This window comes from Thalassobacillus cyri (genome assembly GCF_900107755.1).
Classification (GTDB): Bacteria; Bacillota; Bacilli; order Bacillales; family Halobacillaceae; genus Thalassobacillus; species Thalassobacillus cyri.
This window is the reverse complement of record NZ_FNQR01000004.1, coordinates 173014-230684: the sequence shown is the minus strand read 5'-3', so window position 1 is coordinate 230684 and position 57671 is coordinate 173014. Positions and strand designations below refer to the sequence as shown.

Sequence of the window (57671 nt, the reverse complement as noted above, 5' to 3'; positions counted from 1 at the left end):
GCCTGAAGTCTTCATTCAAATAATTGAGGACAACGGATATCTTGCTTACCAGCCCCTCAGCCCGCTGGACAGTGGAATCTAAGTTTTTCAACCTTCGATCTAAATCGTCACGGCGTTCTCTCAGCTGCTTTTCCTTTTCTCTTTTAACAGAAAGGTCCATTTGCAGTTTATGGGTTTTTTCATATACTTCACGTATTTCTTCTTCAGAATATTGATTGAAATATTTACTTACTTCAGAAAGGCGCATACGGGAGAAACGCACTTGTTGTTCCAGCTTGTCGCCTTCATCTATGAGAGAAATGACCTGTCTTTTTGTCTCTTGCAGCTCATTATGAAGTTTTTCAAACTCATTACGGGACTCTTCTCCTATATGGAAAATCTCGTCCTTGCTGTTCGTGACATTTTCAATCATTTCTTCGATGACTTGATCAAGTGCTTTTTCCTCAAATCTCGTCTCTTTCATCATAGGTCTCCTCCATCAATATTCACATACTCATTCGAATTTCCTAAGTACTTTTGTGGGGGTGTTGCAATAAAAAATAATTCGTTTTATATCCCCGATAATTATTTGCCGGTATATAAAAACCGCTATATAATTAAGTTCTTAGGAGGTTTTTTATAATATGTTGGAAAGCTATTATACCGTAAAAATAGAAGGTTCAGAAGAAATAACCATCCAAAAGTCACGATTTATCGGATACATACGTCGCTGTGAAACAGAAGAAGCAGCTCAGGCCTTCATTCAGGAAATCAAGAAAAAACACCACGATGCCAACCATAACTGTTCAGCCTATATGATTGGTGAAAATGACCTGATTCAAAAAGCGAACGATGACGGCGAACCAAGCGGTACTGCCGGAGTCCCAATGTTGGAAGTGTTGAAGAAAAAAGGTCTGAAGGACACCGCAGTCGTCGTCACCCGGTACTTCGGAGGCACAAAGCTTGGAGCAGGCGGGCTGATCCGGGCTTATTCCACTACAACTTCCGCCGCTATCAGGGCAACTGGTGTCGTCAAACGTCAATTGATGCAGGAAATGAGAGTTACTGTCGACTATAAATTGCTTGGCAAACTCGAAAACACCCTTCGTAATTCAAATTACTTATTAAAAGAGATTAAATATCTGGAAAATGTGGAATTTATTATATATGTAAAAAGTGGCCAAGAAGAGTCCTTCTCTCAATGGATCATAGATTTGACCAGTGACCAGGCAAAAATCGAACAGGGGGATAGAAGTTATATGGAAAAAGATGTACCTGATGAATAATCGCTCTTCCCCCTTCCTTGGCTCACTCCCTAAATGAAAGGCTCTGTTAAATCTCAGTGTTGATTTTACACTTAATCTCTCTATACATGAAGACTCAGTTTCGAGATAGTTGGGTTATCGCGAAATCAAGTCTTCGACTTTTCGAAGTTTTAGTGGAATAAGCCTCTTCTGAAAAGTCAACAACTACGTTTATCAGAGCCAAATGAAAAGGAGAATCCCTATTATGAATAGAAAACTGAAAATCAGTCTGCTAGTCGTGTTATTTATCACAGTAGCAGGAATAGGGACAGCCGGAGGATATGCTTTGTATTTGTCTCACAAAGCCCAACAGGCAGTTTCTGACTCACAGCAGGGGCTCGGTCGAGGAGAAAAATCCACGATGCGGGAGTCAGCAGTAAACCCCTTTGACGATAATATCTCCGTTTTGTTTGTTGGTGTAGACGATAGTGAAAAACGGGAAAAGGAAGGGAATGCACTATCTGATGCACTTATCCTTGCCACATTCAACGATGAAAATAAATCAGTAAAAATGGTTAGCATTCCTCGTGACTCCTACGTCAACATCCCAGAGGTCGGATATAAAGACAAAATCACCCATGCTCATGCTTTTGGCGGAATTGACGCTACAATTGAAGCAGTTGAGGGTATGTTCCACATCCCAGTCGACTATTATGTCCGCTTAAATTTCAATTCTTTTGTTGAGGTCGTCAATGCCTTGAATGGAATTCAGTACGATGTACCCTTTGAGATCAAAGAACAGAACAGTGAAGACCAGCCAGAAGCTATCCATTTGAAGCCTGGGATTCAAAAACTTACCGGAGAAGAAGCCTTAGCTTTAGCAAGGACAAGGAAGTATGATAGTGACTTAGCAAGAGGGCAAAGACAAATGGAGCTTATTCAAGCCATTGTCCAGAAAGCTAAAAAACCAGAGGCGATAAATGACTACGGCAATCTCATCGATTCAATCAAAAGTAATTTTACGACAAATATGGCCTTTAATGAGTTATTATCCTTTAAGGATTACTTTCTCAATGAAAATGGATTGCAATACGATGAGATGCAACTAGAAGGAAAAGGTATTTGGATCAATAATGGTTGGTACTATGAGGTTAAAGAAACTAGTTTAGTTACCGTCAGGGAGAAGTTGAAGAATCACTTGGGTATTGAATTGATACAGTACTATGATAGGGAGTTCACAGCAGAAGAAACTACACCTTATTACTAAAACATTTTCACAATTAACCTCATCTTATTATTAGACAAAATATTTCCCTGGAAATGAGCAATAAATAAGACATACTGTCAAAATAGAGAGAAACAGCACTCGATAATAATGAGTGCTGTTTTAGTTTTCTCAGATAGGCCAAATCAAGCCCTATAACCCTGCATGGTATTTGCGTGCATAGCATAAAACACTTAAAATGGGGAAATGCTATTTTTTTAGGAGGAGTTATTGACATATGAATAAGATGAGAGAAAGAAGGACTCTTGAACGCTCCTTAAAACCCCATTGGGTTTGGGCTATCGCCTTTGGTTCAGCTATTGGCTGGGGTGCATTTGTCCTGCCGACGGATTGGATATCCCAGGCTGGACCTATGGGCGTTGTCATAGGAATCCTGCTTGGTGCAATTTTAATGATGGTAATAGGGGTGAGTTACGGTTTTCTAATTGAAAAATTTCCTGTTACCGGCGGGGAATTCGCCTATGCCTATATCGGCTTCGGTCGAACGAGTGCATTCATCGCAGGGTGGTTCCTTACATTAGGTTATATGTGCGTTGTCGCTTTGAACGCGTCTGCGTTAGCATTATTAAGTAAATTTTTGTTTCCTGGAATTGTAAATAAAGGTTATCTATATACGGTTGCCGGCTACGAAGTATATATTGTACAAATTTTAGTAGCCAGTGCCGCTCTGGTAGCGTTCGCTTTCTTGAACATTAAGGGAGCCAGTTTTTCTGGTCGCTCCCAGTTCATTTTCAGTATGGTCTTAATAGGCGGTATTGTTTTACTTGGCGTCGGTGCAATGGTAAGTAGCGGTCCCAGCCTTACCAATACGCTCCCAGCCTTCGAACCAAGCCAGTCAGCTATTGCTTCGATTCTAACAATTCTTGCACTGGCACCATTCGCTTATGTCGGTTTCGATAATATCCCTCAAGCAGCGGAAGAATTTAAATTCGAATCTAAAAAAGCTTTCGGATTAATTATCTGGTCGTTATTGGCTGCGGGACTTGCCTATGCCGCAATGATTTTAATTACCGCCAGTACAATGCCGTGGCAAGAACTTCTCCTGCAAACAGAGAATTCTGTATGGGGTACCGGAGATGCTTTTGAAAGTTATATGGGCAGAATAGGCGTCTTTATTATCGCCATCGCTGTTTCAATGGGGATTTTCACTGGATTGAATGGCTTCTATATCTCTTCCAGTCGTTTGACATTCGCTATGGGAAGAGCCCGTATTCTTCCTAATATGTTTCGGACACTTCATACGGAGCATAATACTCCATATGTCGGCATCCTGTTTACCATGGTTGTGTGCCTGATCGCTCCATGGTTCGGGCGTGAAGCCTTGCTGTGGGTAGTTGATATGTCATCTACCGGTGTAGCCATCGCTTACTTTTTCACCACCGCAACAGCTTATAAGTATTTCTGTTGGTCAAACAAACAGGCTGCTAACGAAAAGAATGCAGCAACGGCTTCACCTGTAAAAAAACTGCTTTCCCTAATAGGAATGGTCAGTTCACTGTCTTTTTTAGGCCTATTATTACTACCGTTCTCTCCTGCTGCTCTAGGAAAAGAATCTTATATCGCTCTTGGGGTATGGGTTTTGATCGGTGTCATCTTCTACCTGACGAATATAGGGCGGCAAAAGAAGATCGGAGAACAAGAATTGAATTACCTTATCCTAGGAAAAGAAAAAATATAAGCATATACTAAAATCGAGCAGAGATACTTACCTGCTCGATTTTTCATTTTTTAATACTCCCTCCCAACTTCCTGTTTGCTTGTCCAAGCTTCCAAGCTGTTAAGTCTTCTAGCGGCACTCCAAGTGTTTCGGCTAATTTTTTCATGATAATTAAAGAAGGATTCTTCTGGATCCCTCTTTCAATATTGCTGATATAAGATTTTGAAACACCCGAGCGGCTTGCTAATACACTCAGTGACATTCCCCGTTCTTCGCGTAACTCTCTAATTCGCTCTCCAATCATTAATGATCCCTCGCCTCTCCTTCTTTTGTTCTTTAAAAAGAACTATCATCCAAAAAAATTTAAAAATCTCACGTTCATTATAACGAATGATATTATAAGTATAATCAAAAATTAATGAAATGGAAAATTCCATATTAATTTTAATTGTCTACATACTCTTTAAATTCTCTTTTATACGTCTATTTACTGCTTTTTTCTAACTAATTCAAAGCAAGCGTTCCGCAAGATGCAGAACGCTTGCTTTTACACAAAGTTCTTTTTTCCTAATAAATCATAAAACGTTTCCCGGTCTCGATTATCTAATGCCCGATCAATCATTCTGTTAAAGTTAAGCTGTTCTAATTGTTCAAATAAACCTTCTAATGCTTCATCATTTTTATTTTGTTTATCAACCTTAAATTTAGACTTCTCTTTTAAATAAGGATCAACGATGGAGTTTAAATGGGTAAGGAAGTCAGGTAATTGCAGCAGGTCGGTAACAGCGACATAGATCATCTTCTTACCACGCTGAAATACAAAAATATCAAAAACATTGTGCACCTTTTGCTTCTTGCGATCAATTATTATCTCTTTTGCCTCTAGGGGAACAAAGTGGTAAAGTTCTCCATCAACATATAAAGAAAAATACTGGTAGGCCAGAACAACACGGACAAAGCGTTCATCCTCTTTGACATAATAGGGCTTCAACATTTTAATCGATAACATATCTGACCACCCTCTCATTTAATCTGAATATTCAGTATTTTATATATATTATGACGCATTCTGAGGGATATGAAAAGGAAAGATAACTGGAAAGCAAAAAAACAAGCTATGTTAGCCTCTTACATACATAGCTTGTCCTGTTATTTTTTATTTTGCTGTTTTAATTTCCATTCATTGAATTCCAAAAATTCACGGAATTGTTCCTTTGTTATACCTGAGTCCATTGCAGTCTGAACGAGTTCAAGCCAATCATCATCCAAGGCTGAAGTCTCCTTGGATTCGTTTTCTTCTATCAATTGATTGACGGAAACACCTAAAACTCTGCCGACTTTTTCTAAAAATTGGATAGATGGATTCGTTTGACGGCTCCGTTCAATTGAACTTAAATATGACTTTGCTACCCCTGCTTTTTCTGCTAGTTCTGACATCGACAGACCTTTTGATTTACGTAATTCTTTTATACGTTCCCCAATCAATCTTTCCACCCACTTTCACTGCGATTATACCACAGCGGAAATAAGCGATTCTACTTTATTTCAGAAAAATCATACTTATTGGCTTATCCTGAGACTTTTTACACGTAACTTTCAAAAAGAGTTCAACTTCTGCTTTCGTTAGTCCTAAAGCCCGGGCTTGTTCCATCAGCAACATCCATTCTACATCCAACCGATCGTTTAGCTGATTCTTTTTCATGAATGATCCCTCCATCACTCATCACCCAAGGCAGCCCGGCGGTCATAGCCACTAAATATATAATTGTTTGTAAGTGATGGCCTTAGACCCGTAGCTTTGCGTCCTTACCTTTAGATAAGTTTGCCTTTTCAGAAGCGATTTATTAAAATATTCTGATACTTAAAATTGTACTATAGTTCCTTAGGTTTTTCTAGTAAAATATCATCAGATGCGCGGGTAATAGTAACTATTTTTGTCAACTTTCATCAGGAAACATATTAAACAAATAAACATTTTCCGTTTCTTCCGAAGAAAGTTCATAGGATTCAATATCTACATTTTCAAAATGAGTTCCATTCTCTTGAACAAAACTGATAGTTGTAATGGGAGTATCTTCGTCATTTGAAGGAGAAGGGTCAGGATTAACAATTTCAATTACCCATTCATAGTCAAACCGTTCAATACATGCTTGTTGGAAAGCAATAGGCCGTTGATCAAAATAAATTTCTTTTAATTTACAGATGTCCCTTTTATGTTGTTGCATTTTTGCCCCTTCTTTCCAATAGTAGGAGATAGTATTATATTCCCCTTCCTAGTTATAAAAAACTTAATTAATAAAAAGGGACAAAGCCCTCCTGAATACGGAAAGCCTGCCCTTTTTTATTGTGGTAAATATTCTTCTACAGCATTTTTCAATCTTACGAGTCTTTGCTGACTTTCTTCTTTACTAGATGATTTTACTCCATAATAAAACTTGATCTTAGGTTCTGTACCTGATGGACGTAAACAGAACCAGCAATCGTCCTCCAATACAAATTTCAGCACATTGGCGGCCGGGAGTGTAATCTCTTCTTCTTCTCCAGTATCGATCTTTTGGCGGCGTGATTTTTCATAATCTTCTACGGCAAGAACCTTTAGGCCACCAGCTTCCGTCAGTTTTTCTTCACGGAAAGTATCCATGATTGCCTGTATTTTCTCGGCTCCCTGCTTGCCATCAAGTTTGATTGATTGCAAATCTTCCATGTAATAACCATGTCGTTGATAGAGAGTATCCAAAGCCTGAAGCAGGGTTTTCCCTTTTGTCTTCCAAAACAGTGCCAATTCTGTGGCAAGGACAGCTGCCTGGACAGCATCCTTATCACGGGCAAAATCTTTGGCAAGGAAGCCATAGCTTTCTTCGTAACCGAATAAAAACTCGTGTTCACCTGTACGTTCGTATTCACGGACTTTTTCACCAATGAATTTGAAACCTGTCAGAGTATCCAACGTTTCAATGTTATAGTAAGATGCAATAGTTCTACCGAATTCAGAAGTGACAATTGTCTTAATCATAATGCCATTGTCAGGAAGGTCAAGATGTTGGGATAACAAGTAGTCCAGCATCAGAGCTCCAAGCTGATTGCCCGTCAAAACCTGATATTCACCGTTAGCATCCGGTACAGCCACTCCAAGCCGATCAGCATCCGGATCTGTTCCGATTAATATGTCGGCTCCAACCTCTTTCCCTTGAGCAATAGCCATTTCGAATGCCTGGTGTTCTTCCGGATTCGGAGAAGCGACCGTAGAAAATTCCGGATCGGCTTCGGCCTGCTCAGCTACGACATGGATGTTTTCAAAGCCGGCTTGTTCCAGCCCTTTTCTGACCAATACATTAGCCGTGCCATGCAGTGGTGTGAAAACTACCTGGAAATCGTCGCCTGCATCGTGGGTGATATGTGGATTCAGGTTGACACTCCGAAGCTCCTTCAAATAAGCCTCATCTACTTTTTCATCAATCCATTCCAGCAAGCCCTCGGCTTCCAGCTCCGCCTGGTCAGCCGCTTCTACTTCCAATTCATTCTCTATTTGGTTGACCATCTCAATTACGGCCCCTGCTTCAGCAGGCGGCAACTGGCCCCCATCCTCATTATAAACCTTGAAACCATTATATTCAGGAGGGTTATGGCTGGCTGTAATGACAATGCCACCGGCTGTATACAGATAACGGACAGCATAGGACAAAACAGGGGTCGGACGGAGAGAAGTAAACACATACGTTTTGATACCATGATTCCCCAGGACCTTAGCAGTTTCTACAGCAAATTCCTGTGACATATGGCGGTTGTCATAAGCAATTACAATACCATTCTGCTTCCACGCTTCGCCACGCTTTTCTATGTATCTCGCAAGACCTTCCGCAGCACGGCGGATGGTATAGATGTTCATACGGTTGGTTCCAGGTCCCAGTTTCCCTCGCATGCCACCTGTACCGAATTCTAAGTTCTTGTAAAAAGCATCTTCTAAGGATTGTTCATCTGATTGGATTTCTGTAAGTTTATCGCGTAATTCTTTTTCTAACAGGTCAAAATCATTCCATCGTTGATATGAAGTCTGCCAGGTCATAGGATCATCCTTTTTGTTAGAATAATATACTCTTGCTCATTATATCAGAGACAAATCAATATTTTATGACATTTCATGTCGAATTATATTAAAAATTATGGCTTATTCTGACGAAATGACAAGAAATCCCCAAGGCCGGTGTCCGTCCCCAGGGAAATTTTATTTATTCGACCATGAAACGACCATTTTCGCTTTTCCTTCGATTTCAAATGGATCCATAGTTGTGGGCAGGATGAAATGACTGCCTTTTTTAATCGCGTGTCGCCGATCACCGACTTTAAGCATTCCTTTTCCTTCGATTACGCTGACAAGGATATATTGGTCAAATCGAAATTCCGGAGAACGGCCATCCAGTTCCCACAGCACAACACCAAAGTAATCTGCTTCGACTAAGCTTTCTTCTTTAAGCCCTTTATCTTTGCGCGACTTACGTTCTAGTTCTGGATCTTGATGAGGAACGGTGGTCACTTCCAATGATTCTTTGAGATGAAGATCTCGTCTTTTTCCATCATCCCCTGCACGGTCATAATCATAGACACGGTAAGTGATATCCGAGCTCTGCTGGGTTTCAAGAATTTGTACGCCTGCTCCGATGGCATGAATGGTACCACTAGGCACATAGAAGAAATCCCCAGGATGCACTTTGACTCTGCGCAACAGCTGGTCCCATTCCCCTTGTTCTACCATTGACTCTAACTCTTTCTGGGATGTCGCATGATGGCCGAAGACGATTTCAGCGCCTTCCTCGCAATCGATGACATACCAGCATTCCGTTTTTCCGTATGCTTCATTTTCTTTATCTTGCGCATAAGCATCGTCAGGATGGACTTGTACAGATAAATCTCTTTTAGCATCGAGGATTTTGACTAATAGAGGAAATTCATCCCCTTCCTGGTTACCGAACAATTCCCTGTGCTCATTCCAGGCTTCTGTCAATGTCTTTCCTTCCAAGGGTCCGTTCATAATTTCATTCGGCCCATTGGAATGAGCCGAAATTCCCCAACATTCACCTGTCTGCTCTGATGGAATTTCATAGTCGAAGATTTCACGCATCTGCGTGCCCCCCCATATCCTTTCTTTGAATACAGGCTTTAGAAATATCGGTTCGTTATACATCCTATTCTACTCCTTTTTTCGATACGTCATAGATCTCCTAATGAAATTCTACTATAACAGATGAATGATACAAGGAATACGTATATTTCACTTGAAATTTATACAAAAAATTATTAAAGAAACACTTTTAAAAGCTTATATTTTCTATTACTTTTTCAGGTACTTGATTAAAGAAAATCCCCTCGTTAGGGTTTTCGGCCCAACAATTCCCCAAAAGGCTGCCCTAGTATTTTTAGTGACTACCGGAACAGTTCACTGTTTTCCTTAAATTTCTTTAAGTCGACTTTCAAATGGCTGCAGTTCGATATTTTCATACGTCTTCTTCTTGTCACTGTGGTTCATGATAAAATGATATGCTTTCTCACCTATAAAGCGCTCATAGACCTCTACTTCTTCCGGCGAATCGATAGAAGAGATGGACTGTTGTTCAATGATTTCACGTGCTATTTGGGCCATGGCATCTCGAGATATACCACTACCGATATAATAAGCGGATCCCTTACCGAATTTATTCCTAGTCACAGCCGCATAGTCCTGATAAAAGTAGTCGGTATAACGGAATAAAACCTTAGCTGTTTCCGGAACAAGAAGATCCCGCCAGATATCAGCTTCTGATGTTTGACCATTAAATTCCGCTTCCCCTTCCACCATGACCGTACGTTCTTTGGTCAATGACTCGATCTCTTCTACTCTTATACCTGTCAACACCCTGACAGGGCCAGGAAGGGTTTCTCTGAAATAAATATTATTATCTTTGTCTTTCAAACCAGCACGAAAAGAGAAAACCACAGTACCTCCTTGCTCCGTAAATTTCGCCAGTCGGTCAGCAAGCTTTCTGTCCATCATTTGCATGACAGGAACTAACACGACTTTATATTTTGAAAAATCACGTTCAGCCGGTATGACGTCTATATTAGTGTTCTTTTGGTAGAAAGGACGATATAACCGCAGCAGTTCATCTTTGAAGACAAAATCCTTACTTTGTATTTGGGCACGCCACGACCAGATATTATCATAGTCATAGATGACCGCTATGTCGGATTGTATGGGTGCTTGCAGAAGCTGGTCATAATCTGAAAATTCTTCAAACACTGATTGGACTTCTTTATACTTTCTACCATACTCACTATCATGGTCGACGACTCCGTAACAGAATTGCTCCGCTCCCCTTGTCATCCCGCGCCATCTGAAATAAAGCATATTAGAGCACCCATGAGCGAATGCCTGGTAAGACCACATTTTTGCCTGATTCGGCCTTGGAAGATAACCAATCACATCATGCCCTTGAGCTCCCATTAACTCTTCCACAATCCAATAATTTTTATCTAATAATCCCCTGTTAAAGTCATGGGTCATCGCAATTTCCTCAGGGGAAATCGGCTCTTCCAACCCACCCCAGACTGGATAGTTATCATAAGATACGAAGTCCATCGACTTAAGGTTTTCAGGATGATCGAACCATTTTTCAAAGAACCCTCCGGAGACATTGGTTGTCACCTGCTGATGTTCTCCCCTATGCTGTTTTACAATTTCAGTCATTTTGTGGGCGTAGCTATTAAGAGAACCCGAACGGAACCTTGCCCACTCCAGCTTCAAACTTGGGTTATGTGTAGTCACGGTAGGTAAGGGGGCAGGAATTTCGCTGAATGTATTATAGGTCTGCCCCCAGAAAATGGTTCCCCAACGTTCATTCAATTCGCTGATATCCTGATATTTTTCTGCCAGGTACTTTCGGAAACCAGTTTGACATTTTTCGCAAAAACACTGATCGCTGCCTTCATGTCCAAATTCATTATCAATTTGCCAGACGATGATAGCCTCTTCATGACGATAATGTTTTACCAGCTCCTCCGTAATTCTGGCACTGTAGTTCTGATATTCATTTGAATTAAAGCAATACTGCCGTCGTCCACCAAAAACCCGGACCTGCCCATATTCATTCTCTGACAAAATAGATGGGTGCTTTTCAGCCAGCCAGGCGGGAAACGTGGCAGTTGGTGTGCCGAACATCACCTTCATCCCGTGCTGCTTTATTCTTTCTATCACTTTATCAAAATAAGAGAAGTCAAATTGTCCGTCCTGTTTCTCCATCAAATGCCAGGCGAATTCTCCTATACGGACGATATTAGCCCCCATTTCTTTGATGCCATTGATATCTTCTTCCATCATTTCTTCTGGCCAATGTTCCGGATAATAATCCACTCCAAGATATGGCATATCATATACCTCCTAGTTCCATAGTAAGTTCCCAACAATAAGAACGTTGAGCAGGGATTCTTGATACTTTGTCAATTTTATCTGCTACATAAACATCGTCATACATACCGGTACAAGGCTCCAGCGCAAAATTGTAATCGCCCCGGTAACCGCTGTGAGTCTTCCAAACGCCGAGATATGGTACTTTATCAGCGGGGAATTTATATGTCAGGGTGCGTCCCACATCCGGCTGCACGGTCTGACACCAGCCGTTGCTCAGAGGTTCCTTAAAGTAGAATTTTTCTATATTATCTGCTTCTGGTGATTCCATGGCAGATAAATCAATCGGTTGTTTCGTTTTCTTTGACCGAGTAATAGGGAAAGAATGGCAATCACCCCATTTCCCAAGGTGTTCCGTCTCTTTCTCAACATTGATCACTTCATTCATACCTTCAGGAACACGGATATAAGTGGAAGAATTCATATTCAATAATGCGTGAGCCGCCCAAATGAAAGAGAAGTTTTTATCCGACTGATTGATAGCCTCATACGAAAGCTCGACACTGTTTTCTTCTAAATGAATATGTTTAACCAGCCGGTAAGGGAATACTGGGCTGGAGACTTCTAACTTCAATCCGTAATTTTCCTCTGAACATTTCCAAGGCATCGCCCAAACTTCACCGTGATCAGGAATGAAATCGTAATCATTTGGATGCGGGCCTTTATCGATTCCTGGGAACATTTCATCAAAACCGCTCGAATCAAATGCAGAAAAATCAGCTCCATAAGTAGGAATCTGCATTTCATCTTCCGATAATTGGTACAGCCATTCATATCCTGCTTGTTTATCAAATAGACTCGCCATTTTCCCGCCATATTCGGGTAGAATCGTACAACGGATATGGTTATTTTCTATAATAACCGCATCTATCCCTTTGAAAGTTGAATATATAATCATCATGTCCTCTCCTAGTCTGATCATTGCTTCACCTTATCCATAAAACGCCAGAATGCTCGTTTCCCCTCAGGAGTTCGCTTGTAAACCCCAGCATGCTCTAACACGGTTGAAAACATCCTGCCGATCTCTTCTTGCAATATTTTTTCTATATTATGTTCATTCAAGTTTTGATTGTTTGCTCTAATATTCTTCCCCCAGGCTACGTCCAACCTCTTGAAAAACAGCTGCCACTCCTTTTGGATAATTCGCCCAATCATGTTCTTTTTGATAAACAAGATTGTTTATTTTGGTATCAATACTAACTAAATCTTCAAAATTTATATAATTCCTATTGGAGAAAGGAGTGTATAAATAACTATCATCGCAATGGTAGCCGCAATTCCGACAGGCCATACAAGTTTCCATGGAGTCATTTCGACTTTGGATTTTTCTTCTAAAGTAAAGCTTTCATTACGAGGTCTAATTTTACCGATTAAAAGCATCAAACCTGAGCAAAGAACAAATAATATCGCCAGAATATGCAGGAAATGGATGCCTGTATCCCAAAATAACTGAGTTGTTGCATAAACCGATATAAAAACAAACAGGGAAACTTTCGCTGCAATTGAAGGCACACGCTTCGTCAGGTAACCAATAATCAATATTGTAAAAATTGGAACATTATAAAACCCATTGACAATTTGAAGGTATTGGAAGAACCCCTGTGGCACCATATCAATTAAAGGTGCGATACACATCGCAAATATAGCTATAATGATTCCAACATATTTCCCTTTTCGAACGATCTCTTTATCAGGTGCATCAGGTTTGAAGTATGGCTTATAAATATTCAACGCAATCAAAGTTACCGAAGAATTCAACGCTGAGTTGAAAGATGAAAGGATAGCACCGAATAACACCGCTGCAAAGAATCCCACTAATGGAACTGGAAGCACCTCATTAACCAGGCGCGGATAAGCATCTGTCGGTTCAAGTCCAGGGCCGAACATGTTGAATGCAATAATTCCCGGCAAAATAAGAAACACAGGTCCCAAAAGTTTCAAGAACGCAGCTATTAACACACCTTTTTGCCCTTCTTTTAGACTTTTAGCGGCTATGGCACGCTGCATGATGTGTTGAGCTGTACCCCAATAAAAAAGGTTGACAAGAAGCATCCCTGTGAACATCGTTCCAAAAGGTACCGGACTATCTGAATCCCCAATCGAATTCAACTTTTCAGGGGAATTTTCTACGATGGTCGTAATCCCATTGGTAAATGACCCATCGCCTAGTACGAATAGACCAATAACAGGAATCATCAATCCACCAATCAACAGTCCGATTCCATTGATAGAATCAGATACAGCTACGGCTTTCAGACCACCAAAGATTGCGTAAATTGATCCAACAATCCCAATTGCAAACACTGTGATGAATAGTGCAGGCATCCTGCCAACTCCAAGAGCTTCAGGGATATTAAACAGACCATTTATGGCCACCGCCCCTGAATACAAAATAGGAGGCAAAAGGTTGAATATATAGCCAAACAGGAAAAGGATAGTGACTATCTGTTTGGTGCCAAAATCATATCGATCTTCAAGAAAATCAGGAATGGTCGTTATACCACCTTTTAAGTACCTCGGCAGAAGGAATAGCGCAACGATCACTAAGGCTATTGCAGAACCGACCTCCCAGCCCATGACCGCAATGGTGTCGGAGTAACCTTGAGCGTTAAGTCCGATCAATTGCTCTGTCGATAAATTTGTGAGCATCAATGAACCCGCAATTGTCCAGGCACCCAGGTTTCTTCCTCCAAGAAAATAACCATCCTGTGTATCCAGGTTTTCTTTACGAGTCGTATAGTAAGAAATCAAAGCTACTAATCCTGTGAAAAATAAAAAGGAAATGATTACGAATAGATTCATAGTTGGCTCTCCTTTAATTAACATTTTTTCTAAGTATAGGGACATAGTGAACAACTACGATTCATCAATCTCTTTTATATGCACTACCAAAGATTGATAATCTCCACGGCGTTCTGCCATGTGTTCATTCACTCCATTAAATTCAATAGGAAGCGGCAATCCACGGTACATCAATTCATCACCAAAATAACTACGGTTATATTCAGAAACGTAGTAGCGCCCCTCAGATTTAAGCCCTGCTAAACGCAAAACTTGATTATTTTTCGGGTTTGGAGTGCTTAATGTTTTGTACCACCCAATCAAAGCCTCAGACCGATCTTTTGCGCAAACCATCCAGGCGACTTCATTATGTTTAAAGGGACTTAATAGTCTTAGGAAGTCTCCATCGCGAATTAGTGTGCGATATTCTTTATAAAAATTAATTTGTTCTCTGACTTCTTTTTTTTCTTGTTCTGTTAAAGACTCAGGATCGAGTTCATAACCGAAGGTACCGAAGTAAGCAACATTTCCACGATGTACTAATGAAGTCTCCCTCCATGTTTGATGATTGGGTACAGCTGATACATGGGAACCAATGCTATAAAGCGGGAAAGCAAGTGATGTTCCATATTGAATTTTTAAACGATCTACTGAGTCAGTATCATCACTTGTCCAAGCCTGCGGCGCATAATACATCATTCCTGCATCAAAACGACCACCGCCTCCTGCACATGACTCGAAGAGTACTTCAGGATATTCTTGTAGAAGCCGTTCGTATAATCGATAGACTCCTAAAATGTACCGGTGGAAAAATTCCCCCTGATTTTCCAGATTTGAAGAAGCAGCTTCTGTAATATTACGATTCATATCCCATTTGATATAATCAAGTTTCGTTTCTTCAATTATTTTTTTCATTTGTTTGTATATATGATCCACCACTTCTGGATTGGAAAAGTCTAATACCCATTGATTTCGACCAAAAGTTAAATGCTGTTCTGGATATCCAATTACCCATTCTGGGTGATTACGATATAAATCACTGTCCGAATTGACCATTTCCGGCTCAAACCATAATCCAAATGCCAAGCCCTTCTTTTTAACAGAATCCGCTAAATCCCCAATACCTTTTGGAAGCTTGGTTTGGTTAACAAACCAATCACCAAGCGATGACGTATCATCATTCCGCTTACCGAACCAGCCATCATCCAAAACAAATAACTCCACTCCAAGCGCTTTAGCCTGATCCACAATTTTAAGCAGTTTTTCTTCATTAAAGTCGAAGTAAGTAGCTTCCCAGTTGTTGATTAAAATCGGCCGTTCTATTCCTTTCCACTTCTCAGCAATCAAATGTTTACGATGAAGGTCATGAAGGGATGTGCTCAGCCCATTCAAACCTTTTTTTGAAAGTGTTACGATAGCTTCTGGAGCTTGAAAGCTCTCACCCGGTTTTAGTCCCCAAGTGAACTGGGAAGGGTGGATTCCCATTTGAATACGGGTATTTTCATAGTGATCAACTTCTACTTGCCCTAGAAAATTCCCACTATAAACAAACTGGATTCCAACAGCTGTCCCTTGGTGTTCTGTAGTTTCTTTTCTTTTTAACACCAGAAACGGATTATGCTGATGGGAACTGGACCCGCGCATGCTGCCAATCGATTGAATTCCTTGAACCAATGGACGTTCTTTTATGTGTCTTTCCCTAGCCCATGCTCCTGAAAGATGTAACATATCATAATCTGCATCAGGCAAATCAATTGAACAAGAAAACAAACGTTTCAGGCTGACTTCCTGATTACCTTTGTTGATTACCTGAACACTACGAGTGATTACCGGCAACCTCTCAAAAATAGAATACATCAACAATATTTTCACATCTGTTTCAGAGTCATAAAGATGAATCACTAACGTTTGAGCCTGTCCACTGTCGGCATAGGTGGCTGGCAACCCCTCTAGCTGTGGCTTTCCTTCTTGGATTTCAGCGTAGTCAAAGATAAAACCTGAAATGGATTTACCATTTTGATCTTCTACTATAATAGCAGGCTCGCGATAATCCCCTTTTCCATAAAGAGGGTATTCTTGCAAGATTGTTTCCAAGGAAAAAGCAAGGTTATCTGAAAATGTGTGAGTGCTATAGCCAACAGGGTTATTTATGTCTTGAAAGTGTTCAAAATTCTTTTGATGACGTAGGGAAGGACCAAAGTATAAGTGGCCCAAGTGACCATTCTCAAGGACACGGAATATGTAGCTTATATAATCGTTTTTTAAATGAAATTGTTGGCGGTTTTCATCTTTATAAATCATGTCACTCATCCTTTATATCAATTTAGAGGATAAGAAAAAGGTAAAAGAGAATTCCCTCCCTTACCTTTTCCTTTTATTCTTTTACAGAGCCACCAAGGATTCCGGAAATAAATTGACGTTGCAATAGCAAAAAGAAAATCATAATCGGGAGGGTGGACAAAGTAGTGCCCATCATAACTTGGCCATAGTCGATTCTCGACATCCCTACCAGACTGGAAAGCGCTACTGGCAAGGTATACATGTCCTGTGATTGCAGCACGACCAGCGGCCAAATGAAGTTATTCCATTGGAACATGAATAGAAATATAGCTACCGCAGCCAGTGCCGGCCTCATGACAGGAAGTACCATTCGGAAGAAAATGTGAAACTCTCCAGCCCCATCAACTCTGGCTGCTTCTAATAAAGAATCTGGTATCGCTTGCATATTCTGACGCATCAAAAATATGGCAAATGGATAAGCAATTTGAGGCAGTATGACCGCCTGGAATGTATTCAGCCAATCAACCTTCGCAAAAATTTCAAATAACGGAATCAACGTCACATGATATGGAATCATGATTGCAACTAACAGCAAGAAGAAGATCGGATTACGTCCTTTGAAACTGAATTTTGCAAATGCGTAACCGGCTGCCGTACATACGATTGTAGACAACGCGGTGAACGTCAATGTAATGAACAACGAGTTGCCCATCACGCGTATTATCCCTATGTTTTCGTTAAGGTTTTTAAAGTTTTCCCATCCATAATCCCCGGGCAGGAAGTTGGGTGGTACACTGAAAATTTCTCCAGAGGGATTAGTCGCTCCCACAAACATCCAATAAAAAGGGAACACGGAGAGGATGACCCCGATAACCAAGAACACATATAAAGAGATTTTTTTAAGCGTGTTATTTTTCTTCATCAATCATTCTCACCTGCCAATTTCATTTGTCCCCAAGAAAGCACCCCGATAATCAACACAAGAATATAAGCGATTGCTGAAGCATAACCAAAATCAAAATACTTGAAGCCATGCTGGTACAAATAAAGCGTAATCGTCAATGTAGAGTTGTTAGGTCCGCCTTCTGTCAAAATATAAGGTTCATCGAAAAGCTGCAAAGTACCGATAGTAGATAAAACGAATGTGAATAAAAAGATTGGCTTCAGCTGGGGAACAGTTATATAGAAGAACTGTCGGAGTTTACCTGCCCCATCCATCTCAGCTGCTTCATACAGTGATCCAGGGATATTCTGCAGTCCAGCCAAGAAAATCACCATGTTATACCCTGTCCAGCGCCAGGTGATTGCAACCATCAAAGCCACCTTTGCCCAAAAAGGATCAGACAGCCAAGCTATCGGTTCGATACCAAAAAACGACAATAGATAGTTGACGAGACCATAATTTTCATCGAGCATGATCATGAAAATTATCGAGGAAGCTACAAGTGCAGTAATAGCGGGCATGAAGAAAGATACCCGGAAAAACCCCTTTAACTTAACCATTTGAGAATTCAATGCAACCGCAATGACTACAGCTAAAAATAATTGAATGGGAACTTGGATAAGTAAAATTAAAAATGTATTCCCTAAAGCTTTGAAAAACAACTCATCCTGGAAAAGCCGAGCATAATTTGAAAGACCTGCAAATACGTATTCTCCCCCTTCTCTCTTCTGAAAGCTTAATAGAAGAGAAGAAATCACAGGATAAACAGTGAAAATCATAAAGAAAGTCAACGCTGGAAGAATAAATAAATAAGGTACATTCTTTGGTGTAATCCAACGCTTTCTTTGCCGTTTACCATTAATCTGTGTTTCTGCTTTCAGTTGACTCAAGCTGGTCACCCTCCTCACAAATCATTAAAGAATTCGCTTACATATCATTGTTTTAAAAACGCAACTTCTAACCAAAGCCGGATATGTAGCATTCCACTTTGTAAATTAATTTAATTAACTTAATGTTAACATAACAGATGAGAGATGTCTTGATAATTTTCAAAAAACATAAAAAAGTCGGCTGAAATCCTACTATAAGGATCTCAGCCGACTTTCACACCAGGCATTCCATTAAATCAATTCACATTACGGCCTGTATCACTTTCTAATTTATCCGCCGCTTTTTTCAACGCCTTATCAAGTTCTGTTCCATTCAATAGAATGTCAGCCTGGGTGTCAGACATGATCTTGAACGCTCTTGCATAGTCGGACGTATAATTGGCTGCAGGAATTTCAGGAACTTGTTCTGCAAACATTTTGAAAATCTTCTGATTAGAGAAGAACTCGGACTCTTGGTTGAAGTAATCCTCTTCGTAAGCCGCATTCAAAGATGGGAAAATACCTTTTTCTTTCAGAGCTGTCATTTGCGGTTCTACTTTTGTAGTAAAGTATTCAACAAAGGCATATGCAGCCTCTTTATTGTCTGTAGCAGATGGGATTACCAGATCAGACCCTCCAAGGTTAGCTGCCCTGTTTCCACCTTCTTCAAAAGCGGGAAGCTTGAATACACCCCACTGGCCTTTTTGGTCAGGTGCCTGATCCATTATCGTCCCTGTATACCAGACACCGAAAGGTACAGTAGCAACTTCACCATTTACTGTGGCGGAAACAACACCATTCCAGCCATCATTATTCAATACTAAACCTTCTTCATTCAACTGATTGATGACATTAAATGCATTTTTAGAGGCATCTGATGTCACATCGATGTTCCCTTCTCCATCAAAGTAGTAGGTTCCTTGCTGGTTCAGCATCATACGGTATAGTGCATCATCTTTAGCAATGTCGATAGGTACCATTTTCTTCCCTGTTTTTTCTTTGATCTGCTTTCCTGCCTCAATATAATCTTCCCATGTTTGAATATCTTCTGGATTTACTCCAGCTTCCTCAAAAATATCAGTACGGTAGAAGACACCAGTAGGTCCGATATCCCAAGGGGCAGCGAAGAAGTCGCCATTCTTATCCTGAGTCACTGATTTTTTGTACTCGCCAAATTTACTTTCGTGTTTGTCATACCCCATCTCAGAAAGATTGAGAAGACCATCAGGAAACTCGTTTTGGTAGTTTGCAAGACGATCGGATTCTACTAATACGACATCCGGAAGTCCATTCCCTCCTGAAGCCAGTCCTACTGTCAGTTTTTCATATACATCAAGACGGCCTATGTCTTCTACTTTCACTTCAACATCTGGATACTCTTCTTGAAATCCTTCAACGGCCAATTCCATGGATTGGGCTGCTACGTTCCAACCCCATATCGTTATTTCCCCATTTGGCTCGCCACCATCTCCTCCTTCATTGCCACTGCTTTCATTGTTAGAACAAGCAGCCAGGAGACCAGTAATCAAAGCTAATACCAGAAAACCTTTCAACCATTTCTTCATTGGATTATTTTCCTCCCCTTTTTTTTGAATACGGTTCCAAAACTTCATAAAATAAATTAATTAACTTACCTATAAGTTATCATAATTCTTTTTAGAATGAAAAGTTTTTTTGAAAAATTCCTAAATTGAATAAAGATGTAAATCTATATCTAACATATTTTTAGTAAAAAACCTTTAAGTTTAATGGGGTTTGTACAATATTATAAGAAAGAAAGACTTTTTAAATTAATTTTCTTAAGAATGGATAGATATGGTATGATACAAGTATCAATCCAGTTGGAGGAAATGATATGTCCAAGTATAGACGTGGCAGTTTTCAATTAATGAAATCTATAAACCGTTCAATAATTTTGAATATGATCCGTGAACAAGGGCCTATTTCCCGGGCAGAAATCGCTAAACAATCAAGCTTGACTCCTCCTACAGTCGGAAATATCGTCAAAGAATTGATCGCCAGCAATTTTGTAATTGAAACAACGCAAGGTGCTTCGCAAGGAGGGAGGAAGCCCACATTATTAGAGATAAATGCAGATAATTTTTATATTATCGGAATAGATGTAGGAAGATTCAAAATGAACTTCGTAGTAACGAATCTGTTTGGAGAATTGAAGGACCAAACATCCTTTGAAATCAAAGAGCATCCAGATGAAGCGGAGATTCTTTCAACGATGAAAGAAGGAATCTATCATTTGTTAAGTCCAGCAAAGAACGATCCAGAGAAATTCATCGGCATTGGGGTCGGGATGCATGGTATCGTAGATGTCACTCATGGTATTTCTCTGTTCGCTCCCTCTTTTCAACTATACAATATTCCGATCAAGGAAGTACTCGAAGAAGAATTTAAAATGATTGTAAAAGTCGAGAATGATGCAAGAACAATGACCCTTGGTGAATCCTGGTTCGGTAATGGAAATGATGCAGATAATATGGTCGGGGTCAATGTAGGTCACGGAATTGGGGCTGGAGTGATGATTAACGGCCGACTTTTTCACGGGGAGGACAGTATCGCAGGAGAAATCGGTCATGTGACGATTGATTTATCAGGACCTAAATGTTCTTGTGGCAATTATGGCTGTCTTCAAACGCTCGCAAATGGCCCAGCAATCGGAGAACGGGCGAAAAAAGAACTTAAGACTGGAAAAAAATCAAAGATACTAGAATTAGTCGATCATGACCTGGAAAAAATCGATGGTGAAATCGTTTACCTGGCCGCTCTTGAAGGTGATGACTTCAGCATAGAATTATTAAGCCAAACAGGGCGTTATTTGGGAATCGGATTAGTCAATCTTATCCATACATTGAATCCGAAAAGGATTATAATCGGCGGTGGTGTTTCTAAAGCTGGAGATTTTTTAATGACGGGGCTTGAAGAAACGATTCAAGCAAGAGGATTAACTCAAAAAGCGAAAGAAACCTCTATCGTGCTGGCAAAACTAGGCGAAAATGGATCAGCGATAGGGGCATGTGTCCTGATACTTGAAGAATTTTTTGTAAGACAATAAAAAAGCATGCTGTGCCGGTTATTAATCCGGCAAGCATGCTTTTTTATTAGGAAGATAACGCTTCGGTAAGTGGTGGTACAATTTGTTTCTTGCGGGAAACGACGCCTTTTAAGACTGCTTTATTCTCAGACAATGTAACGTCAAAAGCTTTTTCAACAGCAGCTGACTTATTCCCCAGCACTACTGCCGTCGAATCGTTCGTCAAAATATCAGTGACCACGAACACAAATAAATCCAGACCTTTTTCATCGATCGCATTTTGCATTTCTGCTTCAATCTCAGCCTGGTTAGCAAGTACTTCACTTGTATCAACCGTGTTGACCTGCGCTACTTCGACGTTTGAACCGCTCATGTCGAAGTTCTTGGCATCGAGGCTGATCAGCTCTGCCATCGTTTTACCGCTTATATCAGCTCCTGCTTTCAACATTTCCAAACCGTACTTTTCTGCATCAATACCGGCGATTTTCTCTAGTTCTTTCGCTGCTGCAACATCTTCATCTGTGCATGTCGGTGATTTGAATAATAAGGAGTCAGAGATAATCGCTGATACCATCAGTCCAGCCATTTGCTTGCTGATCTCAACATTGTGTTCCTTATATAATTTGTTCAGGATCGTTGCTGTACAACCGACCGGCTCGGCACGGTAGTAGAGAGGACCCTGCGTTTCAAAGTTAGCAATACGATGATGGTCGATGACTTCCATTACCTGAACTTCATCAATATCATCAACGCTTTGCTGCCGTTCGTTATGGTCGACAAGGATGACCTGCTCTACTTCGTCAGACGCCTTTTCGATCAAACGTGGTGCTTCTACACCGAACTGCTCCAGCGCGAATTGTGTCTCGCCATTCACCTCCCCCAAGCGGACCGGCTCGACGTCCTCCCCAATTTTAGACTTTAAATCAGCATAAACAAGTGCTGACGTAATTGTGTCAGTATCCGGATTTTTATGTCCGAAAATTAACTTTTTAGCCATGATAAAACCCCTTTTTTGTTGATGTATGTCGCTATTATAACATTCCTGGTTACTGAATGGGAAAGCAAAGACTGAGCTGAATATAAAAATCTTTTCCTTTCACCCTTCCTCCCCTTTTTCCTATAGACCTCACAAAGTTTTCATATATTTTTTTCCTTCCCTATTCAATTCACTATTATTTTTGCCGAGAAATAGGAGGTGAGGAAATATACCAGCTTAGAATTCTAGGAGGAAATAAGTATGAAAAAATGGATGTTAGTGATAAGTACCATAGTTCTGTCATTTATAATAAGCGGCTGTTCAAATGGTAGTGGAGAAGCTGCTGCTGACGAGTATACCTATATCGGTGTCATGCTTTCCGATAGTGGTCTGGGAGATTCTTCTTTTTCCGATTCCGCATTTAATGGCTTAGAAAGAGCGCGTGAAGAGCTCGGGGTCATTTTTGATTACCGGGAAATTGCCGATACTGGCACTTATGAGCAAGGACTGCAAGAGTTAGTAGAACAAGGAAATGAACTTGTCATTGCTGTCGGATTCACAATGAAAGATGCAGTAGAAAAAGTTGCTGCAGAACACCCGGATCAGGAATTTTTACTGGTCGATGAAGTCTCTGAGATGGAGAATATTACAAGCCTCACATTCGAAGAACATGAAGGCTCCTTTTTAATCGGGGCCCTTGCCGGTATGAAAACCAGGACGGATAAAGTAGGATTCATCGGTGGCCTCGATACACCATTAATCAATAAATTCCGTGCTGGTTACGAACAAGGCGTCAAGGAAACCAACCCAGATGCCGAAATACTGGTAGAATACGCTGGTGATTTTGGTAATGACAAGCTCGGTTACACGATAGCTAAGGGAATGATTGATAATGATTCTGATTATATCTTTCCCTCAGCAGGCTTTACAGGAGTTGGAGCTATTCAGGCAGCTCAGGAACAAGGCACCTATGTATTCGGAGTTGATAGTGATCAATACTTTTTAGGGGAAAAGGCAGTAGTCACTTCGATGCTGAAGAAAGTCGATGTGGGCTTGTTTGAGGTAGCACAGCAACTCACAGAGCAAGGCGAGCTCACGGAAAGTCATATTATCCTGGGAATTGAAGAAAATGGCGTTGGATTAGCACCGGTAAGGGTGATCTCCCTCACAGAAAAAGAAGAAGCAATACTAAATGAACTAAAAGCAGAAATAGCTGAGGGCAGCCGGTCAATCAACAGCAAATAATGCAGGGGGAAACGAGCATGAAAATCAAGTATAAATTGTTGATATTAATACTGCTGCCATTATTGGTTACCGGTTTGATCATTGGGGCTATCATTTTCCAAATGGCGCAAATCAATGCTGATAATAGTGGCGATGTAGAAAATTTGATTCGAGTCGAGAAGTTGAATGGTTCCATTTCATCCTTGCAAAACGTTTTGAACAATTATAGTGTAACGCCATCGGCAGCCTATCAAGAACAGATTGAAAGAAGTCTTATTATAACCGAGCAGCATATTGCCGAATTAGAAAAGTCCTTGCCAACCGGGCAGCAGCAAGAACAATTGGATAAAGCTAAACAAAAGTTTCAGACACTTGCTGCTTCGACGGAAGAAGTGCTTGCTGAGCAGGATACCAATGCAGCAAAAATGTTATCCATTCGTACCAAGGGAATCGTCAACGACCTCTATTTATTGACGATATACGCTGAGGAGCGCTATGAGGAAGGCCAACAAAATCTGACTGATAAAATAAACTCCATTCAATGGTTTTCAGCAATAGCACTGTTCACTTTATTATCCATTTCTGGAACCGCTGCTGTATTATTCACGCGGAAAATGGTCGGAACCATCCGCTCCCTTTCCAACAAAGCTACATTAGTAGCCAGTGGGGATTTAAATGTAGAGTCAACAGTAATCGACACGAAAGATGAACTGGGAACCTTGAATCATTCATTCAATGTAATGATAGAAAATTTACAGCAGTTAATATCCACAATAGGATCAACTTCTGAACAAGTTGCCGCTTCTGCTGAGGAGCTGTCGGCAAGCGCGGATGAAACCAGTCGTGGCACGGAACAGATTACTGGAGCAATGCAGGAAGTATCAGCCGGTACCGAACAGCAAAATCAAATGGTGGAAGACAGTTCCACGACAGTAGGAGAAATGGCGAAAGGTGTGAAACATATTATCGCAAGCGCTGATGTAGTCAGTAATTTAGCTCACACCTCGCAACGCATGGCCATGGATGGCCAAAAATCTGTGCAGGAAACAGTCAACCAAATGGAAGCTATCACCTCTTCTGTAGAAGAAACAGATCAATCTGTCCGGTCCCTGGAAAAGAGTTCTAAAGAAATTAACAATATAACCAGAATAATTACCGAAGTGGCTGATCAAACCAACTTGCTGGCTCTGAATGCGGCAATTGAAGCAGCACGAGCGGGGGAAAGCGGTAAAGGGTTTGCTGTTGTGGCAGATGAGGTTCGGAAATTAGCGGAGCAAACGGCCAACGCTGCCGGACAAATTCAAAATTTGATCAATGACATACAGACAGACACGGAGCATTCCGTGGGATCGATGGATGCAGTAAAGGAACGTGTACAGAACGGAAGGAAGGTAACGCTTCAAACGGCAGACCATTTTGAGGCTATCTTAACTGGCATGAATGATGTGGCAGAAGAAATTAAAGCAATTACTTCGATATCCGACAAGATCAACGAGAGCACAGATAAAGTAACCAAAGCAGTCCATGAAACAGCTGAGGTTGCCCGACAGAACAGCGACAGCGCTCATAGCGTAGCTTCAGCTTCTGAGCAGCAGCTTGCTTCCATGGAAGAGATCAACGCTTCCGCCGCTTCACTCACCAATTTGGCTGAAGAACTGCAAGAGCTCGTCCAGAATTTCAGAACAGCATAAAAATAATAGCCCCACCCCAGTTCCACCGAGTAATGGAGGTCATGGGGCGGGGCTTTCTTGTCAGTTTGTTTTATACACTCTTGCTTCATAAGGTTTTAACGTGAAATCCTGCAGTTGATCATTTGCCTCGTAATTGCTGATGAGGAGCTTGCTTTCAGTTGTCTCCTTAAATGCATCCGGAATAATAAAATCAATGGCTTCAGCAGTGAAGTTATTGATTACCAGCAGTTTCTCTTCACCCAGCTCACGAATGTAGGAAAAGATCTTTTCATCCTTTTCCAAAAGTGGGCGATAGTTCCCGTATACGATGATATCATGGTGTTTGCGAAGAGCAATCAACTTCTTATAATAGTGAAAGATGGATTCACCGTTCTTCAAATTAGCTTCAGCATTAATCGTTTTATAATTCGGATTGACCGCAAGCCACGGCTCTCCATCTGTAAAACCTGCGTGTTTACTAGTGTCCCACTGAACAGGAGTGCGGGCATTATCTCTTGACTTTACATGGATGGCCTTCAACAGTTCATCAGGATTTTCACCGGCTGCTACTCTCTCATGATACATATTCAAAGTTTCAATATCCTGATAGTCTTCGATACTGTCAAAAGGCACATTCGTCATCCCGAGCTCTTCCCCCTGGTAGATATACGGCGTACCTCTCATCATATGCAAAGCCGTCGCCAGCATTTTAGCAGAAATCTCGCGATAAGCTTCTGAGTCATTACCAAAACGCGATACGACTCTTGGCTGATCATGGTTGTTCCAGTAAAGACTATTCCAGGCTTCATCCGACAACCGTGTCTGCCATTTTGTAAAAATCTTTTTTAACTCTACTAAAGACCAGGGCCGCAGGTCCCATTTCCCGCCAGAGCCTGCATCCAGATCCATATGTTCAAAATGGAACACCATATTCAATTCTTCCCGGTTCTCCCGTGTATAGAGCTCTGCCTGTTCCGGAGTTACCCCTGGCATCTCCCCTACAGTCATAATATCGTATTCAGACAGGACTGCCTGATTCATTTCATTTAAGTAGTCGTGGATTTTCGGTCCGTTCATGAAGTACTTGGCACCGGATGCATAAGGCTTCCCCTCCACTATTTCCCCATCCGCATAGCTCGGATCTTTGGAAATGAAATTGATGACATCCATGCGGAAACCGTCGATTCCTTTATCGAGCCACCATTTAATCATGCTAAAAACCTCAGAACGAAGCTTTGGGTTCTCCCAGTTCAGGTCAGGCTGTTTCTTGGAAAACAGGTGCAGATAGTAGTCGGCTGTAGCTTCATTGTATTCCCAGGCAGAACCACTGAAGGCGGATTCCCAATTATTCGGTTCCTTGCCGTTTTCACCAGGACGCCAAATATAGTAATCCCGATACGGATTATCTTTTGATTTCCTGGCTTCCATAAACCAGTAGTGCTCGTCTGAAGTATGGTTGACGACCAGATCCATGATCAGCTTCATCCCACGATTATGTATCTCGGCAAGCATCCGCTCCCAATCTTCCATCGTGCCGAATTCGTCCATAATTTTTTGATAGTCGCTAATATCATAGCCATTATCATCATTGGGTGACTCATAGACTGGAGACAGCCAGATCACGTCGATTCCCAGTTCCTTTAAATAGTCCAACTTTTCGATAATACCGGGAATATCACCAATTCCGTCACTGTTACTGTCCTTAAAGCTGCGGGGATAGATTTGATAAATGACACTCTCTTTCCACCAGGTACGTTTCATAGCAGATTCCTCCCTAAACAATAGCGCAAACGTTTTCCTTAATTTTATCATAAACTTCTCCCAAAGAAATCAATTAATTCCGTGAAGGACTCCTGCACCAACCAAATACCATTATTTGTTAATATTTAGTGATTACTGGAGAGTTAATAATTAACCAGTTTTGCAAGCACCCAACGAGGTATCTTAGTTACTGTATGCACCATACTAACATTTAAAGTATCGAATTCTTAAAGGAGGAATGGAAGGTGAAGAAAGCTTCATTACTTATGGCAGCTGGGCTTCTCGTGTTTTCCGGCATGACTGTACAGGCAGACTCTCATGAAGAAGAACAGAGCTATGGACCTGAGAAATGGCAGCAGTACAGGTTAGATACCTCGAACAATGCCGTGTTTGATAACGGGGATGAGCGGACAATCAGGCAGACGTATCAAACTGGGGATGAAGTACGTACAAACCCTGTCATTGCAGGCGACAACCTGTATGTTGGTAACCATGGCAGTGGTGAACTGTATTCCTTTGATCTTTTTACAGGAGAAGAAAACTGGAGTACAGAACTGCCGAACTGGATTCATGAAGACAGCATCTATGTAGATGGCAAGGTGTACGTCGGCTATGGAAACCGTAACTTCCCGGATCCATTCAAGAAGAAAATCCGCGGCACTGGTAAGAGCGGGGCTGCTGCATTTGATGGAGAAACCGGCGAGAAGATCTGGAACTTTGAAACCGAAGGTGAAGTGATGCCTGCTCCGGTTTATCATGAAGGAACGATTTATATTGCTACAGGAGATCAAACCTTATATGCACTGGATGCCGAGTCTGGTGAATTACAATGGAATTTGAAGCTTCCAGGCTATGTCAGCATGTCCGCCCCGCATATTAGTGATGGCATGCTTTATGTCGGCGCAACAGACAACCTGGTAGCCGTAGATTTAGATAATCAGCGTATCGCCTGGAAAGAAGGTAAGCTTGGATCAGTTACCGATGTACCGCCTGCCGTATCAGAGGATGTAGTGATGGTTACAGGAGCAAAGTTCCATACGGAATGGAATAAAAAAGAATTATACGAAAAGTATGGGGACACCATGCCGGATATGCACTTCAAAATAAAAGAGGGCGAGCGAAAAAAGATAGGAATCGATGCTGAAAACTACCACTTTATCTATGCATTTGACAAAAAGTCTGGAGAATTGCTCTGGCAGGATCTGATGGGAACCGGACCGGACCAGGAAGTACCGATTCCCCATATCAATACTTCTGGTGCAGTAACCATTGAGGGCGACTATGCTTATGTAGGCAGCCCATACACGAAGTCGGTGCATGCCTATCATATTCCAACGGGTGAAAAAGTTTGGGAATATGATAATAATACACCGGTAAAAGGGGCTCCTGTTGTGAAAGATGGTTTGGTGTATTTTGGAGATGCAGAAGGTGACCTGTATGTGCTGGAAGCAGAAACAGGGGCCCTCGTAAACAAAAACCAAGTAGGAGGAGCCCTGCTTCCTGGTGGTCCAGTAATTATCAATGAAACGTTATTTGTCGGAAGCCAGGATAGCAACGTTTATGCGTTCCCGCTATCTGAATTAAATTGACCCAGTAAGACTCAGCCCGGTGTTGGGTCCTGTTACATTTCAAGTGCATGGTCACCCCGCTTCAACCATCATAAAATCAAACCAAGAATAGTTGAAGTAAAGAGCGTTTTGGGAATGACTGGAGAACATGTTTTGCGGATGACCTTTACAAGAAGAGCCATCCGCCTCTTTTTTCCTTATTCCAAACTCCTTTTAAAATCCTCCACATTTCCTGTTTATTTAGCTGCTAAAATTAAAGCTCCTTTTATGCCAGCTTCATTGGTTAATCCAGGCGGCACAATGTAGTTATCTACACGATCCGGAGTCAATAATGGGGAGCTGACATAACCATTCAGCATGTCCACTACATTTTTTCTGATTAAATCAAACAAGTGGGCCTGCTGCATGACGCCGCCACCCATGATTACCCGTTCCGGTGACAAAATGTAAATGTAATTGACGATTGCCTGCGCTAAATAATAGGCCTCAATCTCCCATACCAGTTCATTGTCTGCTAAATCGTTACCAGGTTTTCCCCACCGCTGTTCAATAGCAGGGCCTGCAGCCATTCCTTCCAGACAGTCGCTGTGATAAGGGCAGGTTCCTGCAAAAGTATCTTCTGCGTGACGCCGGACAGCTATATGTCCCATTTCCGGGTGCGATAAACCCTTCAGTGTTGCCCCGTTTACGATTGCTCCGGCACCTATACCGGTACCGACCGTAATATAAAGGCAGGAATTTACACCCGTAGCATTTCCCCATAGAGATTCTGACAAAGCTGCCACGTTGACGTCGGTGTCGGCAACTACAGGAACCCCTGTATATCTACTGACTTCGTCTGCAAGCGGAAAATTGATCCACGCTGTTTTTGGTGTCTTTTGAATCGTTCCATAACTGCCTGTGCCTTCATTTAAATCTATTGGTCCAAAGCTGCCGATGCCCATACGTTCTATTCCTGTATCTTTGAAAAACTCATAGACCTTAGGCATGGTAACCTCAGGATTTTCAGTAGGAATCACGATTTTCTCGAATACGTCGCCATCTTCATTCCCAACTGCGCATACAAACTTCGTACCACCCGCTTCAATTGCACCAAACTTCATAAACCTTCTTCCTTCCCTTATATCATTTTCCTTTACAAATTCTGATGGATAGCATCATTTCTAAGCTTCCACGCTGTCAGCTTCAAACGCTCTTTTCCTTTATGCACAACCTTTACCATGCACTCGTCCGGGTCAGCAAACATGCGTGAAGTGAATACTTCTTTTCCATCATTAACAAAGATTTCAACAGAGGAATGGTCGATGAATACCTGCATTTGCTGTAATCCTTCTATTAAACGGCAACTACGGCTTTCTGTATTGCCATTCGCCAGGCTTGAACGCTCCATGGTAAAGTACCCTGTTTCTTTACTATAAGACAATTTAAGATAATCGAATAGCTGCAATTCAAATTGGTTAAGCGAGCCATCTACATCCATTACCAGTTCAGAAGTGCGGGGAAGCTTATGCGATAAATCAGCTCCCACTACTTCTTCAAATAGTTTTTCTTCCCTCAGCTGTTCCATTTCTTTTACAGGCAGTTGATACAACTCCCCTTCTACAAGCTTCAGTTCTCTCGGAAGCGTCAGATTATGGATCCAATGATGCTGGATTGTCGGATGGTGTTCTTCGTTTTGATCCGGTACCCCCATCCATCCAACAAGTAGGCGTCTGCCTTTTTCATCAAGCATGGATTGAGGGGCATAAAATTCAAATCCCCGGTCTAATTCGTTGAAAACCCCATGTTCCAGCTTTCCCTTTTCATAGTCCAGCTTTCCGACGACATAACCGGTTTGATACTGATTGTTGAAATCGATACCTTGTGCTTCCACTCCCTGAGGAGAAAAAATCAATACATCTTTCCCGTTTAAAGAAAAGGCATCCGGGCATTCCCACATGTAACCGAGTCCTTCAACAGGACCAGCCAGCTCGCCTTTATGCGTCCAGCTTTCCAGATCATCGGACTCAAGAAATGCTACAGCCCCCTGATTTTCCAGGGTTTGGGCACCAACTACCATGTACCATTTCCCTTCATGCTCCCAGACCTTTGGATCACGGAAATGAGCGGAATACCCTTCTGGGAGCTCGAGTTTTACACCTTGTTTCTTAAACTCAATCCCATTCTCCGATTCTGCCAGGCATTGATAAGATTCTCGTTCACCATGTCCATTACGCACATTTCCTGTATAAAAAACTTTCAACTTATCATCATGGTCGATAGCGCTGCCAGAATAGCAGCCATTTTTATCAAACCAGTCACTTGGCGTCAATGCAATCGGTTCCAGCTTCCAATCGACCAGGTTTTCAGAGCTGTAATGCCCCCAGAACTTGGCCCCGTGTCCGGTGTGGAACGGCATCCATTGAAAAAACATATGGTACGTCCCTCGCCATTGTATCCATCCATTCGGGTCGTTCAGCAAACCGACCGGCGGCATCATGTGATAGCCCTGTCGGTATGGATCCTTTTGTACAGTATCTCTATACTTTTCTACAGCTTCATAAGCTTGTTTACGCAACTTTTCTTCAGTAGTAATCATAGCTGCACTCTCCTAACCTTCCAATATCAAAACGGAAGAAGACCCAGTACAGGATGTCCAGGTCTTCTTATATTCCTTATTTGTTATCTACCATTTTATCGTTGAAACCAAACAGGTAAGTCAATACAAAAGCAGTTCCGATGGCAACAAGGTTGACTAGAATATAACCGAAAATCTGCCCATTCAAGTACAACAGTGTACCAGGGATAACTGTAATTGCCATTCCTGTTGCTTTCAAGCCCATAATTGCTGCGAGGAAGCCGGAAACACCACCGCCGATCAGTGCCATCACGAATGGCTTCATATAGCGAAGATTGACACCGAAGATGGCCGGTTCCGTAATACCAAGGAATGCAGACAGAGCAGATGGATAACAAAGTGCCTTCAATTTCTTTGACTTCGTTTTGACACCAACAGCAAGTGCTGCACCACCCTGGGCAGCGATAGCACCCGTGATGATCGGGTTAAACGGGTTGAAACCTAAACGTTCCAGCAATTGAATTTCCATAAAGTTAAAAATATGATGGACACCTGTTATGACAATGATCTGGTTGAAGAAACCAATCAACAGACCACTAAGTCCGAACGGTAATTCCAATAAGAACATGGTACCTGCAAAAATCCAATTTTCCACGGAGTGGAATACCGGTCCTATCGCAAGCAATGCTGCTGCGATCATAACGAGTAATACTAAAAATGGCGTAAGAATTAAATCAAGCGCTTCTGGAATTCGTTTTCTGAGCACCTTTTCAAGTTTTGCACCTAAAATACCGGCAATGAAAGCGGGTAATACAGAACCCTGATATCCTACGACAGGAATAAAACCTAAAAACGTAATTGGCGATGCATCACCGGATGCTACTTCCCAGGCATTCGGTAATGCTGGTGACACCAGCATCAGACCGAGCACAAGGCCGATGACTGGTGTTCCACCGAAGACACGGAAGGTCGACCATGCGACAAGTGCTGGTAAGAAAACAAACGCTGTATCCGTTAATACTTGTGTAAAGAGAATGAAGTTTTCCGGAACGCTCTCAGGCGTTAAACCGAACAAAGAAAGAATCGCTTCCTGCATAACCAGTCCGCGAAGTCCCATGAATAGACCGGTTGCCACCAGCACCGGGATGATTGGTACGAACACATCACCAAAAGTTCGAATCGCACGCTGGAAAGCATTCCCTTGCTTAGCTGTTTCTTCTTTCATTTCTGATTTCGATGTGCCATCTACATTGTATTTCGTTATTTCTTCATAAATACGATTGACCGTACCAGTCCCAAAGATAATTTGATATTGACCAGAGTTATAGAAAGCACCTTTTACCTTTTCAATTTGTTCAACAGCATGAACATCCACTTTTTCCTTATCATGGACCATTACCCGCAGCCGGGTAGCACAATGAGCAATAGACTGGATATTCTCTTCCCCACCGACTGCCTCAAGCACCTCTTTGGCAATTTGAGCGTTACTAGCCATTTTTAAATCCTCCTTTACTTGATGGTGTGTAATCGATTACACATAAGTACAAATAAAATAACAGGACACAATGATTGCACACAAGGAATCGATTCCACATTCGCTAAAAAAATATATTTGAAAGCGGTTAAATTTTTCTTTAAAAAAAAGAGAGATGTGTGTAATCGATTCCATATCCTTTGTTGATATGTACTATACACTATCTCTCTCAATTAGTCTATAATTTTGCAGAAACTTTTTCTTGGTATTTTTATCCTGCAATTGCTCCAACAATAATTCAGCTGCCATGGTTCCAGCCTCTTTATTAAAATAGTCAATGGTCGTCAATGAAGGACTTACGTATTTTGACATTACCGAGGCACCTATTCCGGTAATAGCGATATCTTGTGGAATCCGCAACCCTTGTTCCTTTAGATATTCCATTGCGCCTACCGCCATTCGATCCGTGACGACAAAAACTGCTGTAGGCAAATTACCTGGACTGGCTTCGACGATTTGCTTCATACTTTCATAACCCGATTCGATGCTGAAATCACCGTATCTTATCCAGCTTTCTTCTACTTCAAGACCAGCTTCTTGTATTGTTTCTATAAAACCTTGTTTACGCAGGACCCCTACTGCCGGATCGTCTTCTCCTACACCAATATAGGCAATTTTTTTATGCCCTTTTTTTATGATCATGTGAGTCATATCTCTTGAGGCATGATAATCGTCGTATACAATCGATGTCACACCAGGGAGCTCCTGGCCGAGCGATATGAATGGCAGGTTGGCATCCTCGATTGTATTCAGCAGCCGATCATTGACATTGGTGGCAAGCAAAATGATGCCATCTACATGACGACTATGCAACAATCGGATATATTCTATCTCTTTTTCGTGGTTTAATTCGGTATCGGTCAAGAGAATTTGAAACCCTTCTTTTGCCACCACTTCATTGATACCGCCTACCACTCTGCTGGCTGTCTCTGTACTGATTTTTGGTAAAATGACCCCGATTACACCAGAGCGTTTAGTACGTAATGATTTGGCTGAAACACTCGGGATATAACCTGTTGCTTCCACTACTTTCATGACACGCTCCCGGGCAGACTCACTGACGTAGCCATTATTATTGAGTACCCGGGAAACGGTTGTACGGGAAACATTCGCCATTTTTGCAATATCGTTGATTGTCGTCATAAGCCTGTCCTCCATGAATCTGAATCTATGTCCATACTATTGCAAATGACTGGAAATGTCCATTATGAAAAAAGAACGTCCTTGGCGTCTGAAGACCAGCGAAAAACAGGGCCACCTCAAGTCCTCACAATTTAGAGAAACCAGGGTGGCATGTAATTACTAAAATGGAATTTTTTCGCCATCAAGCTCGATCACTCGTTGGACCGGCTCTTGAAGAGGCGCTCGCCCATTCATATATGCATCTTCTTCATATAAATTCTTTATTTGGACTTTTCCAGTGAATGGGGACCCTTCCCAGGGAACCATTATAATTTCAAAAACCTCACCACTGGCAAAGGATTGCTTCATTTCCTCGCTTACAGAAACTCCATTCACCATCACAAACCAATTACGCTTATCTTCTTCATGCGCAATTAATATACCTTGTTCAAATACTAACGGTTTCCCGTCAGGCATCATGACTACTCTTAACGAAAACGACAATGGCATTGACAGTATCACTCCTTCACCTATGCAATTCGACAGTTTTAGATGAAATCCTCTCATCCAATTTTCGTATTTATATCTTTTATAAGGGAGCACTCTGTGAAACTTTCTTCCTACATACAGGCAGCTTAGAATAATATACTTAACCTCTATAATATAAAACAAAAAAATCTACAATATTTAATTTTATTCTGTTTTGTAATGTCGAAAAATTTAATATGACAAATAGGATGAATTCGTTTATGATAAAATAATACTACTCATTTTTTCAAAATTAATATAAAGGAGCATTCTTATGGCAAAAGGTAACAAAAAATACGATTATGACCTTGACCAAGTCAAACAACTCCTCGAAGAATCAGACAAAAACTACCGTCAGATTGCTGCAGAAACAGGCTGTCCCTACTCTAACGTAGTATACCACGGTCGCAAAATCCGCGGAAAGCGATACAAAAACAACGTACAGGAAGTCGTTTCTTTTGTAACGACAGAGGACAAAGCCCCAGTCCAATCACTCCAGTCAGAGAATGATACGGTTTCCAGTGAAGCTTTTAAGTCACCATCAGGTGATAGTAGTATCCCGGCATTTGAAATTACTACTGCTAATCTTTCATTAGAACAGGCAGAAGAAAAAGCAAAAAATATGATAGAAGCCGCAAGAGTATTAGGAGTCAATAAAGTGACTCTACAAATCAGCAGTCATGAAGAAGAAAACAAATAAAAAATAAACCGCTGTTATAGCAGCGGTTTATTTTTTATATGTATTACCTTAAGTTTGGAGCATATAATTCAATTTATTTAATAATTGATCCAAAGATTGGGAAACAGAAACTAATTGCGGATCAGTAGGGTCATTTTTATATAATTGATACATTTCCTCTCGCAAAGCTTCTATTTCTACCTCCAACTCGACTGTTGCAGTCATAGCATGTCCTCCTCAAGTAAGCTTCAAAAGGTGTCTATACTTAATTTTCCGAGCCACCATCATTTTCATCAGGATCCTCTTCTGGAGGCGGTTTCTCCTCTCCATCCTGAGAAGGTGGTGTTTCACCCTCCTGAGGTGCAGTATTGTCTTTATCTTCACTAACTTCTTCATTATTTTCATCATTCTCTTTTTCTGTATTCTGGTCATGACCTGTCCCCTCATTTTTATCTGTTTCTCTCTCAGATTCTTCTACCTGAGCAGGGGGATCCTGGTTTTCGTTCGTTTCTTCATCAATCACTTGTGTATTTTCATTTTCAGTTGCAGAGTTACTTTTACTCTCATTACCTTCTGTATTACTTGTTGAGGATGAAGGAGGTGCAGTTGAATTGGAAGAAGTAGGAGTTGAATTTCCTTCAGCTGAATTTTCATCCGGCTCCCAAGTCGATTGCAGAGTAGTTTCCTGGTCATCTATTATTTCCACTTCCAATTCCGCTTCCGTTACCAAACTATCTTCCTCAAATTCAGCCTTTGCCTCTTGCGGTTTTTCTTCCATCTCACTAAAAAAGTCTTCGGATGGCTTACCTATTCCTAATTTATAAAAATGTTCTTTCTCTTGATGCAGCTCGGCATGACGAGGTAACTGGTAATCCGCCTGGGCAGTTAGGACAGTCCTTCCATCTTTTATGCTCTTCACAACAAAAAAGCCGCTTACGGCTAGTCCTGCCGCCAGCATTACTGTTGCAATAATAGCGATGGTTTCTTTATTTACTTCCATAATTTTCTCTCCTCCCTCCCAACTAATTTACCATAAAATCATCCTCTTTATTTTATTTCGGCAGGATTAGCGGGTAATTTTAGGGAATTGTCGAAATAAAAAGACCAGACGACAAAGTTCGTCTGGCCATGGTGTTAACTAGCTTTATTCTGTCGGGAAGTCATAGAAGAACTTCGCTGTGACTGAACCATCTTCATTTTGTTTAATATCAGTTACATGGATACCAGAGTCCGCCGGGACAGGATTACCCTCTCTCCAGAAGTAATAGGATCCCGTATGGACATTTGCAGAATTCGGAGTGATTTCATCTCCAGTTGTGAAGAAGTCAGCTTCATCCCCACGGTTGTTGTTCCGCTCCAAGTCATACTTGCCATCTGCCTGCAAGACGGACAAACCGTAATGAGTAATCAGGGACCCGTCTGATGCAGTTGCAGATTGATTATATTGGAAACGTTTGTTCATCCAGTTTTCTACGTTATTTGGACGAAGGCCAGCAGTGTAGTATTTATTGATGATATTTTCATCGACATGCCAGGCAACCAGCCCTTCTGCATTTTCCCCAACGCGGGCAAGCCCTTTATTGAAGCCTTCCTGCTGTACGTTTTCAAATAGGAAATACTCGGTGCCATTAGAACCAGGCACATTCATTTTCACGACATCTTCGGATTCGTTGACCGGGTTCAATGTCAATTCCTGAACACCGTCTTCAGGTGTAACTTCCTTCGGTTCCAACCAGCCTAAGAACATTTTCGAATAAGGATCAAAACCGGTTGGTGAATTGCCAGAATAAGCGGAAGCATTCGGATAGCGCATCCATGATCCACCCGCCATCATTGAGAAGTTTCCAACTCCTTCTGATGAATAAGCAGTATCATAGAAATCAGGTAATCCAAGTGCATGTCCGAATTCATGGGCGAATACCCCTGGCTGCGCCGGATAAGGTCCTGCTTCCAGTTCTTCTTTATAAGTGTCGTTAGCGAAATCATAACCAGCTACGTTTCCACCAATTGCCGGCTCGACGGTATAGTTGTTTACTACAACGCCATCATAAGTTAAGTCTTCTTTTGTTGTTTTCTTGATCCATTCATCCACGGTCAAACCCTCTTTTTGAGCAGCAGTTACGCCATCATCATAGTATGGTCCATAATACAATGCGCTTAGTACGCCCCATTTATGAGACCAGATTTGTGCAGGGTCACGGCTAAACTCCGCTCCAGTTCCTTCATGGACAACAAAGATATTTGGAACCTCTCCGTTTTCCGCATATTTAGCGAAGTCCACATGAGGATCAGCAGCTTTTAATAGATCCCGGACTAACTCTCCCATATGGGCATCCCCGTTAGCATTCCCTAATTCATAGATACCACCATTGGCATATTCACCTGTCTGATCCAGATAATAAGATGCTCCTCTTGGCAGCTCGACCCAGCCGATATCAGTCATATCGTCATATGTAGTCAGCTCGACTTTTCCATAACTGGATTCCTTATAAATATTCTGCATCGTGCTGTTTGTCGGAACCTTTTCGCCTTCAAACTCTGCATATTGTTTGAATTCCTTTAATTCATACGGGTTATATTCGTCTCCGAAAATCAAGTCATTCAAATATTTCGCTGGTACCGGTTCATCCAATGCACCTTTAGGCTGATCACCATCCGGGTACTTTGCCAACAGGACAAGCATAGGTACTTCGCCTTCTGTTTTTTGATAAGTAACTTGGTCTCCTGCTGCCTGTTCAAATTTAGAACCTTTATTGGCAAATTTCTCAGCTGGATCGTTTTTTGAGATATCGATGCCAGCTTCTTTCGCTTTTTCAACCAATTCTGGTGTAGCAGGAACATAATGGCCAGGTGATAGATTGTAATTCTCAGCTGCTTCTGCATCTGAAGCTGTTCCGCCTGCAAGTCCTGTTGTCAGTCCAGAGACTAACAATAAAGAAGCTGCTGCGGAAGATAAAAATTTCTTATTCAACATTGTGTTTCCTCCCCCTATTTCTAGTTGCTTCCAGTTAATTGTAGAATATTCAGAATATATTTGGAACATAAACTTACAAATTAAGTAATTAAGTCTAGTAATTCTTAATAAAGCGACAAAATACGACAAATGCATCGTGAATCTATTGTCCCATTACTAACCTCTATTCCCCGCTAAAGACCTACCCTTTATCGCATACCGCTTTTCTACCATAAACCCAGATAAAAAGCCTCATGGGAACTCCTTCCCATGAGACAATTTCAGGACATTATTAAGTGGAATTTCTTAATCTAAGATTGATACTCTTCAATCATTCCATTCACTTTTTCGACTTCTTCTTCAGGAACATTTAAATAGTAAACGCCATCGATTCTAGTTCCATTCCCTTGAATTTGGTAGGTTTCTGTGTTCTTCCGCGCGCTGCGATAATCAGTGCCCAGCTTGCGCATATCTGAAAAATCCATATTGGTATTGACGTTAGTGCCAAGGATATCCATAATTTCACCGATTTTATTTACGCCTCCAAGACTTGCTCCTTTGTCAATAACTCCTTCAATCACCTGGCGCTGTCTTTCATTTCGTCCGGCGTCTCCTTGAGGATCCTGCTTTCGCATCCGAACAAAAGCCAAAGCTTCTTTCCCATTCAGATTAAGTTCGCCTTTCGGAAACTCGTAACTGCCATTCGTGAATGCCAGATTATTATTCACTGTAATACCACCTACAGCATCGACCAACTGTTCCAGCCCTTCCATATTCATACGGACATAGTAATCAATCTCGATGTCCAGGAAGTTCTCTACGGTATTTACAGACATATCACTGCCGCCAAAAGCATAGGCATGATTGATTTTATCTTGTATACCTTTACCTACAATTTCGGTGCGTGTATCACGAGGAATACTGATCATCTGCATCCGGTCGTTGTCAGGGTCTAACGTCATAACAATCATCGTATCGGAACGGCCTTTATCATAATTCCTTTCATCAACACCCAACAAAAGTATATTTAATGGTTCTTTACTTTTGACTTTCTTCTTGGTCAAATCGGTGTCGATGGAGGAAACCGGAGCGTGTAAATCATTATCTACCGTATTCTTAACATTACTATATATCGAATATACGTAGGCGCCTGCCGCTAACATAATCAATAACATTACTAACAACGTAAACTTCCACCATTTCCCTTTCTTACGCTGTTTTTTCTTTTGGTCTTTACGACTTCTCATGTTTCCACCTCATTAAATAAATATCAAACCATTAATCTATTATACTGAAATTGACGAATGATGTAAAAGTAGATTCTTTCCTCTGGGTAGTCCCCGTGTTTATTTTCTCAAAAATTTCCCCATACTTGTGATAACTATAAAAATCCATGTTGGATGGGGGTTGAGTATGAATAAACTAAGAGGAATGTTGGCACTGTTGGCACTTATGACCGTTCTTGCTTCAACGAGCGCGTTACTAGTCATTATGATAAAGGGTCCGGAAGAAACAACTGAAGATAATTGGAAGACATCCGTGCAATCTGATTTTGAACTGGAAGCAGATAAACAAATATCCTGGGAGGAACCAATCACTGAAAAGCCTATTAGTACCCTTCCTTACCGAGATGAAGTCCAGAAACAAGAAGTCACAGCGGAAAATATAAAAAATGATTTTCAACCAAAGCTTAATGAACTCGAAAAACAAGTGAACGTACGTATTGACGAATTAATTGAAAATGCAGTAACGGAATACCAGGAGCAAGTGGAGAGCGGGGAAGCAGTATCATTTGTCCAGTTGTATCAGAAATACACTAAAGCCGCAGAAGAGTTAGAAAAGAAAACCGATGAAGCTTTTCAGGAAATATACAGCGACTATCAAAATGAATTGAAAACCAATGGTCTCAGCCCCGCAGAAGCAGAAGATCTGAAAAAACAATACGAAGAAACAAAAGAAAACATCCGAACAAATCTCCTCCGTGAAGTAGCCAGCCGCAACTGAAAAAAGACACCTCATTCCCTTCATTTAGAAGGCTGTGAGGTGTCTTTTTTATTGGCCTTGTAAAACATGGTTCTTGATTTTTCATAAAAATGCTTATTCAACTATTTGACCGAAAAGTCGAAGACTTTATTCATGATAATTTGGGTCCGTTGCCGAATCAGGAGAAGGGAGGCTGGGAAACGGTTCGCTTTCCTGTGGGGGAACTGGCAAGCCTCCTCAGACTTAATCTTCCGGGGTCTCGCCTCGCTCCTTCTCCCACGGGAGTCTCACCGTTTCCCCGCCACCTTATCCTATTTTTAATGAACGAACCCTACGTTGTAAGATGATATCTTCCACATTCAATGCATGATAAGGCCCAATGATTCAGGAAACTCTTTGTTGATGTTACTATGTTTTAATGCTTATGCCTACCGGTGTTTCCGTTAGCCATATAAAAATAAGGATGCCCGGGAAATTGTGAGACTCCTCGAAAATGCTACGCATTTTCTTCGTGCGATGTTTATTCAAGATGCTTATTCAAAGTCCTATGGGTTAAAGTGCATGGGGAGATCCCGGAGGGCTTTAGCCCGAGGAAGCTCACCGTACACCCATGGAAAGCGAGTGATTTCTCGGGTATCCAAGCACTGTCGAACATAACGGAAACATTCTGGATATCTCGAAACTGAGTCTTCAGTAAAAGGGAGCTTTAATGAAATTTATACTGAGTTTTAGTAAAGCCATTATAGTAAATTATCGATCATCGAATTGCGATTAAAGTAAGAGATAGGCAATCGGTGTAACGATAAGAATCGTTAAAATCGTACGTTCAATCCAAATCACAATCAACTTTGGAATACTGACCGGAATATCGGTTGATAAAATACAAGGAATAAGCGCAGAGAAGAAGAGAATCGCTGATACAGACAACGCCCCTATTACAAACTTCGTAATAATCGGTGCGTCAACGACCAACAGCGCAGGCAAAAACATTTCTGCAATCTCAATAGCCGAAGCCTTTGCTGCCAGTAACGGTTCTGGAACTTGCATCAACAAGGTGAACGGGTAAAAGATATAGCCCAAAATGTCGAATACAGGTGTGAATTCAGCAAGCACCAGTCCAAGCAACCCCACAGACAGTATCGATGGTAAAATCGCCATCGTCATGATGAAGCCATCCTTCAAGTTCATCCCTATGTTTTTCCCAATCGAAGGAGAATGTTCTGCTGCCTCCATGGCCTGCTTCCAGGCTGCCTTCACTCGATTGCGCTTGACCACTTCTTCCGGTGGCCCTTCCCATCCACATAGTCATCACTAATTTTATTAAGCGGCCAGATACGTACTGTTATGGCTGTCACCAAAAATGTAACGAATAGCGTAACCCAGAAATAAGTGTTCCAAATTTCCATCAGTCCAAGTGTTTTAGCAACAACAATCATGAAGGTTGCCGATACGGTAGAGAATCCAGTGGCAATGATGGTCGCTTCTTTGATCGTATACTTCCCTTCTTTGAACACACGATTAGTAATCAATAACCCGATGGAGTAGCTGCCGACAAACGAAGCGACGGCATCAATAGCAGAGCGTCCAGGTGTTTTCCATATGGGACGCATGATCGGCTGCAGGAGGACACCAATGAATTCAAGCAGACCATAGCCAACAAGTAAGGCCAGAAAAACAGCACCGATTGGAACAAGCAGCCCGACTGGGATTACCAATTTTTCAAATAAGAACGGCCCCATACTAGGTTCAAAAAGCCAGGCTGGACCGAAATTAAACATTAACATTGCCGCAACCAGCACACCAAGCACTTTAAAAAAGGAGAGCGTCATATTGACTGCATCCCTATTCCATGTCTTATTGTAGAACGGGTAGGTTGCCCCTAAGATGATGACAAGGAGCGCATAATAAGGAACAACAGCGCCCATTGACGTCTGGATAAAGGTGACGATATGATCCAGCGGAATCGAGGACGTGCCTTTAATAGTCACTGGTATAAAGAAAGTGAAAATACCAATCAAACTGTACAAGAAAAACTTTAATAGATTTTTTCCACTTGACGACTGAGGTGCTTCTGGTAGCTGGACATCCTTTTGAACATTCTCCATTTTTCTACCTCCTATTATGTGAATAATCAGATAATTCAAAAGATAAAGGAAGGACGAGTTTTCCTCGCCCTACCGCTTACAATAACCAGTCAAAAAAGACAGCATGACATGAACCGCGCTTTTCACTGCCACCTCACCGACATCTTTTCGTGGATCTAAACAAACGATATCTAACGCCTTCACTTTTGAATGTTCACCGGCAAGCTGGACCGCTTCAAATAACTCTCCTGTGTACATCCCGCCTGGGGTTGCTGCCGGAGCAGCCGGATTATGAGTAATATCCAGCACATCCATATCCACCGTGACATAAATCGTGTCCACTTGCCCTGATAATTGTGCCAGGGCTTTGGTAACAACTTCCGTGATACCTTTTTTTCGTGCCTGCTTCATCGTTGTATAATGAACTCCTGCCGCATCCGCATACTCTTTCAGCTCTTTTGCATTGAAAAAACCATGGAGACCAATGTTATGCACATGTCTGCCTTCCACTGTACCGCTTTCAATCAGGTTACGGATCGGTGTTCCATTTGCAGGACCTAATTCACTAAGATCACGCAAATCAAAATGAGTATCAAACTGTAAAATACCTACTGTTTCATCCGAATGTGCCTGCTTCCAGCCTTTGACGAGCATCGCCGTAATCGAATGATCGCCACCCATCGCCACTGGTAACGTGTGGGGATGATACGTGCGCATCGCAGCCATCGCTTCGGAAATCTTCTGATGGGTAAACGCGATGTCTGTTACATGCTGTTTGACATCGCCAAGATCGATCACATTCAATTCAGCAAGGTCCATATTCTCATCCAGATTATACGTGCCGAATGACTTCCATGCTTTTCGCATAGCATCCGGGTTTTCACTGGCAGCCGAAGTGCTGATTGACGACTTTGAAAGCGGCACCCCAAAAATCGTCACATCATACCTTTTCCAGTCAGGAGTATTTTCGCCAATCGTTTCAATCCATTCATGGACCTTTAAATCTGAACGCTTCTCTGAGTTACGGGACCAGACCATGCTCGGTTTATCAAGCATTGGATAGGGATAGCCACTCATTGCAGCTGCCCTCCCAGTACCAGCGCCTTTCCTGCTTTGATGACCGTATCAACATGATTCATGCCATACTGATAAGACAGTACGAGATAGTTAGGTACATTAAAAATCGTTACATCTCCTTTTTTTCCTGGTTCGAGGCTTCCGATCTCTCCGGCTGCGCCAATCGCATGGGCCGCATTGATTGTAGTCGCTGTCAATACTTCTTCCGGCGTCATTCCCATTTTCAAACAACCGAGGTTCATAATGAACGGCAGGGAAATGGTCGGTGAAGATCCAGGGTTTGCATCTGTCGATAATGCTACGGCAACGCCGCCATCGATCATCCGGCGTGCATCAGCGAATTCAGCCATTAAGAAAAACGCTGTACCAGGCAATAGAACCCCGACCACATCAGCCTCTGCCATATCCTTGATGCCCTGTTCGGACGCTTTTAAAAGGTGATCTGCTGAAATAGCACCGACTTGAGCAGCTAATTCTGCTCCGCCGTATGGTTCAATTTCATCGGCATGGACTTTCGGTATCAGACCATGTTGTTTACCAGCTTCCAGAATCCGCTTCGATTGTTCTGGTGTGAACACCCCACGTTCACAAAATACATCATTGAAAGTCGCCAGTTTCTTGTTAGCCACTTCAGGAATCATTTCATCGATTACCCGATTGACGAACGGTTCCGGATTATCTTTTTCATCTATTGGAACCGCATGAGCCCCCATGAATGTTGACACGATATCGACAGGGTGTTCGCTATCAAGCTGCTTAGCCACTTCCAGCTGTTTCAGTTCATGCTCAAGTGTCAGGCCATAACCGCTTTTTGCTTCGACTGTCGTGACCCCATGGAGTAAAAATTGATCCAGACGCTTCCGGGACTCCTCATATAACTGTTCATGGCTTGCCGCTTGAGTCGCCCGTGTCGTCGCATGGATACCACCCCCTGCCTGCATAATTTCCATATACGTTTTACCTTTCAAGCGCATGGCGTACTCATTTTCCCTGGTACCGGCATGCACCAGGTGAGTATGAGGATCGATCAGTCCTGGAGTGACAACCTTTCCTGTTGCATCTATATGGGACTCCGTACCAATCAAGTCCTGATAGTCAGCTCTGACCTCTTCGTCTGTGCCAACAGCAACGACTTTTCCTTCTTCAATATAAACGGAGCCATTTTCGATAATTTCCAGATCCGACATCGCTTCCTGTTTGGCTGGGTGATCGTTATGACCGGCCATCGTAATCAATTGTGCTGCATTTGTGATCAATAGTTTCTGTGTCATATGTCTCTCCCTCCTGGTTATATTTTCATCATCGGTATTTGGACGCCTTTTTCTTTCGCTTTCTTTTCCGCCAGCTCATAGCCGGCATCAACATGGCGCGCGATACCCATCCCCGGGTCTGTCGTCAGTACACGTTCCAGCCGTTTTTCTGCATCCTTTGTGCCATCAGCGACAATCACCATACCGGCATGAAGCGAGTACCCCATCCCAACACCTCCGCCATGATGGACACTGACCCAGCTGGCTCCCCCTACACTATTGATCAAAGCGTTCAAAATAGGCCAGTCGGCTACTGCATCGCTGCCGTCTTTCATCGCTTCTGTTTCCCGGTTCGGTGAAGCAACTGAACCTGAGTCGAGGTGATCGCGGCCAATTACAATCGGTGCCTTCAATTCACCGCTTGCTACCATGTCGTTAATGATTTTTCCGAACTTCGCCCGTTCTCCATAGCCGAGCCAGCAAATGCGTGAAGGCAGTCCCTGGAAACTGATTTTTTCCTGAGCCATGCGAATCCAGTTGCACAAATGTTCGTTTTCGCTGAACTCCTTTAAAATCACTTCATCTGTCTTATAAATATCTTCTGGGTCCCCGGATAAAGCTACCCAGCGGAACGGCCCTTTCCCTTCACAAAATTGCGGCCGAATATAAGCGGGAACGAAGCCAGGGAAATCAAAGGCATTGGTGACTCCTTCATCTTTTGCCACCTGGCGGATATTGTTGCCATAATCGAACGTTACCGCACCTTTTTGCTGCATCTCCAGCATCGCTTTGACATGAGCAGCAATACTTTGTTTGGAGAGCTTCACATATTCTTCTGGTTCTTCCGTACGTAAGCGGACTGCCTCTTGCAAGTCCATCTTGACGGGGACATACCCGTTCAATGGATCATGCGCGGAAGTCTGATCTGTCAACACATCAGGAGTGAAACCTTTTGCAATCATCTCCGGTAAAATCTCTGCTGCATTTCCAAGCAAGCCAATCGATAAAGCTTTGCCCTGATCACGTGCTTCCTCAGCCATCCGAATCGCTTCCTCAAGGTCATCGGTCGAGGTATCCAGATACTTGGTGTCCAAGCGGCGCTGGATACGGTGCAGGTCAATTTCAATCGCAATACATACACCGCCATTTAAAGTGACCGCAAGCGGCTGTGCTCCACCCATTCCGCCAAGGCCAGCGGTCAGTGTAATCGTTCCAGCCATTTTCCCGTCAAAATGCTGTCGGGCACATTCGGCAAACGTTTCATAAGTCCCCTGAACGATTCCCTGGCTGCCAATATAAATCCAGCTTCCCGCCGTCATCTGGCCAAACATCATCAACCCTTTGCGGTCAAGTTCATGGAAATGTTCCCAGTTGGCCCAGGCCGGCACCAAGTTAGAGTTAGCAATCAACACCTTAGGGGCGTCCTTATGGGATTTAAACACTGCTACGGGTTTTCCGGATTGGATCATCAGAGTTTCATCAGCTTCCAATGTTTTTAAAGAATCGACGATGGCATCATAGCTTTCCCAATTACGGGCGGCTTTCCCGATTCCACCGTAAACGACCAATTCATCCGGGTTTTCTGCTACATCAGGATGGAGGTTGTTGCTAAGCATCCGTAAAGCTGCCTCCTGAATCCATCCTTTCGTATGCAAATCCGTCCCGCGGTATTGTTTCACTTTATCTGACTTCGTATTTGTCATCGTACCCATCCCCTCTCTTTGGATTCCTTATAGGTATAGCTTAGCAATCCACCTGGCCGGATAATAGATGACTAACTTTCGAATTATGATATTTTAATGTTAAAAAGATAAACACATGCTTTAAAACGCTTTCAATTATCAGCATTAATTTTATATAATGATAAAAATATAAAAAAACACCCAGCAAGCGGGTGTTTCTCGTTGAGAAAGGTTTTCTCATTTACGTGTTGAGTCTACCATTCTCCTGTTAAAGGACTATTTAAACAGATCGAGGAGGTCTCAGCCTCGCAAATTCCGGTACTCACGAGGTGTTTTTCCAGTCGCTGATTTAAAAACACGGCTGAAATAGTTCGGCTGGTTGAAACCGACTTCCGCCGCAATCTCCTGAATGGTATTATCCGTGGTTTCGATCAGTTCTTTTGCTTTTTGAATTCTAATTTGCATCAGAATCTCACGAAAGGATTGTTGATATTTCTTTGATAGCAAGTAGCTGAAATAAGCGGGGCTTCTTCCTATGTGAGCAGCCACATCTTTAAGCGATAGACTGGGATTCTTATAATGCTCTTCCATATAGGCAAGCGCAGCTTCTCCGATATTTCCTATCCTTGCCCCTTTTTGAGTCGTTAAGGATTTAATAAGCTCATGGATGAAAAGGACAACTTCTTGCACAATTCGATACAAGACAGGACTATATAAGATTTTGTCGAAGATTTTTTTATATTTAACGTCATTCTCCTCAGTCTCTAACCCTTTTCGAATCATAAACCTCCGGATTTGAGCCAGTATACTTGTCAATCGGGTTCGAAGTAATCCAGGATCAGGGTAGGGCGGTTGAAGGTTGAAAAATTCATGATACAACCACCGTTTGATTTCTTCTGCTTGGCCCTCATCAAGACTACGCACCCAAAACCGCTGTTCATCCATTGTCAGAAAAGGATCCATATCCCTCCATATATATGCTTCATTGTACGCCAGCACCTGTTTGTAACCTGTAAAAAAAGTAGCCTCCATCACCTTTCGGAGACGCTGGTAAATACTATGTAAGGATAGAAGGTTATCCTTATCATGGACAGCGATAGCAAGCGGTCCCCCGCCAGCCTGTTCCCATTCGCGTAAAAAGCGCCTTGCTTGTTGAAAAGGTTCAGGAATAGTCTGATGAAATGCAAGGACTATCTGGTCACTAGTTGAAAATACGAACGGAAGATTATAAAAGTCGAACTGTGCAATAAAAGAGCGCAGCCGGTATAAATCCTGGGGATACTCCGGTCTTACCAGATAAACCGGATACGTGTAGGGTAGATGATCATCAATAAATAGAGATTCATAGTTGATGATAGAAGGTGTACTTACTCCCTTATCTCCACCCTGTTCGTGAGTAAGCATCCGGCAGCCTTGCTGGATAGTATGTTTGAGACGGGATGGCGATAACGGTTTGACTAACAGGTCAATTGCGTTGATTTCGATCGCTTGCATAGCACGTTCATAAGTCGGCTCGACCGTAACTGCTATCACTTGACTACTAAACCTTTGGATGTAACTTTTCACAAGCTCCCATTTGGTTTCAGGAATCATATCAAGCTCAATAAAGAGAAGGTCTGGACGATCATTTTCCAATGAATCCAGTATTCCAGCAAGTTGCCCTGCTCGCTTGATTGTTGAAACGGGAAAAGAATATTTTGATAACAACCACTCAATTCCGGCAAGTTCCTGGCTGTCACGATCTGCTAGCAGCAACTGATACATGCACTCCCCCCTCCTTTATTGCTATTCTACCTTAAACGCCCCAGATCCTCTAGATAGTACAGGATCTGGGGCGTAACCATTTGTGTCGATTTCCCGGGAAATAAATTTAATTTTGTTAATAAGCGTCGATAAAGTTACTAACAGCGTTGGTACATTACACAGGGTTACATGTACATTGTAGCACCTTTGATAACTACCCTATGGCAATATAACTCCTCTGTAATTATTTATCTTCTACTACGATATAGGTGACTTTGATTGGTCCGTGTACTCCTACAATCAAGTTCATTTCAATATCTGCACTGTTGCTTGGCCCAGTGATGAAGCTGACACAGGAGGAGACTTCGTGCCCCTGCTGGTTAGCTTCATGAATATGCTTAGTAGCCTGCGTGATCCTCGGTACAATTGTACTTTTTGGTATGACAGCAATATAAGTCTTCGGGAGGAGGCTGATCGAACGGCCATTCCCTTTGCTGTTGAAAAGGGTCACAGTTCCGGATTCTGCAAGCGTCGCATCGCTGAACGTGATGCCGACATCCGCCCGCTCAGCGAATACTTGATTTTCTTTACCTTTCCCCGCATCCCAGATATGGACTTCAACTCCGTCAGCTTCCATTCGTTGATAAAAACTGTCCAGGCTGTATTCCTGGTTGCGCGAATCATCGGCTGCAATAATTGATTTTCCTTGATAACGGTCAACCGTCTCTTTCAGAACATCCTGTAATCCAGCTGCATCCGTTTTTCGAAAATCCGTATGAATGACTTTACATTGCTTTTCGAGGACATCGACCAGCTGATCCTCAGAATAACCCTGGTAAACCTCCCACTGAGGGCTTACACTCCACTCCGGACGCTCAACGCCTTCTTTACGTCGACTACGCCCAAGATTTTCCGCCAGATTATTTAAAAATGATTCACGATTTTGAATCGCCATCAGGATTCATCCCCTTTCCTCCGGGATTTGTACCAGGAACGGAACGACTGCTTGCTTGGAGCCGGGAAGTCCCGGGCATCTGTCCAGGCTTTCATCGGACCTGGTCCGTTTTCAATTTTTTCGTCTTTTGTCCACGGTTTTAACGCAGTACGCGCCATTTTGGTACTCATCTTATAGGCGGCAGGACTTGATCCCCACTTGGCGAAACCTTTCATCGCAAGCTTCTCAGCTTTTGGAGCTTTATTTTCCTTTTCAACTATGATCTGCCGGTGTCGGATTAAATGCTCGTGAAGGGGAATCTTCACCGGGCAAGCTTCGGTACAGGCAGCACATAGTGTCGATGCATAAGGCAATTCCTTATGGTCGTCATATCCATCTAGCAATGGCGTCAAAACTGCCCCAATCGGCCCTGGATAGATAGAACCGTAGGAGTGCCCGCCGACATGCCGATATACAGGACAGGCATTGATACAGGCAGCACAGCGAATACAATGGAGTGCTGATTGGAACTCAGTCCCTAAAATCTTCGAGCGTCCATTATCAACGATTACCAGGTGGAATTCTTCCGGTCCGTCCACTTCTCCTTCCAGACGGGTACCTGTCAAAGAAGTGACATAGCTGGTCAGCTTTTGACCGACAGCTGATCTGGTCAAGAGACTGACTAATACTTCAAGATCTTCCCACGTCGGAACCAGGCGTTCCATCCCCATTACAGTAATTTGCGTATCGGGTAGCGATGTGACCAGTCTTGCGTTCCCTTCGTTGGTTACAAGGGTTACTGCCCCTGACTCCGCTACAGCAAAGTTGCACCCGGTGATTCCGATATCTGCTGACAAAAAGTCTTTCCTGAGCTGCTCCCTGGCAAATAAAGCGAGCTCCTCCGGTTTATCGGTCTTATCATAGCCTTTTTTGGCGGCAAATGTTTCCCGAATCTGTTCTTTATTTTTATGAAGCGCCGGTGTAACAATATGGGAAGGAGGGTCTTCATCCAGTTGCAAAATCCATTCACCGAGGTCCGTTTCGACTACCTCGGAACCGGCTTCCTCCAGTGCCTTATTCAACCCGATTTCCTCGGTCACCATCGATTTTGATTTGACGACTTTCTTGCCGTTCTTTTTCTTGATGACATTCTGAATATAGTCATTCGCTTCCTCTGCTGTTTCTGCAAAAAAGACACTACCGCCACGTTTGGATACTTGATCGCTCAATTGCTGAAGATAAAAATCTAGATTTTCCATCGTATGATTGCGGATTTCTTCCCCGAGGGTACGCCAATCTTCCCAGTTTCCAAGTTCTTCTGCCGCTTTCAGACGACCGCTCCGGAACCGGCCTTGAGCAGACGACACCGCCCCACGCATGAAGTCATTTTTTATCCCTTCCTGGACTCGGTGCTCAAAAGAATTCGTGCCAATTCGGATACTCATAGAATCCCCTCCGTTCCATTATTGATAGTTAAGTATATTGGCAATATGCAGGACTTTGACCGGTTTGCCGTTACGCGTCAGGCGCCCGCCGATATTCATCAGGCAGCCCATATCTCCACCGACCAGGTACTCCGCTCCCGTTTCTGTGACATGTTCTGTTTTCTCCTCGACCATCTGCTCAGAAATAACTGGATTCTTCACTGAAAATGTACCACCAAACCCGCAGCAGTCCTCTTTCACGGGAAGTGCTACAAATTCCAGTCCCTTCACATTTTCCAGCAAGGTCATCGGTGCATCTCTAACACCAAGCAGCCTGGTCATATGGCAGGAAGGATGATAAGTCACTCTTCCTTGGAATTTGGAGCCGACATCAGTGATGCCCATGACATCCACTAAAAACTGCGTCAATTCATAAGATTTACCCGCCAGGTCATTAGCCGCTTCTTCCCACTCGGGATCCCCTTTGAAAATATGCGGGTATTCATGGAGCATAGCTACACAAGAACCCGATGGCCCGACAACATATTCGGAGTCTTTGAACGCCCGCATCATCTGTTTCATCGATTCTTTCGATTCTTTTAAATACCCGCTGTTGTAAGCCGGTTGCCCGCAGCATGTCTGCAACTCAGGAAAGTCCACCTCACAGCCCACTTTTTCTAAAACTTCCACCGTATCTTTTCCGACGTCGGACGACATGATATCACACAAACATGTAATGAATAAGGACGCCTTCATGCCATTCACTCCTTTTTTTAAATGAAAGCAGGTCATCTGATGACCTGCACGAAGAAAAGACTGGATCCAGTCTGATCAATCGATATACTCTGCTAACGCCTGCTCCACTCCAACTAAATGATTCAGCATATGTTTTTGCGCGAGCGCCGAATTTCTTTTTTTAATCGCTTCAAAAATCAACCAGTGTTCCTTCAGCAGCTCAGCAGTCCTATTTTCTGAATGAAGCCAGAGCCTGCGGGTTTCGCGCATGGTTTCCATCATAATTTCCGATACACTATTCATAAGGTTGATAAGCATCTGGTTATGTGTCGCATGGGCAACTGCTAAATGGAAAGCAAGATCCGCCTGTTCACCCAGCTCGCCATTACCCTTTGCTTCTTCCATTGATTGAAGCGCCTCTATCATCGGAGCTAAATCTGCTTCTTTATGCTTCTCTGCAGCAGAGCCAGTTGCTCCAACCTCTAAGATTTTTCTGACCTCCAGCAGTTCTTTGACATCTTCTCGTTTCATTAATAACGCTGCCGCAACCGGCAAAGAAAAACGCGAGGCATCAAACTGCTTGATATAAGTCCCTTCGCCCTGGCGCATTTCTACAAGCCCCATTGCGCGCATTGCGCTGAGCGCTTCACGGATCGCCGAGCGGCCGACATCAAAATTCCTGGCCAGCTGTTCGACGGAATCTAATTTATCCCCAGGCTTCAAATCACCGTTCTTCAACATGGCTACTAACGAATCCGCTACTTCTTCATAAATCTTGCGTGCTCGTATTTGTTTATATTCCACTACTTCTTCCTCCAAGTACTTATTACCTTCATTTTACTGGAAGCAAGAGGAATTGGAAAGATAGATACCCTGTTTACATGAATTGAATCAGTATAAATCCACCTACTCCAGCAAGTACACCATATAGAAGGGCGGGACCTAATGTCTTTCGTATAATGTCGCCTTCTTTCCCCGACAATCCAACAACTGCCGATGCAGCAACAACGTTATGGACACAAATCATATTACCTGCAGCAGCACCGATGACTTGGGCCGCCAGTACGGTATTGGTATTCAAGCCTGTTTGATTCGCTATACTATACTGGATTGGCGAGAAAGTCAGCGTTGATACGGTGGCGCTCCCTGTAATGAAAGCCCCTAATTCTCCGAGGAAAGGAGCGACGAATATCCACATCGGTCCGAATCCTTCCGCCAATGCTTGCGCGATATACTGTGGCATACTTATCAAGTCATTCATATTCATCCCTGAGTTAGTGAAGACCTGTACCAGAGCCAAGGTGAAAATTAATGAAAATCCTGCATTTTTTATCGAACCAAGTGACTCTTTAGATGCTTTGGTAAAATTAGAAAAAGACTTTCGCTGTACCAGCACTGCTAAAATAGTCGCGAGCACCAAAACAGTCCCAGGAGAATACAGAACCTCCCAGGCTGAATCAATCCCTTCGATTCCCAGGATATTGTTCCAGCTGAAGTCAATGGCGGTGCGTGTAAATTCTTTTACAGACGGTATGATCCTTGTCAGCAACAACAGAGCGACAACAACAAGATAAGGTGACCATGCTGTAACTAAGCCCATCTTTGACTTTTTCTTCTCCGGCTGGAAACCCTCCTGCAAAGCGTCTGCCCATTCTTCCTTCGGCAGCAGGAAGCCTTTTTTGGCTGTTAATGTGGCTACGACAAGTCCTGTCAGTGATGCGAGGATCGATACGAACTCATGGCCGAACAAAACAGCATACAAAAGTGCAGATGAAGTATATGTAATTCCAATCAACAATGTCCATGGCAGCATGGAAAAAGCGTCTCCCATGCCTTTTCTTTTTCCGAAGAAAACAGTCAAAATGACAATCAGAATAAATGGTATGAATGTTCCTGCAACCATATCGATCGCAGCAACTTTGGCTCCGACAGTCTGGTAGAATGCAAGATCCGCACCAGGAATATTGCTTAGGCCTACCTGAATCGGTGTACCAACCGCCCCGTAAGAAACAGCTGAACTATCCGCAATAAGCGCCAGTGCCGCTGCAGCCATCGGATTAAACCCTAACGCTACCATCAACGGTCCTGTTACGGCAGCCGGTGTACCAAATCCGGCAGCCCCCTCGATTAAGGATCCAAACAGAAAAGCGACGATGATGACCTGGACACGCATATCTCCAGAAATACTGCGGAAGCCTTGATTGATCCGGTCTACAGCACCAGTAAGACGAAGCGTATTCAAAAGAACGATCGCTCCAAATAAGATTAATAGAATCGTAAAAGCTTTATGGGTCCCTTGTAAAATAGAAGCGAAAACAACATTCCCTTCCATCCCCCAAGTAGTAAGCGCTAACAAAATTACGATAATGGCACTGAATAACATTCCTTTGAGTGCAGACATCCTTAATAAAACAAGGAAGACGAATGGTGCAATGATGGCACTCAAAGCCACAAGCAACAACATAGCTGAAAACTCCCTTCTGGTTGATTACAAGATTTTGATAAAACGTTTTCAAAGGCAAACTTAATAATAAGGTCATCTGATGACCTGCTAACTAGTCTACATTTTAATCTCAATTATGACAAAACACAAGGCTTTTTTGAAACCACTTTCATAAGGATGAACCATTAATTTTCACACCTCCTACTGACCAACAATGATGATTAGTTTTAACAAACGATAATGAAACGTTTCACTTATAGAGGAAAAGCGAAAACCACCCATCCACCACTACTTTTCACTTAGTCATCCCTTCCAAACAGACTACTACAAAGGGTTTGTTTTTTAATTTTCTGAAATAATTCCTTTTTGAGGATTTACGTTAACGTTGGATTTTTGTATACTTTAATCGAAACGTTTCAGTAGCTAATGAAAGGAAGTGACATATTGAAAAAATTCTTGTCCAGTTTTTTGATTCTCATTGTTTTAGTAAGTATGGTTTTACCGGCAGGAGCTTCAGCCCAACCGGAAAACGAAGGTAATAAGGTGGCTTTGTCTAAACAATTGAAAGCGATATCAAAGCAAACCTACCGTTATTTTGAAGATTTCACAAATGAAGAAACAGGCCTCACTGATGATGCTGTCAGATTAAACGATGGTACGATTAAGCCTCAAACGCATACATCTCCGACGAATATCGGCATGTACATGATGAGTACGATCTCAGCTCAGGAAATGGGTCATATCTCAAAAGAAGAGGCAGTTGATAGAATTCAAACTACTTTGAATACATTAGAAGGTCTCGAAAAGTGGAACGGATTATATTACAACTGGTATAACACGGAGGATGGCTCTCTGATGACCGATTGGGGGCAGTTCATCTCCACGGTAGATAACGGATGGCTGTCAGCAGGGTTGATCGTTACAGGACAAGCATATCCAGAATTGAATGATCAGACCAGCAGCCTTGTGGAAGCAATGGACTATTCGACACTTTATACGCCTGAAGTCGGGCAGATGAGAGGTGGTTATGATGTTGCAGCCGGGAGCTATACCGCTCACCATTACGGGGCTTTTTATACGGAACCTCGCGTCGCAAGCTACATTTCTATCGGTAAAGGAGACGTACCGTCCGAACACTGGTGGAAGATGTACAGAACCATGCCTGACAGTTGGGATTGGCAGGCTCAAAATCCTGAAGGCTATCCAGTGACCTATGATGGAGTTGAAGTTTTTGAAGGTCACTACAGTTATAATGGAAAAAAATATGTTCCAAGCTGGGGAGGAAGCATGTTTGAAGCATTGATGCCGCAACTGGTTCTTAAGGAAAAAGAGCTGGGGAAAGACGCGCTCGGCCTTAATAACCAACGCCATGTCGATATTCAAATCGAATATGCAGAAGAACAAGGATATGAGGCATGGGGCATGTCACCTGCTGCCACACCGGAAAACTACTCGGAGTTCGCCGCCACACCATTAGGAATGGATGGATACAAATCCGATGGTACCGTCACTCCACATGCTACATTCCTTGCACTGGAATACGCACCAATGGAAGCATTTGAGAATATTCAAGTCCTGAAAGAATTCGATATGTATGGAGAATATGGGTTCCTTGATTCCGTCAACGTTGAGACTGGCGAAGTTACGCAGGCCTACCTGGCATTAGACCAGGGCATGAGCATGGTTGCTATCGCAAATTACTTGGAAGATGGGGTTATCCGGGATTATTTTCACCAGGATGACATCGGCAAAAATCCTGAGGAATTGCTGATTAAAGAAGAACTTTCGATAAAATAAAATGCTAGTTATTCGCCTTTCCTTTAGAATGAAGAGTTAAGACCTTTTGTATAGTAAATAAACCGGAAATTCTAATGTGCTAAGGGCGAACGCCCCCTCATCGCGTGGGACGGGGAAAGGAAATAAATCCCTGGATCATGTTGATATTATCGCTTAACAGCGCCAAATAAAGAGGCCAGACACTCTAATTATAGAGTATCTGGCCTTTTAAATTATGGCTTCAAGATCAATTTACCCTTCGTTTCTCTTCCTTGCAGCTTACGATGTACTTCTGCTGCTTCTTCCAGGGCAAAAACTCCCCCGATTTCCAGTTTGACTTTTCCTTCTTCAATATAACCTAAAATCTCTTTCAGGCTTTCCTGGAACAAGGTTGGCTTTTTCATGATTTGCGGCAGGAAAAAACCGACGACGGATTGATTTTTCGCCATCAATTTGGATGGATAAAAGTGAGGCTGTTCTCCGCTTGCCACACCATAAATGACAAGTCGTCCAAATGAGGCAAGGCAATCGAGTGTATTATGAAAGACATCTCCACCTGCCATTTCCAACGCAACATCGACTCCTTTGCCATCGTTCAACCGGAGCACTTCTTTCTCCCATCCTTCCTTCGTATAGTCGACGACTTCATCCGCACCGTACTCTTTAGCCAACGCTCGTTTCTCTTCACTGCTTGCTGTACCGATCACTTTTCCGGCCCCAAAAATTTTCGCAAGCTGAACGGCGAATAACCCGACGCCACCCGCTGCAGCATGAACCAGGATGGTTTCTCCTTTTTCTAACCGGCCCATCGTTTTGATAATGTGGTAGGCACTCAATCCTTGTAATGGTATCGCAGCTGCGTGTGCTTCATCAACACCTTCCGGAATCGGAATAAGTCCCCTTTCATCCGCTATTGTGTATTCAGCATAACCGGTCGCACGTTCATCACCAACCAAAGTGACAACACGATCGCCTTCCTTGAATAATTGCACTGCAGAACCCACTTTAGCAATGACGCCTGCTACTTCTGAACCTGGTACGTAAGGCAGTTTCGTTTCCACTACATACTGGCCTTCACGCCTTGCGGTATCTGCATAATTGACACCAATCGCTTTTGTTTCGATCAATACTTCATGCTCGCCCGGCTCCGGAAGCTCCATATCGATGAGCTCGAGCACTTCCGGCCCTCCGAATTCTTTGAATTGTATTGCTTTCATAATTACCTCCGTTCCTCGACAGCTGTTCCTTTATTGATGGCTGTCAGCTTTTCTCTTATCTCATCTTTCAATGGTTCAGTTTGCTGAGTTTCAAAATCAAAGTGTACCACTACCGCTTTCCCTCTGGCAATCAATCCCCGATTACTTGAGATATCGTGGGTCATTTCGAAGCTTGTATTACCAATTCGTGAAATCGTTGTTTCAATATCCAGGCGCTCATCAAAATAGGCTTGCTGGATGTAATCACAAGTCGTCGAAGCTAGAATGAACGGCCAATCATTCATGGAGAGCATCGTTCCGAGTTCGCGAAACACTTCAATCCGCGCCTCTTCTAAGTAAATAAAATAACTGATATTACTTACATGTCCCAGTCCATCCGTTTCATTAGCCCGCACTTTCACTTCCCAATGGTGCGACATGATACTCCTCCTCCCTGTCCTTCATTCCGTTAAGCATCAGATCAATATAAATAGTTGCAACTTCCTTATCTGTTTTAGGACCGGCAGGCTGAAACCATTGATAACTCCAATTACAGGCACCAAGAATACCCAGGGTCACAATGTCAGCTTCCAATCCAGCGCGAAACTCGCCTGAATCAATCCCTTGCTTGATAACCTCTTCCATAGCGTAACGGACCCGATCGCGCTTCTTTCGGACTTCCCGTAAATTACCGTCGCTTAAATGACGCAATTCGCGAAAGAAAACACGTGCACTTCTTCCTTTTGGCACAATATTCATAATCAGCATATCAATGAGGGCCTCCAGTTTCTCGATATTACTGAACGATTGTGCCATGATTTTCTCCTGTTGTTCAATCAGGCCATCGATATATCTGCTGTGAATCGTCATCAACACTTGTTCTTTACTGGTGAAATAATAGTAGAACGTTCCTTTGGTTACTCCGTGAGCATGAACAATATCAGCGATCGATGTCTCGCTAAATCCTTTTTTCTCAAATAATTGGATGCATGTCTGCAACAGATTCTCTTTCATATCCGGTGTCCTCCTAGCTAGCTGCGTCAACCTATTTGTAATTTGCTACTGAGTCGCTTTGTTGACCGCTTCTTCTCGGATTGTCCTTCGTAAAATTTTCCCCACATTCGTTTTGGGCAGCTCACTACGGAATTCGACAGAGCGAGGGACCTTGTATGCAGCCATGTTATCACGGCAGTAAGCAATCAGCTCCTCTTCAGTCGCTGACTTTCCATCAGCAAGTACGACAACAACTTTGA

At 42.5% G+C, this 57671-nt stretch carries 50 protein-coding genes, 1 pseudogene and 1 riboswitch (2 of these 52 only partly in view); of the genes and pseudogenes, 10 read left to right on the top strand and 41 right to left on the bottom strand.

The genetic code is table 11. The features are described 5' to 3' along the window. Positions 1-463 carry the 5' portion of a sensor histidine kinase gene (locus tag BLV00_RS06885; protein WP_093044013.1) on the bottom strand. The gene continues 680 nt to the left of window position 1, outside the view, so 463 of the gene's 1143 nt are visible here — the first part of the coding sequence; its start codon is at positions 461-463; the stop codon falls past the left edge of the window. A gap of 160 nt (positions 464-623) precedes the next feature. On the opposite strand from BLV00_RS06885, the gene BLV00_RS06880 reads away from it, so the two are divergent. The 3 genes from BLV00_RS06880 to BLV00_RS06870 all read left to right on the top strand — a co-directional run bounded on the left by BLV00_RS06880 (position 624) and on the right by BLV00_RS06870 (position 4186). Beyond that, a complete protein-coding gene (locus tag BLV00_RS06880; RefSeq protein ID WP_093043780.1) occupies positions 624-1265 on the top strand; it encodes a YigZ family protein in 642 nt (213 codons plus the stop codon). 223 nt (positions 1266-1488) lie between these two features. After that, entirely contained in the window at positions 1489-2490 is a 1002-nt protein-coding gene (locus BLV00_RS06875; RefSeq protein ID WP_176791376.1) for an LCP family protein, read from the top strand. Between the two features lie 244 nt (positions 2491-2734). Beyond that, a complete protein-coding gene (locus BLV00_RS06870) occupies positions 2735-4186 on the top strand; it encodes an APC family permease (protein ID WP_093044009.1) in 1452 nt (483 codons plus the stop codon). 43 nt (positions 4187-4229) lie between these two features. On the opposite strand, the gene BLV00_RS06865 is transcribed toward BLV00_RS06870, so the two are convergent. From BLV00_RS06865 to BLV00_RS06800, 15 genes are all read right to left on the bottom strand, one after another. Next, on the bottom strand, positions 4230-4469 hold the full coding sequence (locus BLV00_RS06865) for a helix-turn-helix domain-containing protein (RefSeq protein WP_093043778.1): 240 nt from the start codon (positions 4467-4469) through the stop codon (positions 4230-4232). 243 nt (positions 4470-4712) lie between these two features. Further along, positions 4713-5174 carry an IDEAL domain-containing protein gene (locus BLV00_RS06860; RefSeq protein WP_093043776.1) on the bottom strand — a complete coding sequence of 154 codons (462 nt, stop codon included), beginning with the start codon at positions 5172-5174 and terminating at the stop codon, positions 4713-4715. A 140-nt stretch (positions 5175-5314) separates the two neighbouring features. Then, positions 5315-5650 (bottom strand): helix-turn-helix domain-containing protein, encoded by a 336-nt coding sequence (locus BLV00_RS06855; RefSeq protein WP_093043774.1) that lies wholly within the window; start codon positions 5648-5650, stop codon positions 5315-5317. Positions 5651-5705: 55 nt separating this feature from the next. Then, on the bottom strand, positions 5706-5867 hold the full coding sequence (gene sinI / locus BLV00_RS21650) for a DNA-binding anti-repressor SinI (protein WP_143030692.1): 162 nt from the start codon (positions 5865-5867) through the stop codon (positions 5706-5708). Between the two features lie 26 nt (positions 5868-5893). Next, positions 5894-6002, bottom strand: a riboswitch (cyclic di-GMP riboswitch). Between the two features lie 100 nt (positions 6003-6102). Further along, positions 6103-6390 (bottom strand): hypothetical protein, encoded by a 288-nt coding sequence (locus tag BLV00_RS06850; RefSeq protein WP_093043772.1) that lies wholly within the window; start codon positions 6388-6390, stop codon positions 6103-6105. 116 nt (positions 6391-6506) lie between these two features. Continuing rightward, a complete protein-coding gene (locus BLV00_RS06845; RefSeq protein WP_093043770.1) occupies positions 6507-8228 on the bottom strand; it encodes a phospho-sugar mutase in 1722 nt (573 codons plus the stop codon). Between the two features lie 159 nt (positions 8229-8387). Next, complete coding sequence (gene manA, locus BLV00_RS06840) at positions 8388-9344, bottom strand: mannose-6-phosphate isomerase, class I (RefSeq protein WP_093043767.1); 957 nt, start codon at positions 9342-9344, stop codon at positions 8388-8390. A 264-nt stretch (positions 9345-9608) separates the two neighbouring features. After that, on the bottom strand, positions 9609-11561 hold the full coding sequence (locus BLV00_RS06835; RefSeq protein WP_093043765.1) for a beta-galactosidase: 1953 nt from the start codon (positions 11559-11561) through the stop codon (positions 9609-9611). A 1-nt stretch (position 11562) separates the two neighbouring features. Then, the gene (locus tag BLV00_RS06830; RefSeq protein WP_093043763.1) at positions 11563-12498 is read right to left on the bottom strand and encodes an aldose epimerase family protein; all 936 of its coding nucleotides are present in this window, start codon (positions 12496-12498) and stop codon (positions 11563-11565) included. 20 nt (positions 12499-12518) lie between these two features. Beyond that, positions 12519-12755 (bottom strand): hypothetical protein, encoded by a 237-nt coding sequence (locus tag BLV00_RS06825; RefSeq protein WP_143030691.1) that lies wholly within the window; start codon positions 12753-12755, stop codon positions 12519-12521. A 60-nt stretch (positions 12756-12815) separates the two neighbouring features. Beyond that, a complete protein-coding gene (locus BLV00_RS06820) occupies positions 12816-14402 on the bottom strand; it encodes a solute:sodium symporter family transporter (RefSeq protein ID WP_093043759.1) in 1587 nt (528 codons plus the stop codon). Between the two features lie 54 nt (positions 14403-14456). Continuing rightward, positions 14457-16682, bottom strand: a complete 2226-nt coding sequence (locus BLV00_RS06815; RefSeq protein ID WP_342722186.1) for an alpha-galactosidase — start codon at positions 16680-16682, stop codon at positions 14457-14459. 73 nt (positions 16683-16755) lie between these two features. Then, on the bottom strand, positions 16756-17583 hold the full coding sequence (locus BLV00_RS06810; RefSeq protein ID WP_093043755.1) for a carbohydrate ABC transporter permease: 828 nt from the start codon (positions 17581-17583) through the stop codon (positions 16756-16758). Continuing rightward, entirely contained in the window at positions 17583-18383 is an 801-nt protein-coding gene (locus BLV00_RS06805) for a carbohydrate ABC transporter permease (protein ID WP_093044006.1), read from the bottom strand. The genes BLV00_RS06810 and BLV00_RS06805 overlap by 1 nt, the downstream gene beginning before the upstream one ends. 347 nt (positions 18384-18730) lie before the next feature. Further along, positions 18731-20038 (bottom strand): ABC transporter substrate-binding protein, encoded by a 1308-nt coding sequence (locus BLV00_RS06800; RefSeq protein ID WP_093043753.1) that lies wholly within the window; start codon positions 20036-20038, stop codon positions 18731-18733. Positions 20039-20328: 290 nt separating this feature from the next. Here BLV00_RS06800 and BLV00_RS06795 point away from each other — a divergent pair, with 290 nt between their 5' ends. Continuing rightward, complete coding sequence (locus BLV00_RS06795) at positions 20329-21540, top strand: ROK family transcriptional regulator (RefSeq protein WP_093043751.1); 1212 nt, start codon at positions 20329-20331, stop codon at positions 21538-21540. Between the two features lie 46 nt (positions 21541-21586). Here BLV00_RS06795 and BLV00_RS06790 read toward each other — a convergent pair whose 3' ends face one another. Further along, positions 21587-22516, bottom strand: a complete 930-nt coding sequence (locus BLV00_RS06790) for a manganese-dependent inorganic pyrophosphatase (RefSeq protein ID WP_093043749.1) — start codon at positions 22514-22516, stop codon at positions 21587-21589. A gap of 240 nt (positions 22517-22756) precedes the next feature. Here BLV00_RS06790 and BLV00_RS06785 point away from each other — a divergent pair, with 240 nt between their 5' ends. After that, a complete protein-coding gene (locus BLV00_RS06785) occupies positions 22757-23740 on the top strand; it encodes a BMP family lipoprotein (RefSeq protein WP_093043747.1) in 984 nt (327 codons plus the stop codon). Between the two features lie 17 nt (positions 23741-23757). Continuing rightward, positions 23758-25410 carry a methyl-accepting chemotaxis protein gene (locus tag BLV00_RS06780; protein WP_176791372.1) on the top strand — a complete coding sequence of 551 codons (1653 nt, stop codon included), beginning with the start codon at positions 23758-23760 and terminating at the stop codon, positions 25408-25410. A gap of 60 nt (positions 25411-25470) precedes the next feature. Here the strand turns inward: BLV00_RS06780 and BLV00_RS06775 are convergent, their stop codons facing one another. After that, a complete protein-coding gene (locus tag BLV00_RS06775) occupies positions 25471-27150 on the bottom strand; it encodes a glycoside hydrolase family 13 protein (RefSeq protein ID WP_093043743.1) in 1680 nt (559 codons plus the stop codon). 245 nt (positions 27151-27395) lie between these two features. Between BLV00_RS06775 and BLV00_RS06770 the strand changes: the two genes are divergently transcribed. Further along, on the top strand, positions 27396-28739 hold the full coding sequence (locus BLV00_RS06770) for an outer membrane protein assembly factor BamB family protein (protein WP_093043741.1): 1344 nt from the start codon (positions 27396-27398) through the stop codon (positions 28737-28739). Positions 28740-28954: 215 nt separating this feature from the next. Here BLV00_RS06770 and BLV00_RS06765 read toward each other — a convergent pair whose 3' ends face one another. From BLV00_RS06765 to BLV00_RS06745, 5 genes are all read right to left on the bottom strand, one after another. Continuing rightward, a complete protein-coding gene (locus BLV00_RS06765; protein WP_093043739.1) occupies positions 28955-29821 on the bottom strand; it encodes an ROK family protein in 867 nt (288 codons plus the stop codon). 32 nt (positions 29822-29853) lie between these two features. Continuing rightward, positions 29854-31296 (bottom strand): sucrose-6-phosphate hydrolase, encoded by a 1443-nt coding sequence (locus tag BLV00_RS06760; protein ID WP_093043737.1) that lies wholly within the window; start codon positions 31294-31296, stop codon positions 29854-29856. Positions 31297-31372: 76 nt separating this feature from the next. Further along, the gene (locus BLV00_RS06755; protein ID WP_093043735.1) at positions 31373-32770 is read right to left on the bottom strand and encodes a sucrose-specific PTS transporter subunit IIBC; all 1398 of its coding nucleotides are present in this window, start codon (positions 32768-32770) and stop codon (positions 31373-31375) included. Positions 32771-32962: 192 nt separating this feature from the next. Further along, positions 32963-33952, bottom strand: a complete 990-nt coding sequence (locus BLV00_RS06750; RefSeq protein ID WP_093043733.1) for a LacI family DNA-binding transcriptional regulator — start codon at positions 33950-33952, stop codon at positions 32963-32965. 159 nt (positions 33953-34111) lie between these two features. After that, a complete protein-coding gene (locus BLV00_RS06745; protein ID WP_093043731.1) occupies positions 34112-34441 on the bottom strand; it encodes a hypothetical protein in 330 nt (109 codons plus the stop codon). Between the two features lie 292 nt (positions 34442-34733). Here BLV00_RS06745 and BLV00_RS06740 point away from each other — a divergent pair, with 292 nt between their 5' ends. Next, positions 34734-35159 carry a hypothetical protein gene (locus BLV00_RS06740; RefSeq protein ID WP_093043729.1) on the top strand — a complete coding sequence of 142 codons (426 nt, stop codon included), beginning with the start codon at positions 34734-34736 and terminating at the stop codon, positions 35157-35159. 48 nt (positions 35160-35207) lie between these two features. On the opposite strand, the gene BLV00_RS06735 is transcribed toward BLV00_RS06740, so the two are convergent. From BLV00_RS06735 to BLV00_RS06720, 4 genes are all read right to left on the bottom strand, one after another. Then, positions 35208-35363, bottom strand: coding sequence for an aspartyl-phosphate phosphatase Spo0E family protein (locus tag BLV00_RS06735; protein ID WP_093043727.1), 156 nt, complete (start codon positions 35361-35363; stop codon positions 35208-35210). Positions 35364-35403: 40 nt separating this feature from the next. Further along, positions 35404-36138: a hypothetical protein gene (locus BLV00_RS06730; RefSeq protein WP_093043725.1), complete on the bottom strand. Its 735-nt coding sequence runs from the start codon at positions 36136-36138 to the stop codon at positions 35404-35406. Positions 36139-36282: 144 nt separating this feature from the next. Beyond that, the gene (locus tag BLV00_RS06725; protein WP_093043723.1) at positions 36283-38112 is read right to left on the bottom strand and encodes a M6 family metalloprotease domain-containing protein; all 1830 of its coding nucleotides are present in this window, start codon (positions 38110-38112) and stop codon (positions 36283-36285) included. 290 nt (positions 38113-38402) lie between these two features. Beyond that, positions 38403-39338, bottom strand: coding sequence for an LCP family glycopolymer transferase (locus BLV00_RS06720; protein WP_093043721.1), 936 nt, complete (start codon positions 39336-39338; stop codon positions 38403-38405). Positions 39339-39504: 166 nt separating this feature from the next. Here BLV00_RS06720 and BLV00_RS06715 point away from each other — a divergent pair, with 166 nt between their 5' ends. Next, the gene (locus BLV00_RS06715; RefSeq protein WP_093043719.1) at positions 39505-40095 is read left to right on the top strand and encodes a hypothetical protein; all 591 of its coding nucleotides are present in this window, start codon (positions 39505-39507) and stop codon (positions 40093-40095) included. A 750-nt stretch (positions 40096-40845) separates the two neighbouring features. Here the strand turns inward: BLV00_RS06715 and BLV00_RS06710 are convergent. The 10 genes and pseudogenes from BLV00_RS06710 to BLV00_RS06665 form a co-directional block, all read right to left on the bottom strand. Next, positions 40846-42179, bottom strand: a pseudogene (locus tag BLV00_RS06710) (YjiH family protein). Positions 42180-42248: 69 nt separating this feature from the next. Further along, a complete protein-coding gene (locus tag BLV00_RS06705; protein WP_093043717.1) occupies positions 42249-43235 on the bottom strand; it encodes an agmatinase family protein in 987 nt (328 codons plus the stop codon). After that, a complete protein-coding gene (hutI, locus tag BLV00_RS06700; RefSeq protein WP_093043715.1) occupies positions 43232-44506 on the bottom strand; it encodes an imidazolonepropionase in 1275 nt (424 codons plus the stop codon). Before hutI ends, BLV00_RS06705 begins: the two co-directional genes overlap by 4 nt. A gap of 17 nt (positions 44507-44523) precedes the next feature. After that, positions 44524-46188, bottom strand: a complete 1665-nt coding sequence (gene hutU / locus BLV00_RS06695; RefSeq protein ID WP_093043713.1) for a urocanate hydratase — start codon at positions 46186-46188, stop codon at positions 44524-44526. Positions 46189-46467: 279 nt separating this feature from the next. Then, a complete protein-coding gene (locus tag BLV00_RS06690; RefSeq protein WP_093043711.1) occupies positions 46468-47931 on the bottom strand; it encodes a response regulator transcription factor in 1464 nt (487 codons plus the stop codon). A gap of 223 nt (positions 47932-48154) precedes the next feature. Continuing rightward, positions 48155-48865 (bottom strand): LutC/YkgG family protein, encoded by a 711-nt coding sequence (locus tag BLV00_RS06685; protein ID WP_093043709.1) that lies wholly within the window; start codon positions 48863-48865, stop codon positions 48155-48157. Then, positions 48865-50289, bottom strand: coding sequence for a LutB/LldF family L-lactate oxidation iron-sulfur protein (locus BLV00_RS06680; RefSeq protein WP_093043706.1), 1425 nt, complete (start codon positions 50287-50289; stop codon positions 48865-48867). The genes BLV00_RS06685 and BLV00_RS06680 overlap by 1 nt, the downstream gene beginning before the upstream one ends. A gap of 18 nt (positions 50290-50307) precedes the next feature. Beyond that, positions 50308-51024, bottom strand: coding sequence for a (Fe-S)-binding protein (locus BLV00_RS06675; RefSeq protein WP_093043704.1), 717 nt, complete (start codon positions 51022-51024; stop codon positions 50308-50310). Positions 51025-51099: 75 nt separating this feature from the next. After that, the gene (locus tag BLV00_RS06670; RefSeq protein ID WP_093043702.1) at positions 51100-51807 is read right to left on the bottom strand and encodes a FadR/GntR family transcriptional regulator; all 708 of its coding nucleotides are present in this window, start codon (positions 51805-51807) and stop codon (positions 51100-51102) included. A 73-nt stretch (positions 51808-51880) separates the two neighbouring features. Next, positions 51881-53467, bottom strand: a complete 1587-nt coding sequence (locus tag BLV00_RS06665; RefSeq protein ID WP_093043700.1) for an L-lactate permease — start codon at positions 53465-53467, stop codon at positions 51881-51883. Between the two features lie 423 nt (positions 53468-53890). On the opposite strand from BLV00_RS06665, the gene BLV00_RS06660 reads away from it, so the two are divergent. Then, positions 53891-55243 (top strand): glucoamylase family protein, encoded by a 1353-nt coding sequence (locus tag BLV00_RS06660; RefSeq protein ID WP_245728869.1) that lies wholly within the window; start codon positions 53891-53893, stop codon positions 55241-55243. Between the two features lie 212 nt (positions 55244-55455). On the opposite strand, the gene BLV00_RS06655 is transcribed toward BLV00_RS06660, so the two are convergent. The 4 genes in view from BLV00_RS06655 to BLV00_RS06640 are tightly spaced (at most 45 nt apart) and all read right to left on the bottom strand, a layout consistent with a single transcriptional unit that may run on beyond the window. Further along, positions 55456-56439, bottom strand: coding sequence for a quinone oxidoreductase family protein (locus tag BLV00_RS06655; RefSeq protein ID WP_093043698.1), 984 nt, complete (start codon positions 56437-56439; stop codon positions 55456-55458). Between the two features lie 2 nt (positions 56440-56441). Further along, positions 56442-56858: an acyl-CoA thioesterase gene (locus tag BLV00_RS06650; RefSeq protein ID WP_093043696.1), complete on the bottom strand. Its 417-nt coding sequence runs from the start codon at positions 56856-56858 to the stop codon at positions 56442-56444. Next, a complete protein-coding gene (locus BLV00_RS06645) occupies positions 56824-57432 on the bottom strand; it encodes a TetR/AcrR family transcriptional regulator (protein WP_093043694.1) in 609 nt (202 codons plus the stop codon). The genes BLV00_RS06650 and BLV00_RS06645 overlap by 35 nt, the downstream gene beginning before the upstream one ends. Before the next feature lie 45 nt (positions 57433-57477). Next, a protein-coding gene (locus BLV00_RS06640; RefSeq protein ID WP_093043692.1) for a long-chain-fatty-acid--CoA ligase crosses the window boundary here: on the bottom strand, positions 57478-57671 show its 3' portion. It continues 1423 nt past the right edge of the window; only the last 194 of its 1617 coding nucleotides appear in the window; the start codon falls outside the window, past its right edge — the gene reads right to left on this strand; the stop codon is at positions 57478-57480.

Bases quoted from the DNA above. Each gene is read 5' to 3' on its own strand.
- BLV00_RS06880 (WP_093043780.1), top strand. From the start codon at position 624: ATGTTGGAAAGCTATTATACCGTAAAAATAGAAGGTTCAGAAGAAATA.
- BLV00_RS06875 (WP_176791376.1), top strand. From the start codon at position 1,489: ATGAATAGAAAACTGAAAATCAGTCTGCTAGTCGTGTTATTTATCACA.
- BLV00_RS06870 (WP_093044009.1), top strand. From the start codon at position 2,735: ATGAGAGAAAGAAGGACTCTTGAACGCTCCTTAAAACCCCATTGGGTT.
- BLV00_RS06865 (WP_093043778.1), bottom strand. From the start codon at position 4,469: ATGATTGGAGAGCGAATTAGAGAGTTACGCGAAGAACGGGGAATGTCA.
- BLV00_RS06860 (WP_093043776.1), bottom strand. From the start codon at position 5,174: ATGTTATCGATTAAAATGTTGAAGCCCTATTATGTCAAAGAGGATGAA.
- sinI (WP_143030692.1), bottom strand. From the start codon at position 5,867: ATGAAAAAGAATCAGCTAAACGATCGGTTGGATGTAGAATGGATGTTG.
- BLV00_RS06850 (WP_093043772.1), bottom strand. From the start codon at position 6,390: ATGCAACAACATAAAAGGGACATCTGTAAATTAAAAGAAATTTATTTT.
- BLV00_RS06845 (WP_093043770.1), bottom strand. From the start codon at position 8,228: ATGACCTGGCAGACTTCATATCAACGATGGAATGATTTTGACCTGTTA.
- manA (WP_093043767.1), bottom strand. From the start codon at position 9,344: ATGTATAACGAACCGATATTTCTAAAGCCTGTATTCAAAGAAAGGATA.
- BLV00_RS06835 (WP_093043765.1), bottom strand. From the start codon at position 11,561: ATGCCATATCTTGGAGTGGATTATTATCCGGAACATTGGCCAGAAGAA.
- BLV00_RS06830 (WP_093043763.1), bottom strand. From the start codon at position 12,498: ATGATTATATATTCAACTTTCAAAGGGATAGATGCGGTTATTATAGAA.
- BLV00_RS06825 (WP_143030691.1), bottom strand. From the start codon at position 12,755: ATGATTGGGCGAATTATCCAAAAGGAGTGGCAGCTGTTTTTCAAGAGG.
- BLV00_RS06820 (WP_093043759.1), bottom strand. From the start codon at position 14,402: ATGAATCTATTCGTAATCATTTCCTTTTTATTTTTCACAGGATTAGTA.
- BLV00_RS06815 (WP_342722186.1), bottom strand. From the start codon at position 16,682: ATGATTTATAAAGATGAAAACCGCCAACAATTTCATTTAAAAAACGAT.
- BLV00_RS06810 (WP_093043755.1), bottom strand. From the start codon at position 17,583: ATGAAGAAAAATAACACGCTTAAAAAAATCTCTTTATATGTGTTCTTG.
- BLV00_RS06805 (WP_093044006.1), bottom strand. From the start codon at position 18,383: ATGATTTTCACTGTTTATCCTGTGATTTCTTCTCTTCTATTAAGCTTT.
- BLV00_RS06800 (WP_093043753.1), bottom strand. From the start codon at position 20,038: ATGAAGAAATGGTTGAAAGGTTTTCTGGTATTAGCTTTGATTACTGGT.
- BLV00_RS06795 (WP_093043751.1), top strand. From the start codon at position 20,329: ATGTCCAAGTATAGACGTGGCAGTTTTCAATTAATGAAATCTATAAAC.
- BLV00_RS06790 (WP_093043749.1), bottom strand. From the start codon at position 22,516: ATGGCTAAAAAGTTAATTTTCGGACATAAAAATCCGGATACTGACACA.
- BLV00_RS06785 (WP_093043747.1), top strand. From the start codon at position 22,757: ATGAAAAAATGGATGTTAGTGATAAGTACCATAGTTCTGTCATTTATA.
- BLV00_RS06780 (WP_176791372.1), top strand. From the start codon at position 23,758: ATGAAAATCAAGTATAAATTGTTGATATTAATACTGCTGCCATTATTG.
- BLV00_RS06775 (WP_093043743.1), bottom strand. From the start codon at position 27,150: ATGAAACGTACCTGGTGGAAAGAGAGTGTCATTTATCAAATCTATCCC.
- BLV00_RS06765 (WP_093043739.1), bottom strand. From the start codon at position 29,821: ATGAAGTTTGGTGCAATTGAAGCGGGTGGTACGAAGTTTGTATGCGCA.
- BLV00_RS06760 (WP_093043737.1), bottom strand. From the start codon at position 31,296: ATGATTACTACTGAAGAAAAGTTGCGTAAACAAGCTTATGAAGCTGTA.
- BLV00_RS06755 (WP_093043735.1), bottom strand. From the start codon at position 32,770: ATGGCTAGTAACGCTCAAATTGCCAAAGAGGTGCTTGAGGCAGTCGGT.
- BLV00_RS06750 (WP_093043733.1), bottom strand. From the start codon at position 33,952: ATGACGACAATCAACGATATTGCAAAAATGGCGAATGTTTCCCGTACA.
- BLV00_RS06745 (WP_093043731.1), bottom strand. From the start codon at position 34,441: ATGCCATTGTCGTTTTCGTTAAGAGTAGTCATGATGCCTGACGGGAAA.
- BLV00_RS06740 (WP_093043729.1), top strand. From the start codon at position 34,734: ATGGCAAAAGGTAACAAAAAATACGATTATGACCTTGACCAAGTCAAA.
- BLV00_RS06735 (WP_093043727.1), bottom strand. From the start codon at position 35,363: ATGACTGCAACAGTCGAGTTGGAGGTAGAAATAGAAGCTTTGCGAGAG.
- BLV00_RS06730 (WP_093043725.1), bottom strand. From the start codon at position 36,138: ATGGAAGTAAATAAAGAAACCATCGCTATTATTGCAACAGTAATGCTG.
- BLV00_RS06725 (WP_093043723.1), bottom strand. From the start codon at position 38,112: ATGTTGAATAAGAAATTTTTATCTTCCGCAGCAGCTTCTTTATTGTTA.
- BLV00_RS06720 (WP_093043721.1), bottom strand. From the start codon at position 39,338: ATGAGAAGTCGTAAAGACCAAAAGAAAAAACAGCGTAAGAAAGGGAAA.
- BLV00_RS06715 (WP_093043719.1), top strand. From the start codon at position 39,505: ATGAATAAACTAAGAGGAATGTTGGCACTGTTGGCACTTATGACCGTT.
- BLV00_RS06705 (WP_093043717.1), bottom strand. From the start codon at position 43,235: ATGAGTGGCTATCCCTATCCAATGCTTGATAAACCGAGCATGGTCTGG.
- hutI (WP_093043715.1), bottom strand. From the start codon at position 44,506: ATGACACAGAAACTATTGATCACAAATGCAGCACAATTGATTACGATG.
- hutU (WP_093043713.1), bottom strand. From the start codon at position 46,188: ATGACAAATACGAAGTCAGATAAAGTGAAACAATACCGCGGGACGGAT.
- BLV00_RS06690 (WP_093043711.1), bottom strand. From the start codon at position 47,931: ATGTATCAGTTGCTGCTAGCAGATCGTGACAGCCAGGAACTTGCCGGA.
- BLV00_RS06685 (WP_093043709.1), bottom strand. From the start codon at position 48,865: ATGGCGATTCAAAATCGTGAATCATTTTTAAATAATCTGGCGGAAAAT.
- BLV00_RS06680 (WP_093043706.1), bottom strand. From the start codon at position 50,289: ATGAGTATCCGAATTGGCACGAATTCTTTTGAGCACCGAGTCCAGGAA.
- BLV00_RS06675 (WP_093043704.1), bottom strand. From the start codon at position 51,024: ATGAAGGCGTCCTTATTCATTACATGTTTGTGTGATATCATGTCGTCC.
- BLV00_RS06665 (WP_093043700.1), bottom strand. From the start codon at position 53,467: ATGTTGTTGCTTGTGGCTTTGAGTGCCATCATTGCACCATTCGTCTTC.
- BLV00_RS06655 (WP_093043698.1), bottom strand. From the start codon at position 56,439: ATGAAAGCAATACAATTCAAAGAATTCGGAGGGCCGGAAGTGCTCGAG.
- BLV00_RS06650 (WP_093043696.1), bottom strand. From the start codon at position 56,858: ATGTCGCACCATTGGGAAGTGAAAGTGCGGGCTAATGAAACGGATGGA.
- BLV00_RS06645 (WP_093043694.1), bottom strand. From the start codon at position 57,432: ATGAAAGAGAATCTGTTGCAGACATGCATCCAATTATTTGAGAAAAAA.